This is a genomic window from Rhodococcus sp. 06-235-1A, from assembly GCF_002258785.1.
Classification (GTDB): Bacteria; Actinomycetota; Actinomycetes; order Mycobacteriales; family Mycobacteriaceae; genus Rhodococcoides.
On record NZ_NOYI01000003.1, the window covers coordinates 1 to 57,671 of the forward strand.

57 protein-coding genes (1 of these 57 running past the window's edge) are annotated in these 57,671 nt (G+C 65.2%); 38 read left to right on the top strand and 19 right to left on the bottom strand.

Annotation, left to right across the window (positions count from 1 at the left end; translation table 11 throughout):
- Positions 1 to 315, bottom strand: a 315-nt coding sequence (locus CH275_RS01805; RefSeq protein ID WP_306436932.1) for a carboxyl transferase domain-containing protein, incomplete at its 3' end; no start/stop codon positions are given.
- A 95-nt stretch (positions 316 to 410) separates the two neighbouring features.
- Here CH275_RS01805 and CH275_RS01810 point away from each other — a divergent pair.
- The 4 genes from CH275_RS01810 to CH275_RS01825 all read left to right on the top strand — a co-directional run bounded on the left by CH275_RS01810 (position 411) and on the right by CH275_RS01825 (position 3,970).
- Positions 411 to 1,247, top strand: coding sequence for a biotin--[acetyl-CoA-carboxylase] ligase (locus CH275_RS01810; protein ID WP_094675258.1), 837 nt, complete (start codon positions 411 to 413; stop codon positions 1,245 to 1,247).
- 77 nt (positions 1,248 to 1,324) lie between these two features.
- Positions 1,325 to 1,924: a PH domain-containing protein gene (locus CH275_RS01815; RefSeq protein ID WP_094675260.1), complete on the top strand. Its 600-nt coding sequence runs from the start codon at positions 1,325 to 1,327 to the stop codon at positions 1,922 to 1,924.
- 39 nt (positions 1,925 to 1,963) lie between these two features.
- A complete protein-coding gene (locus CH275_RS01820; RefSeq protein WP_037190266.1) occupies positions 1,964 to 2,644 on the top strand; it encodes a response regulator transcription factor in 681 nt (226 codons plus the stop codon).
- A 6-nt stretch (positions 2,645 to 2,650) separates the two neighbouring features.
- Positions 2,651 to 3,970 carry a sensor histidine kinase gene (locus CH275_RS01825; protein ID WP_094674673.1) on the top strand — a complete coding sequence of 440 codons (1,320 nt, stop codon included), beginning with the start codon at positions 2,651 to 2,653 and terminating at the stop codon, positions 3,968 to 3,970.
- Between the two features lie 4 nt (positions 3,971 to 3,974).
- Here CH275_RS01825 and CH275_RS01830 read toward each other — a convergent pair whose 3' ends face one another.
- Complete coding sequence (locus tag CH275_RS01830) at positions 3,975 to 4,535, bottom strand: GtrA family protein (protein WP_179275920.1); 561 nt, start codon at positions 4,533 to 4,535, stop codon at positions 3,975 to 3,977.
- Between the two features lie 147 nt (positions 4,536 to 4,682).
- On the opposite strand from CH275_RS01830, the gene CH275_RS01835 reads away from it, so the two are divergent.
- From CH275_RS01835 to CH275_RS01845, 3 genes are all read left to right on the top strand, one after another.
- Positions 4,683 to 5,936, top strand: coding sequence for a 5-(carboxyamino)imidazole ribonucleotide synthase (locus CH275_RS01835; RefSeq protein WP_094674677.1), 1,254 nt, complete (start codon positions 4,683 to 4,685; stop codon positions 5,934 to 5,936).
- A gap of 124 nt (positions 5,937 to 6,060) precedes the next feature.
- On the top strand, positions 6,061 to 6,534 hold the full coding sequence (gene purE / locus CH275_RS01840) for a 5-(carboxyamino)imidazole ribonucleotide mutase (RefSeq protein ID WP_094674679.1): 474 nt from the start codon (positions 6,061 to 6,063) through the stop codon (positions 6,532 to 6,534).
- Positions 6,535 to 6,542: 8 nt separating this feature from the next.
- Positions 6,543 to 6,920 carry a hypothetical protein gene (locus tag CH275_RS01845; protein ID WP_094674681.1) on the top strand — a complete coding sequence of 126 codons (378 nt, stop codon included), beginning with the start codon at positions 6,543 to 6,545 and terminating at the stop codon, positions 6,918 to 6,920.
- A gap of 43 nt (positions 6,921 to 6,963) precedes the next feature.
- On the opposite strand, the gene CH275_RS01850 is transcribed toward CH275_RS01845, so the two are convergent.
- Positions 6,964 to 7,680: a TIGR03089 family protein gene (locus tag CH275_RS01850; RefSeq protein WP_094674683.1), complete on the bottom strand. Its 717-nt coding sequence runs from the start codon at positions 7,678 to 7,680 to the stop codon at positions 6,964 to 6,966.
- Positions 7,681 to 7,752: 72 nt separating this feature from the next.
- A complete protein-coding gene (locus tag CH275_RS01855; RefSeq protein WP_094675262.1) occupies positions 7,753 to 9,183 on the bottom strand; it encodes an LCP family protein in 1,431 nt (476 codons plus the stop codon).
- Positions 9,184 to 9,629: 446 nt separating this feature from the next.
- On the opposite strand from CH275_RS01855, the gene rfbD reads away from it, so the two are divergent.
- Genes rfbD through CH275_RS01870 form a run of 3 tightly spaced genes read left to right on the top strand, consistent with a single transcriptional unit; the run spans position 9,630 to position 12,514 of the window.
- A complete protein-coding gene (gene rfbD, locus CH275_RS01860) occupies positions 9,630 to 10,484 on the top strand; it encodes a dTDP-4-dehydrorhamnose reductase (RefSeq protein ID WP_094674685.1) in 855 nt (284 codons plus the stop codon).
- 34 nt (positions 10,485 to 10,518) lie between these two features.
- Positions 10,519 to 11,430 carry a glycosyltransferase family 2 protein gene (locus tag CH275_RS01865; RefSeq protein WP_094674686.1) on the top strand — a complete coding sequence of 304 codons (912 nt, stop codon included), beginning with the start codon at positions 10,519 to 10,521 and terminating at the stop codon, positions 11,428 to 11,430.
- Positions 11,420 to 12,514 (top strand): sugar phosphate nucleotidyltransferase, encoded by a 1,095-nt coding sequence (locus CH275_RS01870; RefSeq protein WP_094674688.1) that lies wholly within the window; start codon positions 11,420 to 11,422, stop codon positions 12,512 to 12,514. Before CH275_RS01865 ends, CH275_RS01870 begins: the two co-directional genes overlap by 11 nt.
- A 15-nt stretch (positions 12,515 to 12,529) precedes the next feature.
- Here the strand turns inward: CH275_RS01870 and CH275_RS01875 are convergent, their stop codons facing one another.
- The 3 genes from CH275_RS01875 to cofD form a co-directional block, all read right to left on the bottom strand.
- Positions 12,530 to 12,991 (bottom strand): NUDIX hydrolase, encoded by a 462-nt coding sequence (locus CH275_RS01875; RefSeq protein WP_094675264.1) that lies wholly within the window; start codon positions 12,989 to 12,991, stop codon positions 12,530 to 12,532.
- A gap of 108 nt (positions 12,992 to 13,099) precedes the next feature.
- A complete protein-coding gene (locus CH275_RS01880; RefSeq protein ID WP_094674690.1) occupies positions 13,100 to 14,470 on the bottom strand; it encodes a coenzyme F420-0:L-glutamate ligase in 1,371 nt (456 codons plus the stop codon).
- The gene (gene cofD / locus CH275_RS01885) at positions 14,467 to 15,441 is read right to left on the bottom strand and encodes a 2-phospho-L-lactate transferase (protein WP_094674692.1); all 975 of its coding nucleotides are present in this window, start codon (positions 15,439 to 15,441) and stop codon (positions 14,467 to 14,469) included. The genes CH275_RS01880 and cofD overlap by 4 nt, the downstream gene beginning before the upstream one ends.
- Positions 15,442 to 16,169: 728 nt before the next feature.
- On the opposite strand from cofD, the gene CH275_RS01890 reads away from it, so the two are divergent.
- On the top strand, positions 16,170 to 16,403 hold the full coding sequence (locus tag CH275_RS01890) for a WhiB family transcriptional regulator (RefSeq protein WP_027496498.1): 234 nt from the start codon (positions 16,170 to 16,172) through the stop codon (positions 16,401 to 16,403).
- A 55-nt stretch (positions 16,404 to 16,458) separates the two neighbouring features.
- Here the strand turns inward: CH275_RS01890 and CH275_RS01895 are convergent, their stop codons facing one another.
- A complete protein-coding gene (locus CH275_RS01895; RefSeq protein ID WP_094674694.1) occupies positions 16,459 to 16,944 on the bottom strand; it encodes a metallopeptidase family protein in 486 nt (161 codons plus the stop codon).
- Positions 16,945 to 17,016: 72 nt separating this feature from the next.
- Between CH275_RS01895 and CH275_RS01900 the strand changes: the two genes are divergently transcribed.
- The 14 genes from CH275_RS01900 to secA all read left to right on the top strand — a co-directional run bounded on the left by CH275_RS01900 (position 17,017) and on the right by secA (position 35,753).
- The gene (locus CH275_RS01900; RefSeq protein ID WP_179275921.1) at positions 17,017 to 17,427 is read left to right on the top strand and encodes a DUF3499 domain-containing protein; all 411 of its coding nucleotides are present in this window, start codon (positions 17,017 to 17,019) and stop codon (positions 17,425 to 17,427) included.
- 190 nt (positions 17,428 to 17,617) lie between these two features.
- Positions 17,618 to 19,000: a phosphomannomutase/phosphoglucomutase gene (locus CH275_RS01905; protein WP_094675268.1), complete on the top strand. Its 1,383-nt coding sequence runs from the start codon at positions 17,618 to 17,620 to the stop codon at positions 18,998 to 19,000.
- Between the two features lie 70 nt (positions 19,001 to 19,070).
- Positions 19,071 to 20,213, top strand: a complete 1,143-nt coding sequence (locus CH275_RS01910) for a tobH protein (protein ID WP_094674696.1) — start codon at positions 19,071 to 19,073, stop codon at positions 20,211 to 20,213.
- The gene (gene manA, locus CH275_RS01915) at positions 20,213 to 21,442 is read left to right on the top strand and encodes a mannose-6-phosphate isomerase, class I (RefSeq protein WP_094674698.1); all 1,230 of its coding nucleotides are present in this window, start codon (positions 20,213 to 20,215) and stop codon (positions 21,440 to 21,442) included. The genes CH275_RS01910 and manA overlap by 1 nt, the downstream gene beginning before the upstream one ends.
- 160 nt (positions 21,443 to 21,602) lie before the next feature.
- Complete coding sequence (locus CH275_RS01920; protein WP_094674700.1) at positions 21,603 to 23,120, top strand: amino acid permease; 1,518 nt, start codon at positions 21,603 to 21,605, stop codon at positions 23,118 to 23,120.
- A gap of 136 nt (positions 23,121 to 23,256) precedes the next feature.
- A complete protein-coding gene (locus CH275_RS01925; RefSeq protein WP_373453663.1) occupies positions 23,257 to 24,477 on the top strand; it encodes an alkane 1-monooxygenase in 1,221 nt (406 codons plus the stop codon).
- Between the two features lie 88 nt (positions 24,478 to 24,565).
- Positions 24,566 to 26,050: an adenosylhomocysteinase gene (ahcY, locus tag CH275_RS01930; RefSeq protein WP_094674702.1), complete on the top strand. Its 1,485-nt coding sequence runs from the start codon at positions 24,566 to 24,568 to the stop codon at positions 26,048 to 26,050.
- Positions 26,051 to 26,069: 19 nt separating this feature from the next.
- Positions 26,070 to 26,735, top strand: coding sequence for a dTMP kinase (locus tag CH275_RS01935; RefSeq protein WP_094674704.1), 666 nt, complete (start codon positions 26,070 to 26,072; stop codon positions 26,733 to 26,735).
- Between the two features lie 4 nt (positions 26,736 to 26,739).
- On the top strand, positions 26,740 to 27,417 hold the full coding sequence (gene mtrA, locus CH275_RS01940; RefSeq protein WP_027496508.1) for an MtrAB system response regulator MtrA: 678 nt from the start codon (positions 26,740 to 26,742) through the stop codon (positions 27,415 to 27,417).
- Positions 27,414 to 29,114 carry an MtrAB system histidine kinase MtrB gene (mtrB, locus tag CH275_RS01945; protein ID WP_094674706.1) on the top strand — a complete coding sequence of 567 codons (1,701 nt, stop codon included), beginning with the start codon at positions 27,414 to 27,416 and terminating at the stop codon, positions 29,112 to 29,114. The genes mtrA and mtrB overlap by 4 nt, the downstream gene beginning before the upstream one ends.
- Positions 29,111 to 30,892, top strand: coding sequence for an MtrAB system accessory lipoprotein LpqB (gene lpqB / locus CH275_RS01950; protein ID WP_094674708.1), 1,782 nt, complete (start codon positions 29,111 to 29,113; stop codon positions 30,890 to 30,892). Before mtrB ends, lpqB begins: the two co-directional genes overlap by 4 nt.
- Before the next feature lie 46 nt (positions 30,893 to 30,938).
- On the top strand, positions 30,939 to 31,622 hold the full coding sequence (locus CH275_RS01955) for a ComF family protein (RefSeq protein ID WP_094674710.1): 684 nt from the start codon (positions 30,939 to 30,941) through the stop codon (positions 31,620 to 31,622).
- A gap of 236 nt (positions 31,623 to 31,858) precedes the next feature.
- Positions 31,859 to 32,527, top strand: a complete 669-nt coding sequence (gene hpf / locus CH275_RS01960; RefSeq protein ID WP_094674712.1) for a ribosome hibernation-promoting factor, HPF/YfiA family — start codon at positions 31,859 to 31,861, stop codon at positions 32,525 to 32,527.
- Positions 32,528 to 32,852: 325 nt separating this feature from the next.
- On the top strand, positions 32,853 to 35,753 hold the full coding sequence (secA, locus tag CH275_RS01965; protein ID WP_094674714.1) for a preprotein translocase subunit SecA: 2,901 nt from the start codon (positions 32,853 to 32,855) through the stop codon (positions 35,751 to 35,753).
- Positions 35,754 to 35,780: 27 nt separating this feature from the next.
- On the opposite strand, the gene CH275_RS01970 is transcribed toward secA, so the two are convergent.
- Positions 35,781 to 36,419, bottom strand: coding sequence for an Rv3235 family protein (locus CH275_RS01970; protein WP_094674716.1), 639 nt, complete (start codon positions 36,417 to 36,419; stop codon positions 35,781 to 35,783).
- 121 nt (positions 36,420 to 36,540) lie between these two features.
- Between CH275_RS01970 and CH275_RS01975 the strand changes: the two genes are divergently transcribed.
- The 5 genes from CH275_RS01975 to CH275_RS01995 all read left to right on the top strand — a co-directional run bounded on the left by CH275_RS01975 (position 36,541) and on the right by CH275_RS01995 (position 42,541).
- Entirely contained in the window at positions 36,541 to 37,986 is a 1,446-nt protein-coding gene (locus tag CH275_RS01975) for a WS/DGAT/MGAT family O-acyltransferase (RefSeq protein WP_094675272.1), read from the top strand.
- An 11-nt stretch (positions 37,987 to 37,997) separates the two neighbouring features.
- Entirely contained in the window at positions 37,998 to 38,522 is a 525-nt protein-coding gene (locus tag CH275_RS01980) for a DUF6912 family protein (RefSeq protein WP_094674718.1), read from the top strand.
- Between the two features lie 119 nt (positions 38,523 to 38,641).
- Positions 38,642 to 39,757, top strand: coding sequence for a ferredoxin reductase (locus CH275_RS01985; RefSeq protein ID WP_094675274.1), 1,116 nt, complete (start codon positions 38,642 to 38,644; stop codon positions 39,755 to 39,757).
- A 108-nt stretch (positions 39,758 to 39,865) separates the two neighbouring features.
- Positions 39,866 to 41,167, top strand: a complete 1,302-nt coding sequence (locus CH275_RS01990; protein WP_094675276.1) for a fatty acid desaturase family protein — start codon at positions 39,866 to 39,868, stop codon at positions 41,165 to 41,167.
- 123 nt (positions 41,168 to 41,290) lie between these two features.
- On the top strand, positions 41,291 to 42,541 hold the full coding sequence (locus CH275_RS01995) for a fatty acid desaturase family protein (protein WP_094674720.1): 1,251 nt from the start codon (positions 41,291 to 41,293) through the stop codon (positions 42,539 to 42,541).
- Between the two features lie 58 nt (positions 42,542 to 42,599).
- Here CH275_RS01995 and rsgA read toward each other — a convergent pair whose 3' ends face one another.
- From rsgA to ybaK, 3 genes are read right to left on the bottom strand one after another with little or no spacing between them, the layout of a single operon-like run.
- A complete protein-coding gene (rsgA, locus tag CH275_RS02000) occupies positions 42,600 to 43,634 on the bottom strand; it encodes a ribosome small subunit-dependent GTPase A (RefSeq protein WP_179275922.1) in 1,035 nt (344 codons plus the stop codon).
- Positions 43,586 to 44,902 (bottom strand): 3-phosphoshikimate 1-carboxyvinyltransferase, encoded by a 1,317-nt coding sequence (aroA, locus tag CH275_RS02005; RefSeq protein WP_094674722.1) that lies wholly within the window; start codon positions 44,900 to 44,902, stop codon positions 43,586 to 43,588. Before aroA ends, rsgA begins: the two co-directional genes overlap by 49 nt.
- Positions 44,903 to 44,908: 6 nt before the next feature.
- Positions 44,909 to 45,400, bottom strand: a complete 492-nt coding sequence (gene ybaK / locus CH275_RS02010) for a Cys-tRNA(Pro) deacylase (RefSeq protein WP_094674724.1) — start codon at positions 45,398 to 45,400, stop codon at positions 44,909 to 44,911.
- 123 nt (positions 45,401 to 45,523) lie between these two features.
- On the opposite strand from ybaK, the gene CH275_RS02015 reads away from it, so the two are divergent.
- Together CH275_RS02015 and rsrA are read left to right on the top strand one after the other, a co-directional pair.
- Positions 45,524 to 46,273, top strand: a complete 750-nt coding sequence (locus CH275_RS02015; RefSeq protein WP_373453668.1) for a sigma-70 family RNA polymerase sigma factor — start codon at positions 45,524 to 45,526, stop codon at positions 46,271 to 46,273.
- Positions 46,270 to 46,566 carry a mycothiol system anti-sigma-R factor gene (gene rsrA / locus CH275_RS02020; RefSeq protein ID WP_094614266.1) on the top strand — a complete coding sequence of 99 codons (297 nt, stop codon included), beginning with the start codon at positions 46,270 to 46,272 and terminating at the stop codon, positions 46,564 to 46,566. Before CH275_RS02015 ends, rsrA begins: the two co-directional genes overlap by 4 nt.
- 71 nt (positions 46,567 to 46,637) lie before the next feature.
- Here rsrA and CH275_RS30330 read toward each other — a convergent pair whose 3' ends face one another.
- Positions 46,638 to 46,712 (bottom strand): 50S ribosomal protein bL37, encoded by a 75-nt coding sequence (locus tag CH275_RS30330; protein WP_370878772.1) that lies wholly within the window; start codon positions 46,710 to 46,712, stop codon positions 46,638 to 46,640.
- 119 nt (positions 46,713 to 46,831) lie between these two features.
- Between CH275_RS30330 and CH275_RS02025 the strand changes: the two genes are divergently transcribed.
- Both CH275_RS02025 and CH275_RS02030 read left to right on the top strand, forming a co-directional pair.
- Positions 46,832 to 47,047 (top strand): biotin/lipoyl-binding carrier protein, encoded by a 216-nt coding sequence (locus CH275_RS02025; protein WP_094674728.1) that lies wholly within the window; start codon positions 46,832 to 46,834, stop codon positions 47,045 to 47,047.
- Between the two features lie 21 nt (positions 47,048 to 47,068).
- Positions 47,069 to 48,547: a sensor histidine kinase gene (locus CH275_RS02030; RefSeq protein ID WP_094674730.1), complete on the top strand. Its 1,479-nt coding sequence runs from the start codon at positions 47,069 to 47,071 to the stop codon at positions 48,545 to 48,547.
- 111 nt (positions 48,548 to 48,658) lie between these two features.
- Here the strand turns inward: CH275_RS02030 and CH275_RS02035 are convergent, their stop codons facing one another.
- Together CH275_RS02035 and CH275_RS02040 are read right to left on the bottom strand one after the other, a co-directional pair.
- On the bottom strand, positions 48,659 to 48,913 hold the full coding sequence (locus tag CH275_RS02035) for a WhiB family transcriptional regulator (protein ID WP_032366305.1): 255 nt from the start codon (positions 48,911 to 48,913) through the stop codon (positions 48,659 to 48,661).
- A gap of 265 nt (positions 48,914 to 49,178) precedes the next feature.
- Positions 49,179 to 50,132: a diacylglycerol/lipid kinase family protein gene (locus tag CH275_RS02040; protein ID WP_094675280.1), complete on the bottom strand. Its 954-nt coding sequence runs from the start codon at positions 50,130 to 50,132 to the stop codon at positions 49,179 to 49,181.
- A 126-nt stretch (positions 50,133 to 50,258) separates the two neighbouring features.
- On the opposite strand from CH275_RS02040, the gene CH275_RS02045 reads away from it, so the two are divergent.
- Positions 50,259 to 50,690 carry a hypothetical protein gene (locus tag CH275_RS02045; RefSeq protein WP_094674732.1) on the top strand — a complete coding sequence of 144 codons (432 nt, stop codon included), beginning with the start codon at positions 50,259 to 50,261 and terminating at the stop codon, positions 50,688 to 50,690.
- A gap of 9 nt (positions 50,691 to 50,699) precedes the next feature.
- Here the strand turns inward: CH275_RS02045 and CH275_RS02050 are convergent, their stop codons facing one another.
- Together CH275_RS02050 and CH275_RS02055 are read right to left on the bottom strand one after the other, a co-directional pair.
- Positions 50,700 to 51,176 carry a GNAT family N-acetyltransferase gene (locus CH275_RS02050; RefSeq protein ID WP_094674734.1) on the bottom strand — a complete coding sequence of 159 codons (477 nt, stop codon included), beginning with the start codon at positions 51,174 to 51,176 and terminating at the stop codon, positions 50,700 to 50,702.
- Positions 51,173 to 51,814 carry an acid phosphatase gene (locus CH275_RS02055; RefSeq protein WP_094674736.1) on the bottom strand — a complete coding sequence of 214 codons (642 nt, stop codon included), beginning with the start codon at positions 51,812 to 51,814 and terminating at the stop codon, positions 51,173 to 51,175. Before CH275_RS02055 ends, CH275_RS02050 begins: the two co-directional genes overlap by 4 nt.
- A gap of 191 nt (positions 51,815 to 52,005) precedes the next feature.
- On the opposite strand from CH275_RS02055, the gene CH275_RS02060 reads away from it, so the two are divergent.
- Positions 52,006 to 53,472, top strand: coding sequence for a DHA2 family efflux MFS transporter permease subunit (locus CH275_RS02060; RefSeq protein WP_094674738.1), 1,467 nt, complete (start codon positions 52,006 to 52,008; stop codon positions 53,470 to 53,472).
- 59 nt (positions 53,473 to 53,531) lie between these two features.
- Positions 53,532 to 54,326: a ParA family protein gene (locus CH275_RS02065; RefSeq protein ID WP_094674740.1), complete on the top strand. Its 795-nt coding sequence runs from the start codon at positions 53,532 to 53,534 to the stop codon at positions 54,324 to 54,326.
- A gap of 18 nt (positions 54,327 to 54,344) precedes the next feature.
- Here CH275_RS02065 and CH275_RS02070 read toward each other — a convergent pair whose 3' ends face one another.
- Together CH275_RS02070 and CH275_RS02075 are read right to left on the bottom strand one after the other, a co-directional pair.
- Positions 54,345 to 55,586: an Rv3212 family protein gene (locus CH275_RS02070; RefSeq protein ID WP_094674742.1), complete on the bottom strand. Its 1,242-nt coding sequence runs from the start codon at positions 55,584 to 55,586 to the stop codon at positions 54,345 to 54,347.
- A gap of 9 nt (positions 55,587 to 55,595) precedes the next feature.
- Positions 55,596 to 57,251, bottom strand: a complete 1,656-nt coding sequence (locus tag CH275_RS02075; RefSeq protein WP_094674744.1) for a DEAD/DEAH box helicase — start codon at positions 57,249 to 57,251, stop codon at positions 55,596 to 55,598.
- A gap of 304 nt (positions 57,252 to 57,555) precedes the next feature.
- Between CH275_RS02075 and CH275_RS02085 the strand changes: the two genes are divergently transcribed.
- Positions 57,556 to 57,671: the 5' end (the start) of a ferritin-like fold-containing protein gene (locus tag CH275_RS02085; RefSeq protein ID WP_094674748.1), read on the top strand. The gene runs 616 nt beyond the window's last position; the window shows 116 of its 732 coding nt (coding positions 1–116); the start codon lies at positions 57,556 to 57,558; its stop codon lies beyond the right edge, outside the window.

Genomic DNA, 57,671 nt, shown 5'->3' on the forward strand with positions numbered 1-57,671 from the left:
ATCCCGGCCATCGACCGTGCCGTAACCGGTGACGACACCGTCACCGAACGGGCGGTTCTCACCCAACCCGAAATTCTGCGACCGGTGCCGCGCCAACGCGTCGAGTTCGACGAACGAGCCCTCGTCGAGCAACGCGGTGATCCGCTCCCGCGCGGTCAACTTGCCCTTCGCGTGGACCTTGTCCACCGCCGCCTCACCCGAGGGAATCTCCGCAACCGCGAGACGTTTACGAAGATCGGCCAACTTACCCGCAGTGGTATGGATATCGGGAGTTTCGGCCGACCCGTGTGCAGTGGAATCCTGGACGCTGGTCATGGGGCAACACTTTAACTGCGAGTGTGATCTGCGACCCGACCGAGGGTGGTTCACCGAGGGCGTCCCATCGATGCCGAGCCCATATGCTGGTGCGCATGTGGACCAATCTCGATCGCCCACCATTGGACGTCCGCGCGCTTCGTCGGGCATTGGTGGACGGACCGCAGGCATCGTGGTCGCGGGTGGACGTGGTGACCGAAACCGGTTCGACCAACGCCGACCTCGTTGCCGGGGTGGCGAATTATGCCGACCGGACTGCCTTGGTCGCGGAGCACCAGGACAGTGGCCGAGGTCGGCATTCGAGATCGTTCTCCGGGGCACCTCGGTCGCAGGTCTTGCTGTCGATGCTGTTGAAATTCCCCGGGATCGACCCCGCGGTGCTCGGTTGGCTGCCGCTGCTCACCGGGATCGCCCTCGTCGACGCCTTGCGCACCGTCGGCGAGGTCGATGCGCGATTGAAATGGCCCAACGATGTCCTCATCGGGGGCAAGAAGGTCTCGGGAATCCTGGCCGAGGTGGCAGCGCACGGACCGTCCCCGACGGTCGTCATCGGACTCGGGGTGAACGTGTCGATGACAGCAGACGAGCTGCCTGTCGCCACGGCGACGTCGCTCGCCCTCGAGAAGGCTGCGGTTCTCGATCGCGACACATGGGTACGGGCGATTCTGCGTGGGGTGGCCGCCGAGGTGGACTCGTGGCGCGACTCGAACTGGGACACCGGTGCGCTTGCGCATCGGTATCGGGAGCGGTGCGGCACCATCGGGCAACGCGTTCGGGTCGATTTGCCCGACGGCGAGGAGAAGTTCGGAACCGCCATCGATGTCGACGAGCACGGCAGGATCGTCATCGAGGTGGAACAACCCGGTTCCGGTGGAGCATCCGTGCTCGCCGTGGCAGCCGGTGACGTCACTCATCTTCGGCCGATCCCATGAGAACATCTCTTGCAGGAGCGGAACCCGTGGAGAAGACACTTTTCGACGGACGCCGTAGCGAATAGTCAGGAGTGCACGTGGGTTACCCACAGGATGCGTTGGCCGACGAGGAAGAGCTCCTGCTTCATCATCACCCGCACTGGAAGATGCTGATACTTCCGTCGATCACGTTCGTGCTCGTCACGGGAGTCGCAGGCGTGGCACTGGGTGTGGCGAGTGCGCGTCTCGAATCCACCTCGGCGAACGTCGCCATGATTGCCGCAGCGGTGGTGTGGGCGGTGATCGTGGGATGGCGGTGTCTGGTTCCGTTGATCAGTTGGAAGTGCACGCACTTCATCGTCACCGACCGGCGAGTGTTGATTCGGCAGGGCGTACTCACCCATTCCGGTATCGACATCCCGATGAGTCGGATCAGCAACGTCCAGTTTCGACACGGTCTGCTCGATCGGATGCTGGGCACGGGCACGCTCATCATCGCTTCGGCCTCGGACGATCCACTCGAATTCGACGATATTCCGCACGTGCAGCGCGTCCATTCCCTGCTGTACCAGCAGGTCTTCGATTCCATGGAGTACCGCCGCGATTCCACCCACGGCCGCGAGGCTGCGTTCGAGCCGATGTCGGACGATTCACCCGCCGAGTCCAAGCCCGGATGGCGCGCTGGAAAACGCAGGTAACACAGGCTGTTCTCACCTTCGAACCGTATGGTGACCGATGTGACCGACGTGCTGCTTGCCGAAGACGACGAAGCCATCGCTGCGCCCTTGTCCCGTGCCCTCGGGCGCGAGGGGTACACCGTGACCGTCGAACAGACCGGGCCCGCCACCCTTCAGCGCGCCCTCGACGGAAAATTCGATCTCCTCATCCTCGACCTCGGCCTGCCCGGTATGGACGGACTGGAGGTATGTCGACAGGTGCGGGCCAACCGATCCGAGGTGGCTGTCCTCATGCTCACCGCGCGGACGGACGAGGTCGACTTCGTGGTCGGCCTCGATGCAGGAGCGGACGACTACGTCGGCAAGCCCTTCCGGCTCGCCGAGCTCATGGCCCGCGTCCGTGCCCTGCTTCGTCGCCGCGGTGCCGGGGAGGACTCGCCGATCGAGGTCGGTGCCATTCGCCTCGAACCCGCTGCTCGACGCGTACTCGTCGGCGGCACCGAGATCTCTCTGGCCAACAAGGAGTACGAGCTGCTCAAGGTTCTGCTCGATCACGCAGGCCAGGTCGTTTCGCGTGAGGTGATCCTGCGCGAGGTGTGGGGCGATGCGGAGCTGCGCGGATCGAAGACCCTCGACATGCACATGTCCTGGTTGCGCCGAAAGATCGGCGACGAGGGACCGGTGGCCGAGCGCCGCATCGCGACGGTCCGCGGCGTCGGATTCCGCATCAACAGCGACTAGTCCGCGATGCGGCGTCGGATACTGGTCTCGATTCTCGCTGTCGTCGTCATGACGGCGCTACTGCTCGGTCTGCCTCTGATGTACACGGCGTGGTTGTGGGTCGAGGACTTCACTCGCAACGACCTGCAGGCACGCCTCGACCGGATGGCAGCCGAGATCATCTCGCAGGAGGGGTCGGCGGGTCTGATCGAGGGCCAACTCGACATCGGCTCGCTGCGACTGGCGATTCCGCAGGGTGGACGGCTGGTGGTCATCTACCCGACTCCCGAGGATGCCGCGTCGCGGGCGGACATCGGCCAGGCGTTCGTGGATCGGCCGCTCGTGGAGTCGTTGTCGATGGGTACCTCGGGTTCGCTGCGACTCGAAGTGCCGTCCGACGACATGCGATCTCTGCAACGTCAGGCTCTCGGAGCAGTGACACTCGTGGTCCTCGCGTCTGCGATGGCAGGCACCGTCGTCGCTGTGCTGACGGCCAAACGCCTGGCGGATCCACTGCAGGACGTTGCACGCAGGGCCGCCCGGCTGGCCGAGGGCGACTTCAGGCCGGACCCTCGACGGCACGGGATCGCCGAGCTCGACCGGGTCTCGGAAGTTCTCGATTCGGCCACCGTCGAGATCGCAGGCAGGCTCCAACGCGAGCACACGTTGGTCGCGGATGTCTCGCACCAGCTTCGCAGTCGCTTGACCGCGGTCCGTCTCCGCCTGGACGAGATTTCCACGCACCCGGATCCGGCGGTGGTGGACGAGGCGAACGAGGCTATGGATCAAGTCGACCGGTTGACCCTCGCCATCGACGAACTCGTACGCTCGTCCCGCAGTGACGGCGCGGCGGACGCCCACGAGGTCTCGGTGATCGAGGAACTGACCGGCACCGTGATCGAGTGGCAGCGCAATTTCGAGGACGCGGGTCGCAGCTTGGTGCTCAAGGGAGACACGGATCTCAAAGCATCCGTCACAGGATCGCGGCTGCGAGAAGCAGTGTCGGTGTTGGTCGACAATTCGCTGGTGCACGGTGAAGGTGCCTGCACCGTCTCGGTCCGAGTGGTCTCTGCCGTGGAGAGCGTCGATCGACGACGTGAACGCTTGGTCTGCGTCGAGGTGTCCGACGAGGGGCCGGGAGTGAGCAACGAACTCGCTCCGCACATCTTCGATCGAGGGTTCTCCGGTGCCGGTTCCACCGGAGTGGGACTCGCACTCGCGCGGGCGCTGATCGAGGCAGACGGGGGGCGTCTCGAATTGCAGCGTCGCCGCCCTGCGCTGTTCTCGGTATTTCTGCCGGCCTGGCGTGCACCGTCACCCGCCGTGCCCCAACGCGAACCGCGTTGACAGATCAGGGCTGGTCGAGAACGTCCGCAGCGTCGGTGGGGTCCGCGTTGCGCTCGGCGTCGATTTCTAGAATCGTGCGCGCATTGTCCTCGGGAAAGGCGAAGCGTCGTAGCGCCCAGAAACGGAACGCCATCTGAAGAAGATTGCCGATGATGTAGTTGAGGACGAAGTCGATGATGACGACCATCGTCAGGGATTCGTTGGTGTCGCGGATGTCGAAGATGTTGTTCGCGATCCACAGTGGACCGGCAGCAATGAGCACGCCGATGCCGCTGATACCGAAGAAGAGCAGGGCCTCGTGGTGCCGTTCGCGGCCGCCGCGGTGCTTGAAGGCCCATTCGCGATTGAGGAAATAACTCAGCAGAGTGGCGAGGACGCCCGAGATGATCTTGGCGATCACCGGCTTCTGCTCGAGCACCGTCAGGCTCAGCGAATAGAAGATGACGAGGTCGAAGACCATCGTCGTTCCACCCACGATGGCGAACTTGATCAACTCGCTGTGCCGAATCGCAAGGTCCCTCACGGGCTTGGGTAAGCGTCGAAGCACGCTGTCGATCGTCGGCACAACGGTGAAGTCTACGAAACGCACCGCCGATCCGACGAACCGACGCTCTGATCATCAGGGTTTCCACAGGTCTTCGCCGGGCCGGCTGTCTCGCGTGTGACTGACCGGTGCTGACCCGAGGCGTGCGACGTGACACCATGGTGAGCCGTGACAGGTACCGAACCGCGCCCCACTGCTGCGCGCCCGTCGTCGACCGGAATGCCCACGGTGACGATGATCGGCGGCGGTCAGCTCGCCCGAATGACCCACCAGTCCGCCATCGAGCTGGGGCAGACGCTCCGGGTCCTGGCTGCGGGCGCGGACGAGCCGGCAGCTCAGGTCAGTCCGGATGTCGTCTTCGGCCACCACGACGACCTCGATGCGCTGCGCACCGCCGCGACAGGTTCCAACGCACTCACCTTCGACCACGAGCAGGTGCCGACCGAGCACCTCGAGACGCTCGTCGCAGAAGGCGTCAACGTGCAGCCACCGCCGAGTGCGTTGATCTTCGCTCAGGACAAACTGCGGATGCGCCGCAAGTTGGCTGAACTGGGTGCGCCCGGCCCCGCCTACGCGGAGGTCGCATGGGCGCAGGATGCCATCGCGTTCGGGGACGAACACGGGTGGCCGGTGGTTCTCAAGGCGGTCCGTGGTGGATACGACGGGCGCGGAGTCTGGATGCCTGCCGACGCCGAGGAAGCCGAGGCGATCGTCACCGCCCAACTCGACCTGGGTGTACCGCTCATGGTGGAGGAAAAAGTCGCCATGCGCCGCGAGTTGTCGGCGATGGTCGCACGATCGCCGTTCGGGCAGGGTGCCGCGTGGCCCGTGGTTCAGACGGTGCAGCGCAACGGCCAGTGCGCCGTTGTCCTGGCTCCCGCCCCCGATCTCGACGAGGACGTGGCCACCTTCGCGGGCCGACTCGCCCTCGACATCGCAGGCGCGCTCGGCGTGGTCGGAGATCTGGCGGTCGAGTTGTTCGAGACCACCACGGGCAAACTTCTGGTGAACGAACTGGCCATGCGACCGCACAACTCCGGACACTGGACCATGGACGGATGCCGCACCTCGCAGTTCGAGCAACATCTCCGTGCGGTGTTGGACTACCCACTCGGCGATACCGATCCACTCGCTCCGCTGACGGTGATGGCCAATATCCTGGGCGCGCCGGAGGCACCCCAGATGACGATGGACGAGCGGCTGCATCACCTGTTCGCCCGCATGCCCGACGCGAAGGTGCATCTGTACGGAAAAGGTGAACGCAAGGACCGCAAGATCGGCCACGTGAACATTCTGGGCTCGTCGTCGGGTTCCCTCGCCGATCCGGCCTACGTGGCCTCGGTGCGCGAGCGGGCCGAACGTGCAGCGCACTGGATGTCGCACGCCGAATGGACCGACGGATGGGACCCGCACAATGACTGACAACACTCCTGCCCCCGATGGTCGTTCCGCAGGCTCCACTCCTGCCCCCGATGGTCGTTCCGCAGGCTCCACTCCTGCCCCCGATGGTCGTTCCGCAGGCTCCACTCCTGCCGTCGGCCTGATCATGGGCAGCGACTCCGACTGGCCGACCATGGAAGCTGCTGCAGAAGCGTTGGCGGAGTTCGGGATTCGGTTCGAGGTCGGTGTCGTCTCGGCTCATCGCACCCCGCAGCGGATGCTCGACTATGCCCGCGAGGCCGCTGGTCGTGGCATCAAGGTGATCATCGCCGGTGCCGGGGGAGCAGCGCACCTGCCCGGCATGGTCGCCTCGGCGACGCCCCTGCCCGTCATCGGCGTACCGGTGCCACTGAAGTACCTCGACGGTATGGACTCGCTGCTCTCGATCGTCCAGATGCCGGCCGGTGTTCCCGTGGCCACGGTCTCCATCGGTGGTGCCCGCAACGCGGGGCTGCTCGCGGTCCGGATTCTGGGTGCGTCCGATCCAGCTCTGCAAGAGCAAATGTCGGCATTTCAGGCCTCGCTCGAGGCCATGGTCCTGGAAAAGGACAAAGCGCTGCGCACCACACTGCTGGGGTGAGGACGGCCATGTCACGGCGAGAGCAGATTCGGCGAGCCGGTCGCGGCCGATGGCAGTCGATGCTCGTGACGCGACTGGCGTTGGGCTACGCCCGCCTGTGGCGTGGAACGGCACACTTCGACGACGAGTTCTCGATCTTCGTGTGCACCGGTCTACGAGGCGGATTCGGCCGGGGTGGAACGACGTTCGGTGGTGCCTACCTGACGAAGGGCAACACCGCTCGACGGGTGGTGCGACACGAGTCCGTGCACGCGGATCAATGGGCGCGTTTCGGGTTGACCTTTCCGTTCCGCTACCTCACCGAGGAAGCGCGGCACCGAGGGCTCGCGAACAAGTACGAGATCGAGGCGGGTCTCGCGGACGGCGGGTACCGACTGCCCGGTTGAGACCGGTGTTCGGTCCAACCTGGAGTTCGGTCGACGCTGCGGTTCAGGTGAGGGTCGCGGTGACCTTCTCGGTCTCGGTACGTCGCTCGGTCTTCTCGTCGTCCGGGTTGGCCACCTGAACCAGGGAAGCGCCGGTGGTGAGAACGGACAGCAGAGCATCGATCAACTCGTCGGCCGTGTTCCACGATGCACTCGACAGCACGCGGTCGGCAGCTGTCAGCGATCGGGAAGCCGCTCGTTCGTGCGCGGACGCGAGCACCTCGTCCACCGAACGACCGTCCAGTGCCGCGTCTGCACTCCCGGCACCCGAGACCCGGAACTGATCGCCGTGCACCCGCACCGATGTTGCGTAATCGGTCATTCCGATCGGTAGATCGGGGACTGCTTTGCCGAACGCGTCGAGTGAGAATGCCAGCACCTCGTCGACGTCGGGGGCCTCGTCGAGGCGATCGCCCGAGACCATCGCCACGTCGGCGGAGTCGTTCGGTCCGAGGATCACCTCGCCGCCCGCCCACCAGATCCCCAGCAGCGCCGCGGCCGTCTGCCAGTGCGCGGGCAACAGCACACTCACTCGACCGCCCACCTCGAAGGCGAACTCGTCGCGCAGCAGATTGGCGGTCTTGGCCGCCCAGTTCGCGAGCGTCACCGCCGACACCTCGACCCTCTCGCCGGTCGCATCGTCGTAGAACGTGATGCGCGGGCCGGCCGGGTCAGCGGCCAGAATCGGGTCGAGCAGGGTCTGAGTCAGATTCGATGCCACACCACGAACCCTAGAGGACGCCCAGAGGTGCCGATCGACACACTGCGGACGACCCACTGCGAGCGGCGCCGCTCAGTTGACGCACATCGGGCCGGCGGAGCCGGCATCGATCGGAGCCGCGGGTGCCTCGGGAACCGCCGTACCGGCCTCGGGTGCAATGGTTTCGGCTGTCGCCGCCTGCCCGGAACCGGGGCCGGCGTAGTCGTTCGCCAGTACCACCCGAACGGTGTCTGCCGGCAATGTGTCCTCGGCGGTGATCTGCAGTCCACCGAGTGCTGCCGAGACGGCGCGCGCGGCATCGCTGTCCACATCGGCCGCCTGGATGCGGCTCGCCGAGATGGACGTGCCCTCGTAATTTCCGATGGTGCCGTCGACGTACCCCAATGCCGTGAGCGAACCGGCGACGCCGTTCGCCAGTCCGTCGATCCCGCTGTCGTTCGCGACATCGACCGTCACCGTCGACGGATCGATCGCCGGGGCATCGGAGTTCTCGGCGTTGGTCTCCGCTGAATTGCCGTCGCCCAGCAATCCCTCCACGTACTTCTTCACCGCCGCTGGATCGACCTGCACGATCGATTCGCCGTAGTCGGTCGTGGCATTGATGTCGACGGCGGGGATCGTTTCGAACTTGACCTTGCCGCCGGCGAGATCCTGCAGACGAGTGGCGAATTGCAGAATGTCCCAGTCGGAATCGAGCGTCACCGAACGCTGCACCGCGGTGCTCAGTTGCCCCAGTTTGCCGGGGTTGCTCAGCGTCTTGGCGCTCAACACACTCCGAACGAGCGAGGCCATGAACACCTGCTGCCGCACGATTCGGTCGAGGTCTCCGCGGGGGAGATCGTGGCGCTGTCGAACGAAGCTCAGGGCCTGTGAACCCGACAGCTTCTTGTCGCCGGCCGGGAAGTTCGCCCCTGAGAGCGGTTCTTGCACAGGATTGTTCAGACACACCTCGACGCCGCCGACGGCATCGGTCAACAGCACGAAGCCGAGCAGACCCACCTCGGCGTAATGATCGACGGTGATTCCGGTCAAGTTGGCGACCGAATCGATGAGGGCTTCGCGCCCGGCCTCGGTGGCCTGGGACTCCGCGTCGGCATCCGTGACACCCTGCTCCACCAACTCGAGCCGCTTGTTCTCCTTGGTCGCGCCGTACGCAGCGTTGATCTTCGACATTCCGATGCCGGGCACCTCGACGTACGAATCTCGCGGGATGGAAATGGCAGTGGCCGACGACCCGTCGTTCGGGACGCGGATCAGCACGATCGTGTCGGTGTTCGACGCCACCTCTTCACCGGCGTTGAGGGACGCGAGTTCCTCGGGCGACAACGCGTTGCCGTGAGCATCGGTGCGGCTGTCGGTGCCGACCATCAGGATGTCGACTGCACCGTCGGCTGCGCCGCCCAGACCGAGGCCGCCTGCAGTGGCGATGTTGGATCGCAGACTGTCGACACTGCGCCATGCGAAACCGGTCACCAGGAGTACGAGTACCGACAGGACGGCGATCGCGACGTGAGTTGCGGGCCAGCGGCGTCCGCCGGCCGCGAGTCGAACTCCGCCGTCGGATTGCGATCGTCCGACTGGACCGCGGGGGTCTCGCTGCCTCGGCCGGTGCGATCTGCCGGTCGACGCGGCGCGGCCGCGTTCGCGGGATCGGCGCTGAGCGCGCTGTTCTTCGTCGGGGTTTCGACGTGCGGTACGCGCGTCCGGATCGTCGAGCCGGTACGCACCACGTGGATCGGAACCGTCGGGTCGCCGGGGAGCGCGCCGCCGCGGTGGGGGAGTGCGCTCACCTCCGGGCGTGCCTGAATCTGATGGCACCGTTCACGAACCTCTCTCGTTCCGACCGACCTCGGCAGCCGACTGCTTCGTTCTCCCCCCGCCATTCGAAGGTTACTTGTCGGTGGTCGCTGCCTCGCCCAACCGAACCCGGCGTGCCACACTTGGCAACCGTGAATGCGATCCTGGTAACCGGTGCACACGGCCAGTTGGGCCGCCGAGTGGTGGCTCTCGCCGCCGAGCGAGGCGTCGGTGCCGAGGTTCTCGCGTATTCGTCCGCCGACCTGGACATCACCGACGCCGATGCGGTCGCTGCCGCGGTGAGCACAGGGTCAACGGTCATCAACTGCGCTGCCTACACCGCGGTCGACGCCGCCGAGACCGACGAGGACAGGGCGATGGCCGTCAATGCCCACGGCCCACGAAATCTCGCGCGAGCCTGCGGGCGTGTCGGTGCCCGGTTGATCCACGTCTCCACCGATTATGTGTTCGACGGCACAGCAACCGAACCGTACGAGGTCGACGCGGAGACCGCGCCGCAGTCTGCGTACGGACGCACCAAGCTCGCCGGCGAGCTCGCCGTGCACCAGGAGTTGCCCGAGGCCGTCGTCGTGCGGACCGCGTGGGTGTACGACAACACCGGTAAGAACTTCGTGACCACGATGCGACGGCTCGAAGGCGAACGCGAGACCCTGTCGGTGGTGAACGACCAGATCGGGTCGCCCACGTTCGCTCTCGACCTGGCGTCGGGCCTGCTCGAGATCGCGGCCGACCCCACCGTGGTGGCCCGAACTCTGCACTACACCAACGCGGGGCAGGCCAGCTGGTTCGACCTCGCTCGCGCAGTGTTCACGCACATCGGTGCCGATGCCGAGCGAGTGCAGCCGTGTTCGAGCGCCGAATACGTCGTAGCGGCCCCTCGACCGGCCTACTCGGTACTGTCGCCGGCCGCCTGGGTCGACGCGGGCTTGACGCCGGCGCGACCGTGGTCGGACGCGCTGTCGGCGGCCCTGACGCAGTCGACGTGAGGCTTTCACGCGCGCGCGGGCTAGTCTTGCCCGCGTGAGTTCCGAGCTGGCCGTGGTGACGGTGACCTATTCGCCCGGCGAATACCTGGATCAATTCCTGACGTCTCTGCGTGAGGCCACGACGCGCCCCTATCGGGTGATCATGGCCGACAACGGCTCGGTCGACGGCACGCCGGAAGCCGCCGAGGCAGCATTCGACGAGGCGGAGTTGCTGCGCACCGGCGCGAACATCGGTTACGGAGCAGCGGTCAATCGCGCGGTCGCCGCGGTCGATCCTGCCGTCGAATTCGTCGTCGTCGCCAACCCCGACGTGCGCTGGCATCCCGGTTCGCTCGACGGCCTCCTCGACGCTGCGGCTCGCTGGCCGCGTGCAGGTTCTCTCGGTCCGCTCATTCGCGAGCCCGACGGCTCTCGGTATCCGTCGGCGCGGTCGGTGCCCGATCTGACCTCGGGCGCGGGACACGCGTTGTTGGGCAAGCTCTGGCCGACGAACCCGTGGACTCAGCGGTACCGCCAGGAGAACGAAACCGTGGCCGAGCGTCCTGTGGGCTGGTTGTCGGGATCGTGCCTGTTACTGCGGCGTTCGGCGTTCGATTCGATCGACGGATTCGATTCGCGCTACTTCATGTACATGGAGGATGTGGATCTGGGCGACCGGCTCGGTCGAGCGGGCTGGCACAACGTCTACGTTCCCGATGTCGAGGTGACCCACTCGAAAGGCCATGCCGCAGGACGGCATCCGGAAGTGATGTTGCCCGCACATCACACCAGTGCGTACCGCTTTCAGGCCGACAGACACGCTCGGACGTGGCAGGCTCCCTTACGATTGGCTTTGCGTGTGGGTCTCGGTCTTCGCTCGAAGATCGTTGTGACCTCGGCGCTTCGGGCCCGCGCAGTCGACGGAAAACTCACGGACGAGAGAACAGAGGCTGGACATGTCGGATAGTTCCCCATCGGTCGCCGCGCGTACCGATGCAGTCATTCTTGTCGGCGGCAAGGGAACTCGGCTCCGGCCGCTGACGCTGTCGGCACCCAAGCCGATGCTCCCCACTGCTGGGCTGCCGTTTCTGACTCACCTGCTCGCGCGTATCAAGGCCGCAGGCATCGAGCACGTCGTTCTCGGCACGTCGTTCAAAGCCGAAGTGTTCGAGCAGCATTTCGGAGACGGGTCCTCGCTCGGTATCGAGCTCGAGTACGTCTTCGAGACCGAGCCGCTCGGCACCGGCGGAGGCATCAGGAACGTGCTGCCGCGGCTTCGTGCGGAGAACGTCATGGTCTTCAACGGAGATGTGCTGGGCGGCACCGATCTCACGGCAGTTCTCGATACGCATCGAACCACCGACGCCGATGTCACGTTGCATCTGGTTCGCGTCGGCGACCCGCGCGCGTTCGGTTGCGTGCCGACCGACGAATCCGGCCGAGTCACAGCGTTTCTCGAAAAAACTCAGGATCCGCCGACCGACCAGATCAACGCCGGTTGCTACGTTTTCAAGCGCGAGATCATCGAGTCCATTCCGGCCGGCCGGCCGGTGTCGGTGGAGCGAGAAGTGTTCCCCGCCTTGCTCGCCGAGGACAAGAAGGTCTACGGACACGTCGACAGTGCCTACTGGCGCGACATGGGTACACCCGAGGACTTCGTCAAAGGCTCGGCCGATCTGGTCCGCGGCATCGCGCCATCGCCTGCACTGCACGGAGATCGCGGCGAATCTCTGGTCCACCCGAGCGCCGGAGTGGCACCGGGCGCACTGTTGATCGGCGGAACCGTCGTCGGCCGCGGTGCCGAGATCGGTGCGGGGGCTCGCCTGGACGGTGCCGTCGTGTTCGACGGTGCAGTCGTCGAGGCAGGGGCCGTCGTCGAACGATCCATCCTGGGCTTCGGTTCCCGCATCGGACCCCGCGCTCTGGTGCGCGACGCTGTGATCGGCGACGGTGCAGACATCGGCGCTCGCTGCGAACTGCTCCGTGGCGCGCGTGTGTGGCCAGGCGTCAAGCTGCCCGACGGCGGAGTGCGTTTCTCCACCGACGTCTGACCGAGCTGCTCGTCTCTACCGGCGGCGCGCAGCGAGCGCGACGAGACGGTCGATCGTCTCGTGCTCGGCGGTGTCCGGCAGAGCGTCCACCGGCCACCATCGAAGATCCGTCGACTCCTCGCTGCGCACCGCCCGGGCACCGTCCGGAGCGCGCACCAGGAACCTCAGGTCGAGGTGCCGGGTCGCCTTACCCAGCGAGCACGTGATCGGGTGCGTGTGCGCCGAGAGCAGTGCCGGATCGATGGTCAGATCTGCGATGCCGGATTCTTCGGTGGCCTCACGCAAGGCGGCGTCGACCACCGTGTGGTCCGTCGGCTCGCAGTGGCCGCCCAGTTGAATCCACCGGCCGACCTTCGGATGAAGAGTCAGCAGCACATGGGTTCCGGACTCGTTCAGCACCAGCGAGGACGCCGTGAAGTGGCCGGCCTCGTTGGCGCGCAGACATGCATCCGGGTTGCTGTGCAGAAACGCCAGCATCGTGTGCCGGAGCGATTCGTCGCTCGAATCGGACGGTGCCCATCGATCGAGAGAGGCTCCGACCGAATTCCACAGAGTCGAATGAGGCGGCGTCGACGCCGACACGACTCAGAGCTCCAACAGCGATGATCCGGGAACCACCGGATCACGCACCGTCGACGGCTCACTGGGGTACCCGATTGCGATGGCTCCCATGGCTTTCCAATCTGCACGCAGTCCGAGTTCGGCGCGCACGGTATCGGCGGCGAAGATGGTCGAGCCGATCCAGCAGCTACCGAGCTCCCGCACCGCAAGGGCGACGAGCAGACCCTGGACGGCGGCACCGACCGCTACGGTGAACATGGTGTCCTCCGCGGCCCGACGCTTTTCGTCGGGGTACGAGTGCGCGCCGTCCGGCACGCAGAACGGAATCACGATTTCCGGTGCGTCGAACAGGATGTCGCCGCGGCTCAGTCGCGCGGCTATCCGCTTCTCGCTCAGTCCGTCGCTCGTCAGGTCGGCTCGCCACTGCTCGCGCATCGTCTCGAGCAGTCGACGGCGCACTGCGGGGGTTCTGACCCACACGAACCGGACCGGGCGAGTGTGGTGTGGGGCAGGGGCGGTGAGGGCGTCGGCCACGGACGCGCGAATCAGCTCGGGATCGATCGAGTCGGAGGAGAAGGAGCGCACCGACCGACGTAACAGAAGAGCCTCCCGTCGGCCACGATCGAGTGCTTCGGCGGTGCCGAGCCAGAACAGGTCGTCCTCACCGCCGCGCAGCAGAGTCGCTGCGACGGAGCCGTCGTCCACCGGAGTCAGGCCGCGCACGACGGCGATCGGGACCCCGCCCAGTTTGCCCTTCACCAGATCCCCTGCGGCAGCGAGCTCGTCGGCGATCGCGACTTCGGTGACGACGAGCTCGTTGCCCTGACCGTCCTCGGCTCCGGCGTAGGCGTGTACGACGGCCAATCCCGCCGCGCCGATGGCGGCGTCGGTCTGCCCGATCCGCCAGGCGCGCCCCATGGTGTCGGTGACGACCACGGCCACCGTCACCCCCAACAGTTCGCCGAGAGCTGCGCGCAGGGACGCGGCGCTGGCGTCCGGGTTCTCGGGCAGCAGCGCCAGTTCGCCACCGTCGACATTGGAGCCGTCGATTCCCGATGCGGCCTGCACGATGCCGAGTCGGTTCTCGGTGATCAGGGTTCGGCCCTTGCGCGCGACGATGCGCACGGCTTCCTGCTCCACCAGGACTCTGCGAGCGGCGTCTCGCTCGTCGGGGTCGCGAGGTGCCCGAACCAGCCGGCCCTCGACCTTGGAGAGGATCTTGCTGGTGACGATCAGGATGTCGCCGTCGCGCAACCACGGCGCTCGCTCGGCGATGGCCGAGGCCAGATCGTCACCGGGCCGAAATTCGGGGAGCCCGCTCACCGGAAGGATTTCGATTGCCCCGCCGGGGGCGTGATCACCCGGTGCGATGTGCGTGGCGTGGGGGTCGGTCACAGGTCGAGTCCGGCTGCGCGAAGTGCGGTGCGTGCCATCACCGCTGTGGTCTCGGGGTCGGTCATCAGCAACGGAACCGACTGCACGTCCACTCCCTCCACGACTGCGGTATCGGTGGTGTGGACCAGCCACGCGTCGAGAATGCCGGTGCCGCTTCGGCTTCCGTAGTGACGGCCCACCGCCTGCGCGGTGGTCTCGACACCGATGACGGCCAGGCATTCGTCGGCCATGCCGCGCAACGGCTTACCGTCCACGACGGGGGAGAGGCCGACCACCTTGGCCGCTGTCGTCCGTAGCGCCCCGCGGATGCCCGGCACCGCGAGGATCGCCCCGACGCTCACCACCGGATTGGACGGCGCGAGGATCACGGCGTCTGCCTCTGCGATCGCGTCCACGACTCCCGGTGCCGGAGTTGCCTGTTCGGCACCGATGTTGGCGAAGCTGTGGGTCGGAATCTGCGCGCGGTACCGAACCCACCACTCCTGGAAGTGTATTGCGCGCTGCTGCTCGCCCGACGGGTCGTCCGGATCGGTCACGACGACGTGGGTCTCCGAGCGATCGTCGGTGACGGGCAGGAGCCGGACTCCGGGTTGCCATCGGTTGCAGAGAGCCTCCGTGACGGCGGACAGCGGAAAGCCGGTGCGCAACATGCGACTGCGGATCAGGTGCGTGGCTATGTCGCGGTCGCCGAGCCCGAACCAGTCGGGATCGGCTCCGTAGGCTGCCAACTCGTCCCTGGCATTCCAGGTCTCGGCGATTCGGCCCCAACCACGCTCGGTGTCGATACCGTCGCCGAGCGTGTACATGCAGGTGTCGAGGTCCGGGCAGATGCGAAGTCCGTGCATCCACACGTCGTCTCCGACGTTCACCACGGCAGTGATCTCGTGCTCGGGCTCGTCACCGAACAAGGATTTGAGACCCTGTAGGAACCGCGCGCCACCGACGCCACCGACCAGAACTGTAACTTTCACAACGCACGAGCCTAGTGGGGTTCCGGTGGTAGGGCGTGAGCGCCCACCCGGTGCCGCAACGTCCGAGCGGACGGTATGCAGGTACTGGAACCGCCGCGACACGCACGGGACGGCCTCCGATTCGGGGAGACAGCCGATTTCGGGCATGGGATGGTATTGGATTTGTGCGATCGGCTTGACCGCGACACACCTGGACGTGTCTAATCACAGGTATGTCATTCAGTGTTCGCAGCACGAGTTCGATTGCGGCGAACCTGGTTTCGAACACTCGTTCCCTTCCTGTTCGTTCCTCGGTGGACGTCGAGTAGAGGTCGAGAGTTGGGCGGACACGGTGTGTTCGGATGTGCCGGCTGGATCGAATACCTGCGCGGGGCAAGGTATTCGAGCACACAAAGATCGAAAGTATCTGCGCTACCACAGGTGAGGAGGCGGAAGCGATGTATGACGAGCACGTGACACGTGATCAGCGGGGCGGACCCACTGCACACCTCAGCGCTGTCGACGACGCGCCGCAAACCGAGTCCGACAACGGCGCAGATTCGAGCGTCATCCTCGACGCGGGTTCTGCGTACATGGCCCGAACGATCGACACCGATGCCGACGACACCGAGAGCGAGGCCGTCGACACCGATGTCGAGCTCGACTCGGACGCCGACCTGATGCCCTTCGTGGCGGAGTCGGTTCCACCGGCGAAGCCGTTTCTCAGTCTCGTCGCGGGTTTCGACGAGATGTTCGAGGAGATCGAGGATCAGTGGCAAGAGCGCGCATTGTGCGCGCAGACCGACCCTGAGGCATTCTTCCCGGAGAAGGGCGGCTCGACCCGCGAGGCGAAGCGAATCTGCCTCGGTTGCGAGGTCAAGGACGAGTGCCTGGAGTACGCGCTCGCCAATGACGAACGATTCGGTATCTGGGGCGGTCTGTCCGAGCGCGAACGGCGACGGCTCAAGCGCGGGATCGGCTGAGCGTTCGGGATCGGCCGATCACTCGCTTCGCCCGCGATCGACCGACACTGCTCGATCAGTCTGCGGCGCTGCTCGGATCCACCTCGTCAGGATCTATACCCAGGTAGGTCGCTACCTGTTCCACCAAGACCTCGAAGAGTAGGTCTTCCAAGTCCTCCGGGTGCTTTGCGCGCCGCTCGAGCGGTCGACGAAACAGCACCACCCTTGCGCGCGTCGTGTCCCCGCGCTTGTCGATTCCGGCCGGTACCAATCGCGACAGCGGCACGGGACCTTCTGCCACCACCTCGGGTGGCCACGTGACCGACTCCGGATCCAGGGCTCTGATCTTGGGCACTTCGTCGACGGCGATGTCGAGCTTGGAGAGCTTCTCGTGCCACTTGTGGTCGATTCGCGCGAATGCGTCGAGGACCAACCGGTCGAACTTTTCTGCCCGTGAGCGTCTGGCCGGCATGTCCTCGGGCAGTATCGGTCCGCGGATACCGCGGCCGTGCCGTGCCACGGACCTGGAGGTGATCCTGCGCGCGGAGGAGAATCGAGGCATGGGGGGAGGTTATCGCGCTCGTCCGGTGTGTCGGTCGTTCGGTCGGTTGCACCCACCGGATACTCTGCATTCGTGAGATCACTGCGTGGCTGCTGCAGGCCTGGTTGCAACCGTTCTGCTGTTGCGACGCTCACATATGTCTACTCCGATTCCACCGCGGTCGTCGGTCCGCTGGCCACAGTCGACGAGCCGCATTCCTGGGATCTGTGCGAAGTGCACGCCTCGACCACCACCGCCCCCAAAGGCTGGGAGTTGGTTCGGTACGAGGGCGGCTATTCGACGTCGACGCCGGACGAGGACGATCTGACTGCTCTCGCGGAGGCCGTGCGCGAGGCCGGCCGTGGGGATCGCGTCCGCTCCGATGACCGTGCCAGCACCGACCGATCGACGTCCAGGCCATCCGACGGTGAACGCCGATCGGCCCCGGCCGTGCGAACGGGCCGACGCGGCCACCTTCGAGTTCTTCCCGACCCGACGTCCTGAGCCGCCGAAGCACATCGAGTGTGGTGTGCGTCGGTCCGACTGGCCGGGTCGACCGACGTCTGGCAATGTTTTCCAGCGGAACCGAAACATTCTGTGCCGGCCCGCCGATACCGGTGTGGATCGCACCGTTCCCACACGCTCGACGACGCCGATGTGCGGCGTCGCCAGAACGATCATCAGGAGAATCTTCGTGACCCGAACCGCAGAGTCCGTCAACGCCGTCATCAAGGCCTACGACGTCCGTGGCGTGGTGGGCGAGCAGATCGACGAGGCGTTCGTGCGTGACGTCGGCGCATCCTTCGCGCGATTGGTTCGCGACGAGGCGGGGGCCGCTCGCTCGGTCGTCATCGGCCACGACATGCGCGATTCGTCGCCTGCTCTGTCTCGCGCGTTCGCAGACGGCGTCACCGCGCAGGGACTCGACGTGGTGCACATCGGCCTGGCATCCACCGATCAGCTCTACTTCGCCTCGGGTCTGCTCGAATGCCCGGGAGCGATGTTCACCGCCAGTCACAACCCGGCGAAGTACAACGGGATCAAGCTGTGCCGCTCAGGTGCGAAGCCCGTGGGTCAGGACACCGGCTTGGCCACGGTGAAGGCCGAGTTGGTGGACGGGGTACCGAAGTTCGACGGCCCGGCCGGGACCGTGACGTCTCGTGACGTGCTGGCCGAGTACGCCCAGTTCCTGCGCGATCTGGTCGATCTGTCGGGTATCCGCTCCATGAAGATCGCCGTGGACGCAGGCAACGGCATGGGCGGACACACCGTGCCCGCCGTGTTCGCGCCGCTACCGGTGACGATCGAACCGTTGTTCTTCGAGCTCGACGGCAGCTTCCCCAACCACGAGGCCAATCCACTCGACCCGGCCAACCTGGTGGACCTGCAGCGTTTCGTCGTAGAGACAGGTTCCGAGATCGGCCTTGCCTTCGACGGCGACGCCGATCGGTGCTTCGTCGTCGACGAGAAGGGCGACCCGGTGTCACCGTCGGCCGTGACCTGCCTGGTGGCCGAGCGTGAGCTGGCCAAGGAGCCGGGTGCGGTCGTCATCCACAATCTGATCACCTCCCGCGCGGTGCCGGAGCTGGTCGCGAAGCTCGGTGGCACGCCGGTCCGCACCCGGGTGGGGCACTCCTTCATCAAGCAGCAGATGGCCGATACCGGAGCCATCTTCGGCGGAGAACACTCTGCGCACTACTACTTCCGTGACTTCTGGGGAGCAGACTCCGGCATGCTCGCCGCCCTGCACGTCCTCGCTGCCTTCGGTGCACAGGATCGCCCGTTGTCGGAAATGATGGCCACCTACGAGACCTACAGCGCTTCGGGAGAGATCAACTCGACGGTCGATGACGCTGCCGAACGGACGGAGGCCGTGCTCGCGGCGTTCGCCGATCGAACCGCCGGAATCGACCGCCTCGACGGCGTCACGGTCGAGCTTGCCGACGGTGCCTGGTTCAACCTGCGGGCATCCAACACAGAACCGCTGCTTCGACTCAACGTGGAAGCGCGGACGCGCGAGGATGTCGACGCACTTTCGACGGAGATATTGAGCATCGTTCGCGCCGGACTGGAATAGTGGTTACCGAGGGTTCGTGAGTGGGTATGCAGACGTTCGAGCGGGTGACGTAAGGGGAGGTGTCGCAGCCATGACGGCAGTGTCGTCTCTGGTCGATCTCGACGATTCGGATGCTCTCATCGCCGCCGATCGCGAGGGTTCCTTGCGCAGCGCAGCGCTGGCAGGCGCACAGGTACGTGCCGTCGCGACGGCGGTCGACGAGTCGGTCCTCGCCCGGTTGGCCGATCTGCGTCCTCGGAGCGTTGTTGTCGTGACCGGAGACGGGCGGAGCAGTCGAGCGGCGTCGCTGCTCGTCGCAGCGCTCGGTGATCGCCTCGGTGTCCCCCTGGTTCGAAGTACCGGAACTCCGCCGTGGATCGGTCCACTGGACGTGGTGGTGGTGGCAGGCGACGACGCCGGGGATCCACGACTGGCCGAGTCGGTGGACGCTGCCTCCCGGCGCGGCGCCGAAGTCGTCGTGGTTGCCCCCGAGGAGGGGCCTCTGCGTGCCGTTCGGGGAACCAGAGTCATGTGGCTGCCGCCGCGAATCGCTGTTCGTGACCACAATGCTCTGATGCGCTACCTCGCGGCGTTCGTGGCAGTACTGGGAGCGGTTGCCGGCGGATCGTGGAAGACGTTGCTGCCCAATCTGTCTCGTCTGGCCGACCTGCTCGACGCGGAGGCGATACGGAACAGCCCGTCCAACGAGATGTTCCACAATCCGGCCAAGGCCCTCGCCAGTGGGTTGAACGGTCGGCGGGTGGTGCTGACCGGGGGTAGTCCAGCCGCAGTCGAGGTGGCTCGGCACGGGAGCGAGGTGCTGCTGCGCGTGGCGGGTGTCGTCGTCGGTGCGGGGGAGTTGGGCGACGTCATTGCCGCATCCATCCGGGCGTCGGTTGTCGAATCATCCCGCACGCCACAGACTTTCGACTCGTTTTTTCACGACGAGCAGCTCGACGGCCCACCGCCGGCGCTGCCGATGCGCGTCGTCGTGGTGGCCTCGGACGCCGATCGCGCGATGACCGAACGACGGATCGCCGGTGTTCCGGAGTCGGAGTTGTTGCTCGCCGATTCGAGTGAGGCGCTGTTCGGAGACGAGCGGGCGAGATCCGAATTCGATGTCCCCGCACCGATACCGGATCCGGCTAGACTTTCGGTGCTCGACACGATGTCCGTGTTGGCGACGCGGCTGGACACCACTGCCGCGTATCTGCTGTTGATGGGCGGTAGCTAGTGCAGCTCTTGCGAGGCGCGGTTCGGTCCTACGCATGGGGTTCGCGAACCGCACTGGCTCGGATTCAGGGCCGGCCGGTGCCGTCCGACCATCCCGAGGCAGAGATCTGGCTCGGAGCTCACCCGGCCGACTCCGCGCACGTGGTGCACGAGGGCGGTACCACGCCATTGCTCACGCTGATCGACGACGATCCGGGCACTCATCTGGGTGGCTCCGCGGAGCACTACGAGTCGCGCCTGCCGTATCTGATGAAATTGCTTGCCGCAGAAGAGCCGTTGTCTTTGCAGGCGCATCCAAGCAGTGCGCAGGCCCGTGACGGTTTCGCACGCGAGAACGCCGCGGGTGTGCCCATCGATTCTCCGGTACGGAACTACCGGGATCCGAACCACAAGCCCGAACTGATCGTCGCGCTCACCGAGTTCGAGGCGTTGGCGGGCTTCCGGCGTCCCACCGATACCGTCGAACTGCTCGACGCATTGGCCGTCCCTGCCCTGGGCGGGTACCGAACCCTGCTGGCCGCCCAGCCCGACGCTTCGGGGCTGCGCACCGTGTTCACCTCGTGGATCACGCTGCCCGGGCAGGCTTTGGACGACATCCTGCCTGCTGTCGCCCAGGGATGCATCGACTATCTCTCCGGTCCGGCACGCACGGACGGTGGCCGATTCGCGGCCGAGGCCAGGACTCTGCTCGAGCTCGGGGAGTCGTATCCCGGCGACGCCGGAGTGCTCGCGGCGCTGCTGCTCAATCGCGTGACGCTGACTCCCGGCCAGGGTCTGTACCTCGACGCCGGAAACCTGCATGCGTATCTGCGCGGTACCGGTGTGGAGATCATGGCGAACTCGGACAACGTGCTGCGCGGCGGACTGACTCCCAAACACGTCGACGTCCCGGAACTGTTGCGCGTGCTCGACTTCGAGCCTGCCGACATATCGCCCATCACTCCGGACGACGATGATCGACCTACGTACGTGTACTTGACGCCTGCACCCGAATTCGCCCTGAGTAGGACGGCTCTGGCGATCGGGGAGACTGTCGATCTGCCCGGATCCGGTCCGAGAATTCTGCTGTGTACCAACGGAACCGTCGTGGCGAGCACCGGTAGCAGGCCGTCCGCGCTGACGGTGCCTCAGGGAAGTTCGGCGTGGATACCGGCCGCCGACGAATCCGTCACCGTGACGGCCGATTCGGGAGATGCCGAGGTGTTCGTGGCCTCTGTCGGCCGCCTCTAGATCGCCCGTTTCGGGGGTCACCGCCCCGGGCCGGCATTTCCGACCGCGCATTTGTGCAAATGGTGTGCCCGCAGGCAATAGTCTGTTGTCACAGTGAATCCTGCGACGGATGTGTTCGGTGGTCCGTCGGCAGAGGCGAAGTGGCGATACGGAGAACCCGATGACCAGAGCAGACCGGCCCGCGAAGACCCCTCGCACGACGGGGTGGTTCCGGACCAAATCGATCGAGCAGTCGATCAAGGACACCGACGAGCCGGACACCAAACTCCGGAAGGAACTCGGTTCCTGGGACCTGACCGTCTTCGGCGTCGCCGTCGCAGTCGGTGCCGGCATCTTCACCCTGACCGCTCGCACCGCCGGAAACGTTGCAGGACCGGCAGTGTCGCTGGCCTTCGTGCTCGCGGCTATCGCCTGCGGTCTCGCGGCGCTGTGTTACGCGGAGTTCGCGTCCACTGTTCCCGTTGCCGGAAGCGCGTACACGTTCTCGTACGCGGCATTCGGTGAGTTCATCGCGTGGATCATCGGCTGGGACCTGATCCTCGAGTTCGGCCTTGCGGCCGCCGTGGTGGCGAAAGCGTGGTCGCTATATCTCGGCGATCTGCTCGGTACGTCTGCTCCTGTGCTCGAGATCGGTTCTCTGAACTTCGACTGGGGTGCGCTGCTGATCGTGGTGGTGCTGACGGTGCTGATCGCGTCGGGTACCAAGCTGTCCTCGCGGGTGTCGCTGGTGATCACCGCGGTCAAGGTCATCGTCGTGCTGTTCGTCGTGGTGCTCGGGGCCTTCTACATCAAGGTTGCCAATTACGACCCGTACGTTCCGCCGTCGCAACCCGGCTCCACCGGCGAGGGTCTGCATCAGTCTCTGTTCTCGTTCGTGACCGGAGCAGGCGGCAGCACCTTCGGCTGGTACGGACTGCTGGCTGCGGCGTCACTGGTGTTCTTCGCGTTCATCGGATTCGACGTGGTCGCAACCACTGCGGAGGAGACGAAGGAGCCGCAGAAGGCACTGCCGCGCGGCATCCTGGGATCGCTCGCGATCGTGACCGTGCTCTACGTGGCCGTCACCTTGGTGCTGACCGGAATGGTCAAGTACACCGACCTGGCCGGCGACAGTGCCACCTTGGCGACCGCATTCGAGCTGAACGGATTGACCTGGGCCAAGAACATCATCTCGTTCGGTGCGCTCGCCGGTCTGACGACCGTGGTGATGGTGCTGATGCTCGGGCAGACCCGGGTTCTCTTCGCGATGTCGCGAGACGGACTCGTGCCGAGGGGACTGGCACACACCGGAGCGAAGGGCACGCCGGTTCGGACGACGATTCTGGTCGGCGTGATCGTGGGCCTGCTCGCAGCCTTCGTCCCGCTGGGCACTCTCGAAGAGATGGTGAACATCGGCACACTCTTCGCCTTCGTGCTGGTGTCGGCGGGTGTGCTGGTTCTGCGCAGGACCCGTCCAGACCTCGAGCGTGGCTTCCGCGTTCCCTGGGTTCCGCTGGTGCCGATTCTCGCGGTGCTCGCGTGCCTGTGGTTGATGCTGAACCTGTCGGTCGAAACCTGGCTGCGCTTCCTGGTGTGGATGGCGGCAGGTGTCGTCATCTACATCGCCTACGGCAGGCGTCACTCGGTGATGGGGCTACGCGAAACCGCGAAAACTCGTACCGAGAAGTCGGAACACTGAGAATTCGGGCCGGTTTGTGGCCCGAACGGGATTTTTCTGGCGGATTTCTTAGGCTTCACATCGAACTGCTGGAATGTTATACCCTCGAAAACAGACTTGGAGGACTCAAAAAGTTCGATGAGAGGGTGTTGCGACAGTGAGTGTGGACGGCCGAATCACTTCCGCGGGGGATTCGGGTGTCGCTTTCGGGGGGCGGGATTCGAAGGCCGGTGACCGATCGGTTCGCTGGCAGGACAACAAGCGCTATCTGTGGATGCTGGGGCTGTTGGCTCCGGCGTCGGCCCTGTTGCCGTCGCAGTTGGTCTACTGGACGGGCGTGCCGCTCTTCTGGTGGAGCGGTGTGCTCGTGTTCTTCGTGATCATTCCGATCATCGACCGGATCGCCGGCGAGGACGGGCACAACCCGGACGACTCGGCGAGCGAGAGGTTGCAGAACGACCGCTATTACCGCTGGTGCACATATCTGTTCCTGCCCATTCAATTCCTCGGGCTGATCGTTGCGTGTTGGATGTGGGCATACGGCGAGCTGAGCGTCGTGGACGAGATCGGCCTTGCGGTGACCGTCGGGTTGGTGGCGGGTACCGGTATCAACGCCGCTCACGAACTGGGTCATCGCATCGAGCAGCACGAGCGGTGGTTGGCCAAGATCGCCCTGTCCCAGACGCTCTACGGCCATTTCTTCGTCGAGCACAATCGCGGGCATCACGTCCGGGTCGCGACCCCGGACGACCCCGCGAGCGCGCGATTCGGCGAGAGTGTGTGGATGTTCGTGCCGCGCAGTGCGGTGTTCGGGCTCGTGTCCGCGTGGAAGCTCGAGGCACAGCGACTTCGACGCAAGGGCCGCTCGGTGGCGAGCCCGACCAATGCGCTGCTGCACACCTGGTTGCTCAGTGCCGTGCTGTTCGGCGCGCTGATGATCGTGTTCGGCTGGGACATCGCGCCGTACCTGGTGCTGCAGGCCGTTGTCGGCTTCGTTCTGCTCGAGATGGTGAACTACGTGGAGCACTACGCTCTGCTCCGCGAAACCAACGATCGCGGCAAGTACGTGCGGTGCTCGCCCCGCCACAGCTGGAACAGCGACAGAATCTGCACCAACATCTTTCTGTACCACCTACAGCGGCACAGTGACCACCACGCGAATCCCGGTAAGCGGTATCAGACCCTGCTCTCCTGCGACGAAGCCCCGCAGCTACCGGCCGGGTACGCATCGATGGTGATGCTCGCCGCACTACCGCCGCTATGGCGTCGAGTGATGGACCCGCGGGTACTCGCGCACTACCAGGGCGATATCACCCGTGCGAACATCCTGCCCCGCAAACGGGCTCGAATTCTGGCGCGAGCCGGACGAAACGGATGAGCCACTCCTCGCCGCCGGGCAGCCGGTGGCGGGAGCGCACGGACCCGATAGCCTGGACGACAGACACTCAGTCAACAGGAGAGGCAAGATGACGACCTCAGTTACGTCAGGATCGGCACTCACCGTGGATCGCCGCGGTGGAATCGACTTCAAGGTCGCAGACCTGTCGCTCGCGGAATTCGGCCGCAAGGAGATCAGGCTCGCCGAGCACGAGATGCCCGGTCTGATCGCGCTCCGGCGCGAATACGCCGACGTACAGCCGCTCAAGGGCGCGCGAGTATCGGGATCGCTGCACATGACCGTGCAGACCGCGGTGCTGATCGAGACCCTGGTTGCACTCGGAGCCGAGGTCCGGTGGGCGTCGTGCAACATCTTCTCCACCCAGGACCACGCAGCGGCAGCCGTCGTCGTCGGCCCGTACGGAACCGTCGAGGAGCCCAAGGGCGTCCCGGTGTTCGCGTGGAAGGGCGAGAGCCTCGAAGAGTACTGGTGGGCGGCCGAGCAGATGCTCACCTGGCCCGATCAGCCCGCCAACATGATTCTCGACGACGGCGGCGACGCCACGATGCTGGTGCTGCGCGGCGCGCAGTTCGAGAAGGCAGGCGTAGTCCCGCCGACCGACGACGATCACGATTCGGACGAGTACAAGGTGTTCCTCGGCCTGCTTCGTCGCTCGCTCGAGGCGTCGAAGTCCAAGTGGACCGAGGTTGCCGCGTCCGTACAGGGCGTCACCGAGGAGACCACCACCGGCGTGCTGCGGCTGTACCAGTTCGCGGCCGCCGGAGAACTCACCTTCCCGGCCATCAACGTCAACGACTCGGTGACCAAGAGCAAGTTCGACAACAAGTACGGCACCCGCCACTCGCTGATCGACGGCATCAACCGCGGCACCGACGTTCTCATCGGCGGCAAGGCCGTGCTGGTCTGCGGCTACGGCGACGTGGGCAAGGGCTGCGCCGAGGCACTCAAGGGCCAGGGTGCCCGTGTCACCGTCACCGAGGCCGACCCGATCAACGCGCTGCAGGCGCTCATGGATGGCTTCGACGTGCGCACGGTCGAGGAATTCATCGAGCAGGCCGACATCGTGATCACCTCGACGGGCAACCTGTCGATCATCACGTTCGAGCACATGCGCAAGATGAAGCACCAGGCGATCCTGGGAAACATCGGCCACTTCGACAACGAGATCGACATGGCCGGGCTGGAGAAGGCCCCCGATGTCACGCGGATCAACATCAAGCCGCAGGTCGACGAGTACCAGTTCAAGGACGGACACTCGATCATCGTGCTGTCCGAGGGCCGTCTGCTGAACCTCGGCAACGCCACAGGTCACCCGTCGTTCGTCATGAGCAACAGCTTCTCCAACCAGGTGATCGCGCAGATCGAACTGTGGACCAAGCCGGACGAGTACGACAACGAGGTCTACCGCCTGCCCAAGCACTTGGACGAGAAGGTCGCGCGCATTCACGTCGAAGCGCTCGGTGGCTCGATCACCAAGCTCACCAAGGAGCAGGCCGAGTACATCGGTGTCGACGTCGAGGGCCCGTACAAGCCCGAGCACTACCGCTACTGACCGACGGACCGGTCCGGCAGTGGGACAACTGTTCGTCATCGAAGGAGTCGACGGCGCGGGCAAGAACACGCTCGCCCGTCGGCTCGTTTCGGCGTGGGAGCGTGACGGCCTGTCCGTCGCGCGCGTCGGATTTCCGAGGTACGACCGATCGGTGCATGCCGATCTTGCAGCAGAGGCGCTGCACGGCGAACACGGCGACACCGCGCGCAGTGTGCACGCGATGGCGCTGTTGTTCGCACTCGATCGTCGCGATGCGATCGATGAGATCCGAACGTTGCTCTCGGACAAGGAGATAGTTCTTCTCGACCGGTACGTGGCGTCCAACGCCGCGTACACGGCGGCTCGGTTGGAACAGTCCGCCGACGGCGATGCCGTCGAGTGGATACGGACGCTCGAGTTCGAGCGATTCGGAGTACCGGTTCCGGATGTCCAGATTCTCCTCGACGTACCCGTGGCACTCGCGGCCGAACGGGCCGCGGCGCGGGAGAGTGCGGACGTCGCACGGACCAGGGATGCCTACGAGCGGGACGGCTCACTCCAGAGCCGAACCTCGGACGTGTACGGCGGTCTGGCGGCGACGAACTGGGCATCGCCCTGGCGAGTCGTCACTGCCGACGTCGATCCCGATCGACTCGCCGCCGAGCTGTCCAATCAGCCATCAGGCGCGCGGAAAGTGACACCATAGGATCATGAAGCCTCGGATTCTGGTTGTGGACGACGATTCGGCTCTGGCGGAGATGCTCACCATCGTGCTTCGCGGTGAGGGATTCGAGCCTTTCGTGGTCGGCGACGGTACTCAAGCACTGGCGGCCGTGCGCGAGAATCGTCCGGATCTGGTGCTGCTGGATCTCATGCTCCCCGGGATGAACGGCATCGACGTCTGCCGCGTTCTGCGGGCCGATTCGGGCGTACCGATCGTGATGCTGACGGCCAAGACCGACACCGTCGACGTCGTGCTGGGTCTCGAGTCGGGCGCGGACGACTACATCATGAAGCCCTTCAAGCCGAAAGAACTGGTCGCACGGGTTCGAGCCCGGTTGCGCCGGACCGAGGACGAACCCGCCGAACTGCTCTCCATCGCAGACATCGTCATCGACGTACCCGCGCACAAGGTCAGCCGCGGTGACGAACTCGTCTCGCTCACCCCGCTCGAGTTCGATCTGCTCGTGGCGCTGGCCCGTAAGCCACGTCAGGTGTTCACCCGAGAGGTGCTGCTCGAACAGGTCTGGGGCTATCGTCACGCGGCCGACACCCGGCTGGTCAACGTGCACGTGCAGCGGCTACGCGCCAAGGTCGAGAAGGATCCGGAGAACCCCGAGGTGGTGTTGACCGTGAGGGGGGTCGGCTACAAGGCCGGACCGCCGTGATCGGTTTCTCCCATTCTCGGCGGCGGATCAACGGCAAATTTTCCCCTTTGCTGCGTTGGTTTCGCTCGCTGAGTACGTCGCTGGGCCATGCCTGGCGTCGATCACTTCAGCTACGCGTCGTCGTATCGACGCTGACGCTGTCTCTGGTGGTCATCCTCATCCTCGGTGTGGTACTGACCAGTCAGATCACCGATCGGCTGCTCGAAGCCAAGCTGTCCGCGGCCACCGAGGAACTCGATCGATCGCGTACCACCGTCGAGGGCAACCTCGCCGGAGCCGACGATTCGAGCGGCCTGGCGACGCGCCTGGAACGAGCAAGGGCGGCCCTGACCAACCAGGATCTGGACGCCGCGTCGACCACCGGTTCGGCGGGATCGTTCGATCCGGTTCTGATCGTGGAGGGCGACGCCACCCGAGCCGAGGCGTCGGTCGGTCCGGTCGATCAGATCCCCAACAGCCTGCGCGACTTCGTCAAGAAGGGCTTGATCAGTTCGCAGTACGCCACCGTGACCGACAGTGACGGCGGCTACTCGGGATCGGCGCTGATCATGGGCTCGCCCACCGGTTCCGACATCTCGGCTCTTCAGCTCTACCTCATATTCCCGTTGGCCAGCGAGGACCGCACACTCTCGCTCGTCCGCGGAACGTTGCTCATCGGCGCAGTGGTACTCCTGGTGCTGCTCGCTGCGATCGCGATGCTCGTCGCGCGTCAGGTCGTTCTACCCATTCGCTCCGCATCGAGAATCGCGGTCCGCTTCGCCGACGGCAGGCTCAAGGAACGGATGCCGGTCCGTGGTGAGGACGACATGGCCAGACTTGCGATGTCGTTCAACGAAATGGCCGAGAGCCTGTCGAAACAGATCACCCAGCTCGAGGAATTCGGCAACCTGCAGCGCCGCTTCACCTCCGACGTCAGCCACGAGCTGCGCACCCCACTCACCACCGTGCGCATGGCCGCCGACCTGATCCACGACGCCAGCGACGACCTGGAGCCTGCACTCAAAAGGTCCTCGGAGCTGCTCGTCAACGAGTTGGACCGGTTCGAGACCTTGCTCGGTGATCTGCTCGAGATCAGCCGACACGACGCAGGTGTGGCCGAACTGGCCGCAGAACAACTCGATCTGCGCATGTGTGCCCGCGCTGCGGTGTCCACCGTGCGGCATCTGGCCCGCGAGACCGGGACCGAGGTGATCGTCGACATGCCCGAGACCGCAGTCGTCGCCGAGGTCGACCCACGCCGAGTCGAACGGATCCTGCGCAATCTGCTCGCCAACGCACTCGATCACGGTGAAGGCAAGCCGGTTCTGCTGCGACTGCGTTCGGACGCCGACGCGGCGGCATTCGTGGTGCGCGATCAGGGAATCGGGCTGCGGCCCGGCGAAGAGAAATTGGTGTTCAACCGCTTCTGGCGCTCGGATCCCTCCCGCGTTCGTCGATCCGGCGGAACCGGCCTCGGGCTGGCGATCAGCGTCGAAGACGCCCGCCTGCACGACGGTAAGCTCGAAGCGTGGGGTGCAGTAGGAGAAGGCGCATGTTTCCGGCTCACTCTGCCCTTGGTACGGGGGCACAAGGTGATCGGATCCCCGTTGCCCCTCAAGCCGAGTACCAAGAAGTACGCACAGGGACAACCGATTCCGGCCATCACCGCACAGAAATCGTCCGCACAGCAGTCGTCCGCGTCGGAGTCGGTGACGTGATTCGATCGGCTCGTCGCGGCGCTCGAGTTCTGGCACTGTTCACCCTTCTGGTCGCGCTCGTCGGAGGCTGTGCCAGCCTGCCCGAGTCCTCGAGCCCTCAGGCCATCGGAACGTTGACCGACGGTGCGGTGCCCACCAGCGCCCCGGCCCCCGAACCAGGACGCGAACCGGATCGCTTGCTGGACGACTTCTTCGAGGCCAGTGCCGTGTCCGCCAACAGACACCAGGCCGCTCGGCAATTTCTCACCGAGGAGGCGTCGGGAACATGGGACGACGGCGCGCGAACCGTCGTCGCGGACCGGATCGACACGCTGTCCGGCCCACGGACCACCGACATTGCGCAGTTCACGATCCGCTCGACGACGGCGGGGATGCTGGCCTCCGGCGGGGAGTATCAGGCCGGTTCGGACACCTTCGACGCCTCGATCGAGATGATGCGGGTGGACGGTCAGTGGCGAATTTCCAAGCTGCCGCCCGGCGTCGTCATCGATCGATCCGCATTTCTGAACACCTATCAGCAGCGGTCGCTCTATTTCGTCGATCCGCTCGGCGGCGTCCTCGTACCCGACGTGCGCTGGACGAGCGGATCGCAGGATCAGCTCGCCAACCAACTCGTGCAGCTGCTCATCGACGGCCCCAAATCGGCGCTGTCGGCGGCGGTGAGCAACGAACTGTCCGACGACGTGAGTATCCGCGGTCCGATCACCAAGGCCGACGGTCAGACCTCGCAGGTGGGAGTCGGTCTCGGCGGCATCAGAATCGACTTCGGTGGGCTGCAGAACAAGAGTGACCGCGACCGAGAACTACTTGCTGCTCAGGTGATCTGGACCCTCGCCTCGGCCGAGGTGGCCGGTCCGTACGTGCTGCTGGCCGACGGTCAACCGATCGACACGGCCAAGCCCGACGGGTGGACGACGGCAGGCGTCGACTCCTTCGATCCGCTCGGCGGTACCGACGACACGGTCGGACTGCACGCGCTCGCGTCGGGTGGTCTGCTTCGCGTCGACGAGGCCGAGACCACTCCCGCCCCAGGGTATTTCGGGCAGGCTCGCAATCTGCGCTCGGTGGCGTTGTCCAACGACGGCACCCTCGTGGCAGCCGTTGCGGACACCGGCCGACCCGCCCCCGCGCCGTCGAGCACCCTGATGGTCGGAAGCTACGACGGCGGTGCGTTCCCGGTGGCCGAGGGGCAGTCGATCACGCGGCCGACCTGGGGGGCCGACGACAACGCAGTCTGGGCGGTGATCGACGGGACCAACGTCATCCGAGCCGCCCGCGATCCTTCCACCGGTCAGGTGTCGGTGATACCGGTCGAGGCCACTGCCGTGACGACACTCGGCAACCGGATCACCGAACTGCGATTGGCGCGCGACGGCGTGCGAGCAGCGCTCATCGTCGACGGCGTGGTGTACGTGGCGACGGTGGTGCGTGATCCGTCGGGCGTGTACTCGCTGACCTCGCCCCGGGCCGTGGCCATCGGATTGGGCAGCGACGCCACCAGTTTGGATTGGAGCACCGGGGACACCATCGTGATCGCCAGGGTCGCCACGGACACGCCGGTGGTGCAGGTGACCGTCGACGGATCCAGGATGGATGCTCTGCCGTCGCGCAACCTGACCACACCCGTGCTTGCGGTCGACGCATCCCCGGAAACGGAGTACGTGGCCGACGCCAGAGCAGTGTTCGCGCTCAACAACGCCGATCCGGTGGGCGACCGTTACTGGCGCGAGGTCACCGGCCTGGCCGGGGTGAAAGCAGTGCCGATTCTGCCCGGCTGACGGCGGGCGGCTCGCATGTCGGTGGGTGCGGGCAGACTCGACTCTCATGCGCATGCTCCTGGATCTGGTTCTCCCGCTCGAGTGCGCCGGGTGTGGTCTGCTGGGGGAGAACTGGTGCGCGGCATGTTCTCGGGCCCTGTTCGTCCCGCCCGTCACCGTCCGTCCACGGGTCGATCCCGGTGTCCCGTGCTGGGCGCTGGGAACGTACAGCGGGCCGCGTCGCAACGGTGTCATCGCACTGAAGGAGAGGGGTCGCCGCTCGGTGGCCGCCCCGCTCGGTCGGGCTCTGGCAGAGGCCGTCGGACACCTGCGCGACGCGGGTGAGATCGATCCCCCCGAGCTCGGCTCGCTGATTCTCGTCTGTGCCCCCTCCAGGGCTCGCGCGGCGCGGGCGCGCGGGGGCGATCCGGTGCTGCGCTGCGCTCGTGTCGCCGCCGCCGAGTTGGCCCCGGAGCGAGTGCTCGTTCCCGAGTTGCTGAGGATGTCCGGTGGTGTCCGAGATTCCGTAGGGCTGTCGGCCGGGCAACGTCAGCACAACGTCGCCGGTCGGATCGAGGCCGTCGGAGTGCGTCGTTCGCGAGCCGACCGAGGTGCGTCGCGGCTGGTGAGCCACACCGTTCTACTGATCGACGACGTCGTGACCACCGGGGCGACCCTGGCCGAATCGGCAAGAGTGCTAGGCGAATTCGGGGTGCCCCTTGCCGGCGCACTCGTCGTGGCGAGTGCCTGACGCTGCGACTCGATGACACGCCGACAACCAATTCGGGGTGAACGGTGGCACACGAGTCGATGACCGACTAACGTCGCGGACACGCCACTGGTTACGTGGGAGTGGAGCCCGCAGGAGAGATCCTGATGCACTGCGAAACGAGGTGATGCCCCGGACTCTGATGCCGGAAGGTTCCCCATTCGGCATGCACACTTGCCACGTCCAACAGTGGGCGTGGCCGATATCGGGAGGTACGCGTGACGACCCCTTCACAAGCCTCGGTTTTCTTCGACGAGAAGCCCTCGGAAGAACCCGCCAAGAGCAACGCGGACGTAGTGGTCAAGGGCCGCAATGTCGAGATACCGGATCATTTCCGGATATACGTCTCCGAGAAACTCGCTCGACTCGAGCGCTTCGATCCCTCCATCTATCTGTTCGACGTCGAACTTCAACACGAACGAAATCGCCGTCAGGCCAAGGCATGCCAACGCGTGGAGATCACCGCGAAGGGCAAGGGTCCGGTCGTTCGTGCCGAAGCGTGTGCCGACAGCTTCTATGCCGCTCTCGAAGCGGTGACCTCGAAGCTGGAGAACAGACTCAGGCGCACCAAGGACCGTCGCAAGGTCCACTACGGCGAGAAGCGACCCGTGTCCGTAGCCGAGGCCACCGCCGAACTCGCCGAGGACGACACGCTGGCGCTCGACCCCGACACGAAGCTCGATTCGTTCGACGACGATCAGAGCGGTCCCGGGCACATCGTGCGAACGAAGGTCCACTCCGCTGCACCGATGAGCGTCGACGATGCGCTGTACGAAATGGAGCTCGTGGGTCACGATTTCTTCCTGTTCCACGACAGCGCAACCGACCGGCCCTCGGTCGTGTATCGACGGCACGCCTTCGATTACGGCTTGATCAGACTCACCTGACCCATCCATCCCGGGTGGCATCGTCCGTTCGCCGTCCGTGAAATCTTTTCGCCGCTGCAGGCTCGACACCGGAAGACACGATCCCCACGTCGAGCCTGCAGTGCTGTGTCGGTCTTGTCCGAATGGCCGACCTGCGATCTCCGACGACCGATAGTCGGGCTGCCGGGTTCACAGAGACACCGCCTACCATGGACGCGTTCGGGTTACCCGCCGCGCAGATGTCGTGGCGACGAACCCGTGAGCTCGTGCAGTATGCAGTGTTGTTCGTCAAGCAGTGTTGTTCGTGCCAGTACCCGTGAACCGAGGATCGAGGACGAGAAAGCCCGTGCCGTCGCTGTCGTTTTCCAAGCTGCTCCGTGTTGGTGAAGGTCGCATGGTCAAGCGGCTCAAGAACATCGCTGACCACGTCTCGACCCTGTCTCCCGACGTCGAGGGCCTCTCCGACGACGAATTGCGCGGTAAGACCGCGGAGTTCAGGGAGAGGTACTCCGCCGGCGAGAGCCTGGACCAGCTCTTGCCCGAGGCCTTCGCAGTGGCCCGTGAGGCGTCGTGGCGAGTGCTCTCGCAGCGTCACTTCGACGTCCAGGTGATGGGCGGTGCGGCCCTGCACTTCGGCAACATCGCCGAGATGAAGACCGGTGAGGGCAAGACCCTGACGTGCGTCCTCCCGGCCTACCTCAACGCCATCTCGGGCGACGGCGTTCACGTGGTGACGGTCAACGACTACCTCGCCAAGCGTGACTCGGAGTGGATGGGCCGCGTGCACCGGTTCCTCGGTCTGTCGGTCGACGTGATCCTGTCGGGCATGACACCGGTGCAACGCCGCGCCGCATACGCCGCCGACATCACTTATGGCACCAACAACGAGTTCGGGTTCGACTACCTCCGCGACAACATGACGCACTCGCTCGACGACCTCGTGCAGCGTGGACACAACTTCGCCGTCGTCGACGAGGTCGACTCGATTCTCATCGACGAAGCCCGCACCCCTCTGATCATCTCGGGACCGGCCGACGCGTCGAGCAAGTGGTACGGAGAATTCGCCCGTATCGCGCCGATGTTGAAAGTCGACACCCACTACGAGGTCGACATCCGTAAGCGCACCATCGGTGTGCACGAGGCCGGCGTCGAACTGGTCGAGGATCAGCTGGGCATCGACAATCTGTACGAGGCCGCCAACTCGCCACTGGTGAACTACCTCAACAACGCGATCAAGGCCAAAGAGCTCTACACCAAGGACAAGGACTACATCGTCCGCGACGGTGAGGTCATCATCGTCGACGAGTTCACCGGCCGCATCCTGGTGGGACGCCGCTACAACGAGGGCATGCACCAGGCGATCGAGGCCAAGGAGAAGGTCGAGATCAAGGCCGAGAACCAGACTCTGGCGACCATCACGCTGCAGAACTACTTCCGCCTGTACGACAAGCTCTCGGGCATGACCGGTACCGCCGAGACCGAGGCCGCCGAGCTGCACCAGATCTACGGCCTCGGCGTCATTCCGATTCCGACGAACCGTCCGATGGTCCGGGTGGACAACGGCGACCTCATCTACAAGACCGAAGAGGCCAAGTTCGACGCCGTGGTCGACGATGTCGTCGAGCGGCACGAAAAGGGTCAGCCGGTCCTCATCGGTACCACCAGCGTCGAGCGCTCGGAGTACCTGTCGAAGCAGTTCACCAAGCGCGGCGTCGCGCACAACGTGCTGAACGCGAAGTTCCACGAGCAGGAAGCGACGATCATCGCCGAGGCGGGCCGTCAGGGCGCGGTGACGGTCGCGACCAACATGGCAGGCCGTGGCACCGACGTCGTGCTCGGCGGCAATCCGGACATCCTTGCCGACTTGCAGCTTCGCAAGCAGGGCTTGGATCCGGTGGAGACTCCCGAGGAGTACGAGGCCGCCTGGGAGCCTGCTCTGGAGGAGGTCAAGGCTCAGGTCAAGGCCGACGCCGATACCGTGCGCGAGGCCGGTGGCCTGTACGTGCTCGGCACCGAGCGGCACGACTCGCGTCGAATCGACAACCAGCTCAGAGGCCGCTCCGGCCGTCAGGGAGATCCGGGCGAATCACGTTTCTACCTCTCGCTCGGTGACGAGCTGATGCGACGCTTCAACGGCGGAGCGCTGGAGTCGATCATGACCCGGCTCAACCTGCCCGACGATGTGCCGATCGAGGCCAAGATGGTGTCCAAGGCCATCAAGAGTGCCCAGACACAGGTGGAGCAGCAGAACTTCGAGATTCGCAAGAACGTTCTCAAGTACGACGAGGTGATGAACCAGCAACGCACCGTCATCTACGAGGAGCGGCGGCGCATCCTCGAAGGTGCCGACATGGAGGGTCAGGTCGAGGGGATGATCACCGACGTGATCACCGCCTACGTCGACGGTGCCACCGGCGAGGGCTACGTGGAGGACTGGGATCTCGAGCAGCTGTGGACCGCGCTCAAGACGCTCTACCCGGTCGGTATCGACCACAAGGTCCTCTCCGGCGAGAACGAGGACGGCGAGAAGGGTGATCTGAGCCGAGACGAGCTGCGCGAAGCGCTGCTCGAGGACGCGCGATCGGCGTACGCCAACCGTGAGGCCGAGATCGACGGAATCGCCGGCGAGAACGGGATGCGCGAGCTCGAGCGTCGAGTTCTGCTGTCGGTCCTCGACCGCAAGTGGCGTGAGCATCTCTACGAGATGGACTACCTCAAGGAGGGCATCGGTCTGCGCGCGATGGCGCAGCGCGACCCGCTGGTCGAATATCAGCGCGAGGGCTACGACATGTTCCAGGGCATGCTCGACGGTTTGAAGGAGGAGTCGGTCGGCTTCCTGTTCAACCTGCAGGTCGAGGCCACACCGGCTCCTGCGGGGCCGGCCGCATCGGCAGGTCTCGCAGTGGCTCCGGGGCTGGCCTCTCCGGTGGGCTCCGGCCGCCCGGCCGCGGCACCCACTGTGGCGACGCCTGCGCAGACGAGCACGCGGCCGGCGGTCCCCGCTGCTGCTGCGCCCGCAGCTCCGGCCGTACCGTCGGCACTGCGTGCCAAGGGCCTCGACGACCAGGAAGAGCAACGATTGACTTTCTCCGGTCCGGCCGAGGGCGGCGGCACCGCCGTGCGTCGATCCGGATCGGCCGCTGCCGGTGAGTCGGCGGCGGACGGCACTCGCCGGGAGCGTCGCGAAGCTGCGAGGGCGCAGAGCAAGGCACCGAAGAAGACCGCCCGCTCCAAGCGCAAGAGGTAGCGCGTCGGTCTCCGCGCCCGGGGCGTCTCACCCCACGCGCAACGACGTCACGGTCCACCCGGGTCGTCGCGGGTCGATCGCCAGCTCGATTCGGCCGGCGAACGCGAACATCCGCGGCCCCCGGGTGTACGAGCCGAATATCTCCGCGGAGACTTCCGATTGGTACACGACGTGCACCCGACGGACTGCTGCGAACCCGAGCCGCCGCCCTGGCGGCGGATTGCGCACGATGGTCTTCACCAGGTCGATCATCGAGGTGGTGAACAGCGCGGACAGTTGATCGGCGCTTCGCCGTCGATCGATCACCTCGATGAGCATGCGCATCGCCCGGTCGGCGGTCGCGCGCGCGTCGGCCGGTACGGTCGGGCGTCCGGCAGGTTCGGTCCGGCGTCGTGAACGGTTGCTGCGCACGGACGCTCGGTGCCTGACCGGTGTCGGTTCGCCGGCAGCCGCCGGATCCCACGTGTGCACGGTTCCGGACGAGAGCGGCGGCTCGAACGGAGCGGTACGTGAGAGGAAGCAGTGGTATTCGGCGCGGAGCCGGGGGTTCGGCCCGGAAGGCTCGGGAGAATCCGATGGCTCGTTCGATTCGATGACGCTCACACCGACATCGACGGGCGCGGGCAGTGTTCGGTTCCCCGGCGGGTCGTGCAGACGCTCCGACACGGGTCCTCGAACGACCCCGCGACCGACGATCGTCCGGCACGTACTCTAGGTTCGACACACCGCGCGCTCGACCTCAGGAACGGGCGCGCACTCCATGCGAGGACGGGGACTGGAACACGCGATGGCGACCAGGCTGACAACGCAGGATGCGTCGTTCTACTTTCTCGAGGCCAGTAGCAGTCCTATGCACCTCGGCTCGCTCGCTATCTTCCGTACCCCGCGCAGCGGTTTCAGCTACGACCGGCTGCTCTCGTTGGTCGAGCAGCGATTGGCTTTGGTTCCCCGGTATCGGCAGAAGGTTCGCGAGGTCGCCTTCGGTCTCGCCAGGCCGGTGTGGGTGGACGATGCAGATTTCGACATCACATATCACATCCGGCGTTCGGCGCTCCCGAAGCCCGGTTCCGATGATCAGTTGCACGATCTGATCGCACGGCTGACATCGCGCCCTCTCGATCGCAGTCGCCCGTTGTGGGAGATGTACCTGGTCGAGGGCCTGTCGAAGAACCGTTTCGCCATCTTCACCAAGTCCCACTCGGCCCTGGTCGACGGCGAGCATGCTCTCGACATCGGACAGGTCATTCTCGACGCGAGCAAGAATCCGCCGCCGATGGCCGAGGAACTGTGGATGCCCGCCCGCGAGCCCAAGGACTCGGCGTTGGTGATCGACGCGCTGACCGAGTTGGTGGTCCGGCCGGGGGAGAGCCTCGAGAGCCTCCGTGGCGCAGTACACGGCGTGGCCGGTGTCGCGGGCGAGGCGTTGCGTGCCGCCGGGAAGGTGGCGGCCGTGCTGCGCACCGCGACCCAGAGCGCTCCGTCGAGCCCGTTGAACGCCCCGATCTCGCGAAACCGCAGGTTCGCAGTGGCCAAGACCGAGCTGTCGGACTATCGCAGGATCCACAACCGGTTCGGTTGCTCGATCAACGATGTGGTGCTCGCGGTCGTCACCGGAGCACTGCGAAATTGGTTGCTCTCGCGCGGCGAGCCCGTCACGGCGTCCTCGACGGTGCGGGCGATGGTGCCGATGTCGGTGTACGTCTCCGCCGATCGCGTCGGTTTCGGGGAGTCGATCGACCGGCCCGTGGAACCGGCCGAGGACGACCGCAGCGAGGTCTCGTCGTTTCTCGTCGATCTGCCCGTCGGTGAATCGAATGCCGTGGTACGGCTCTCGCACATCGCACACGCCACCGAGGCGCATGCCAACCAGAGTCGCGGCGTCACCGCGCAGACGCTGATGCGCATCTCCGGATTCGCGCCTGCGAGTCTGCACGCAATGGGGGTGCGGGCGGGCAGTCGCCTGTCTCAGCGGGTGTTCAATCTCATCGTCACCAACGCGCCCGGACCGCAGTTCCCGCTGTATGTGGGCGGTGCGCGGATGCTCGAGATGTATCCGGTCTCACCGCTGTTCGAGAATCAGGCGATGAGCATCGGGTTGACGTCGTACGACGGCTTCGTGTTCTTCGGACTCAATGCCGATCGAGGTGCCATGCCCGATGTGGACGTGGTGACGGCGCTGTTGCACGAGGCGCTGGAAGAGTTGGTCGACGCCAGTAGTGATTCGAGAGTGTGAGGTCTTCTGTCATGCGTGTCTACGTTCCGGCGACGCTGGAGTTCTTGAAAGTGTTGTCGGCGGAGGGTGAATTCAGCCCGGTCTCGCGCACGGCCTTCGCCGTGACGCCGACCCTGCGCGAGGCGTATTCCTCGGGCGACGACGAAGAGCTGGCCGAGGTCGCGATGGGCGAGGCCGCTCGTGCCTCGTTGCGACTGATTGCTGCTGCCGTCGACGACGAGGCCGACACCGGAACGGTCGCCGAGGGCGTGGTGTATCGGCGGGCGGTCATTGCAGCCGATGTGGACGACCCGACCCTGCGCCCCGATCTCGACGACGCCGTCGTTCGGTTGAAGGAACCGTTGCGGATGGACCAGGTCGCGTCGGTGCACGTCGATCTGGAGGGAGCCGAATCGGCCGTTGCGAAGGCCGTAGCAGCCGTCGATGCCGCCGACATGGGGGATGTCGACGCGGAGTTCGTGCTCGGAGATGCCGAGGATCACACTCTGGCGTGGTACGCCCCTCAAGAGTTGTCGTTTCTTCTCGAACTACTCTGAATCGACTGTGATCGTCCCCGCACGACCTGGCAACGGTGACCCTGGCCCAGAACCTACGGTAGCGTAACCTCGATGGCCGAAAGCGGCTCGGTATGTCGATCGAGGGGACGGAACACCCGATGGATCTGAAGAAGTGGCTGGAGGCTCCTGCGGCCGGCGTCTCGGCACCCAGGCGTCCCAAGCTGAACATGTTGCGCGGAGCGTTCACTCGCATCACCACGCCCTTGCTGCCGGACGATTATCTGCATCTGGCGAATCCGCTGTGGTCCGCTCGCGAACTGCGGGGCCGCATCGTACGAGTGGAGCAGGAAACTGCCACGGCGGTGACGCTGGTGATTCAGCCCGGTTGGGGTTTCAACTTCGATTACCAGCCGGGTCAGTACATCGGAATCGGCTTGCACCTCGGTGGGCGGTGGCATTGGCGGTCGTACTCGCTGACTTCCCCGCCGAACTGGGAAGACAAGTTGATCTCCATCACGGTCAAGGCAATGCCCGAGGGCTTCCTGTCCTCACACCTCGTCGGCGGCGTGCCGCAGGGGACCATCGTGCGATTGGCCGCTCCGAAGGGCAATTTCGCATTGCCGGTGCCGCCGCCGAACAAGATCCTGTTCGTCACGGCAGGCAGCGGTATCACCCCGATCATCTCGATGCTGCGGGCTCTGGATCGACACGGCGACATGCCCGACACGGTGCACATCCACTCGGCACCGACGGAGGACGAGGTCATGTTCGCAGCCGAGCTCGCCGCGTTGGAGAAGTCCCATCCCAACTTCACCTCGCACGTGCAGCTGACGCGATCGGACGGCAAGTTCGCACTCGCCTCGCTCGACGAGCTGTATCCGGATTGGCGGACGCGTGACACCTGGGCTTGCGGGCCGGCAGCACTACTCGAAGAGATCGAGAAGACGTGGAAGCGCGAGGGCATCGAGGACAGGCTTCATCTCGAGAGATTCGAGATTTCCAGAGCCGACACGTCCGGTGCCGGCGGCACCGTCACGTTCTCGAAATCGGACAAGAAGGTTGCCGTCGACGGTGCCACGAGCCTGCTCGAGGCCGGCGAAAGCCTCGGTGTTCAGATGCCGTTCGGTTGCCGGATGGGTATCTGCCAGACGTGCGTGGTGCCCTTGACGGCCGGCCACGTCATCGACCTTCGCTCGGGCAAGGAACACAGTGAGGGCGACCGCGTGCAAACGTGCATTTCCGCTGCTGCAGGCAACTGCACATTGGAACTGTAGGTCTGTTTTTCGCACACCGCCTTCTCAGACTGTTCGGTTACGCTTACGTAGGTTGCCCACGTCGGAACCCGATATTTCGGGCACTGCACTCAACTGTTGGAGGACCCGGTGGCCATCACCGACATCAAAGAGTTCGCTCACCTCAGCGAAGAGGACATGGAAGCGTTCGGGCGTGAGCTCGATGCGATTCGTCGAGACGTCGAAGACAGCCGCGGTGAGCGCGATGCCGCGTACATCCGTCGGACCATCAGGCTGCAGCGGCTCCTCGAGCTCGGCGGCCGCGCAGTGCTGCTCGGCAGCAAGTATCGACCGGCCTGGATCGCAGGTACGGCGATGCTCAGTGTCGCCAAGATCATCGAGAACATGGAGCTCGGCCACAATGTGATGCATGGCCAGTGGGACTGGATGAACGACCCCGAGATCCATTCGGTTTCGTGGGAGTGGGACCAGACCGGCCCGTCCGAGCAGTGGAAACGCGCGCACAACTACTCGCATCACACGTACACCAACATCGTCGGCATGGACGACGACATCGGCTTCGGCATTCTGCGCATGACCCGCGACGAGCCGTGGAAGCCGATCAACCTCGTTCAGCCGCTCGCCAACATCGTGCTCGCCACCACCTTCGAGTGGGGCATCGCGCTGCACGATTACGACGCTCAGAAGCAGCTGGACGGCGAAGACGAAAAGGGTCTGCTGAAGTCGCCTGCCACCCGCGCATTCGCGCGCAAGATCGCCAAGCAGGTCGGCAAGGACTTCGTTCTGTTCCCGGCGTTGACGGGGCCGGCGTGGAAGTCCACGTTGACTGCCAACGCGACGGCCAACCTGATCCGTAACCTGTGGGCCTACGCTGTGATCTTCTGCGGCCACTTCCCGGACGGTGCCGAGAAGTTCACGATCGGCCAGTTCGAGACCGAGACGCGTCCGGAGTGGTACCTGCGTCAGATGCTGGGCAGTGCCAACTTCGAGGCCGGTCCCGTCATGGCCTTCATGAGTGGCAACCTGTGCTACCAGATCGAGCATCACATGTTCCCGGACCTGCCGAGCAATCGGTATTCGGAGATCGCCGAGAAGGTGCACGCGCTGTGCGAGAAGTACGACCTGCCGTACACGACCGGGTCGCTCGGCAAGCAGTACCTGTTGGCCTTGCGGACCATCCACAAGCTGTCGCTGCCCGACAAGTGGTTGCGCGCCACGTCCGACAACGCTCCCGAGACATCGTCCGAGCGGCGATGGCGGGTAGGAGAGTCGCCAACCGTGCATGCGCTCCGAATCGACCCGCTGACCGGGCAACGTCGCGGACTGCGTTCGGCCATGCAAGAGGCGCGAGCGGCCCTGCGCAACGCCAAGAAGGAAGCCAAGCGACAGGCGAAGGCTCTTCGTCAATCGGGTGACCGCGTCGAGTTGTGAATCGTCACACAGATTTCAAGCCGTAACCTACGCGACCGTAACTTACGATACGGTAGGTGACGGAATTGCATATGGCCTGTTGATACGAGCTGTGTGTTCACGACTGCCAGGAGGTTTTTTCCCATGGCGATTACGGACGTCAAAGAATATGCGCATCTGACCGACGCGGATATCGAGGCGTTGGGCCACGAGCTCGATGCGATCCGACGCGACATCGAGGCGTCCCGCGGCGAGCGCGATGCGCGGTACGTCAAGAACACGATCCGTCTGCAACGATCACTCGACATCGGCGGACGCGCCGTGCTGTTCGCCAGCCGTCGTCGTCCCGCGTGGCTCGTCGGCACTGCCATGCTCGGGGTCGCCAAGATCATCGAGAACATGGAACTCGGACACAATGTCATGCACGGCCAGTGGGACTGGATGAACGATCCCGAGATCCACTCCACGTCGTGGGAGTGGGACAACACGGGTCCGTCGGCGCACTGGAAGCAGACGCACAACTACATCCATCACAAGTACACGAATGTGCTGGGTATGGATGACGACGTGGGCTACGGCCTGCTTCGGGTCACCCGCGACCAGCGGTGGAAGCCCTTCAACATCGGCAACCCCGTCTACAACCTGCTGCTGCAGCTGTTCTTCGAATACGGCGTTGCGCTGCAGCACCTCGAACTGGGCAAGGTCGCCAAGGGACGTGTGCCCCGCGAGGAGTTCGAGCAGAAGCGGCGCGAGGTGCTCGAGAAGGTCGGCAAGCAGATCGGCAAGGACTACGTCCTGCATCCACTGCTGACCGGTCCCGCCTGGAAGAGCACGTTGACGGCGAACATCGTTGCCAACATGATCCGCAACGTGTGGACCAACACGGTCATCTTCTGTGGTCATTTCCCGGACGGTGCCGAGAAGTTCACCAAGTCCGACATGGAGGGCGAGACGCAGGGGCAGTGGTACCTGCGTCAGATGCTCGGCAGCGCGAACTTCAACGCCGGCCCGGTCATGGAGTTCATGAGTGGCAACCTCTGCTACCAGATCGAGCATCACCTGTTCCCCGACCTCCCCAGCAATCGCTTGCGGGAGATCAAGGTTCGGGTGCTCGAGCTCGCAGAGAAGTACGACCTGCCGTACACGACCGGTTCGATCGTGCACCAGTACTTTCTGTCGTGGCGCACCATCGCGAAGCTCTCGCTGCCGAACAAGTACTTGAAGGCGACGAGCGACGACGCCCCCGAGACGGCGTCGGAGCGCAAGTGGGCCGATGCACCCGTCGGTCTGTTCACCGTCGACCCCGAGACCGGTAAGCGTCGCGGCCTTCGTACCGCCATCGCAGAAACCAAGAAGCGCAAGGGAATTCGCAAGCTGGTCGGTTCGGCCGCGTAAGCGTCCTCGACTGCGAGCACAGCCTGGTCGCAACCGACTCCTCGAACGGAGTCGGTTGTCACCAGGCTTCGTTCGTTCGAACGGCTTCGAGGAGCAGACGCACGGCGGCGACGCGTCGAGCTGCATCACCGGTGAGGGTGTCGAGCGCGCACTCGGGATCCGCCGGAGGTCCGAGGTGGGTGCACCCTCGTGGGCAGGTCTCGATCGTGTCGGCCAAGTCGGAGAACGCGGCGACGACGTTCTCGGGGGAGATGTGCGCAAGTCCGAACGATCGAATGCCAGGCGTGTCGACCACCCAGCCGCCTGCGGGCAGCGGCAAGGCCACCGACTGCGTCGAGGTATGACGGCCCTTTCCGACGCCCGAGACCACTCCGGTCGCGCGATAGGCGTCGGGGACCAACCTGTTGACCAGCGTCGACTTTCCGACGCCCGAATGCCCGATGAGCGCCGTCACCTTGTCGGTGAGCATGGCGGTCAGCTCCGTGAGGTCCTCGGACTGACCGGCCAGTACCACCGGTACGTCGAGATCGGCGAACGCCGCGGTGAATTCCTCGGGGTCGGCCAGATCGCTCTTTGTCAGGCACAGGACGGGTTCGAGTCCACCGACGTACGCGGCCACGAGCGCGCGTTCGACGAAGCCGGTGCGAGGTGGCGGGTCCGCGAGCGCCGCGACGATCAGCAGCCTGTCGGCATTGGCAACCACGACGCGCTCGAACGGATCGGTGTCGTCGGCCGTGCGCCGCAACACCGTGCGTCGCTCGGCCACGCGTACTATCCGGGCCAGAGTGTCGACCTTGCCCGACAGATCTCCGACGATGCCGACCTCGTCGCCGACCACGATCGGAGTTCGACCGAGCTCGCGGGCGCGCATGGTCACGACCGGCCGAGACGGGTCGCCGCCGAGGACGCAGCCCCATCGGCCGCGGTCCACCGAGACCACCATGCCCGCTTCGGCATCGTTGTGTTCGGGGCGAGTCTTGGTGCGCGGACGTGAACTCTTGCCCGGCCGGATCCGGACGTCGGACTCGTCGTACCGACGCGCGGTCAGGAGCCGACCCCGCTGGGTGTCGAAGCGGACAACATTGCGTCCCACAGCTTCTCGAAGCCGGGGAGGGTCTTGGCGGTGGTGCCGATGTCGTCTACCTCGACGCCGGGGACGCGCAGTCCGACGATCGCGCCCGCCGTGGCCATGCGGTGGTCGGCGTAGGAGTGCCAGACTCCGCCGTGGAGCGGCACCGGATCGATTCGGATGCCGTCGTCGGTTTCGACCGCGCGGCCACCCAGCCGAACGATTTCGGTTGTCAGCGCCGCGAGGCGGTCGGTCTCGTGACCTCGCAGGTGGGCGATTCCGCGCAGAATCGACGGTCCCTCTGCCAGAGCGGCGAGCGCCGCGACGGTCGGGGTCAATTCGCCGACATCGTGCAGGTCGAAGTCGATGCCACGCAACGTATCCGGGCCCTCGACAGTCAGAACGCCTGCGGTGAGGTCGACCCGAGCGCCCATCAGCGCGAGGATCTCGCGGAAGACGTCACCGGGCTGGGTGGTCGACTCCGGCCAATTCGGAACGCGCACACGACCTTTCGATACAGCCGCCGCGGCCAGGAACGGGGTGGCGTTGGACAGGTCGGGCTCGATGATCCACTCGATCGGTGCGACCGGGCCCGGGTGCACCCGCCAGGTGTTCGCGTCTCCACCGGTCTCGGGGGTGTCCACGCGCACTCCGGCCCGCCTCAACATCTCCACGGTCATGTCGATGTGCGGCATGGACGGAACGGGCTTACCGGTGTGATGGATTTCGATTCCCTCGTCGAATGCCGAGGCCGAGAGCATCAGACCGGAGACGAACTGCGAGGAGCCCGAGGCGTCGATCTCGACGGATCCCCCGCGCAGCGAGCCGGTGCCGTGCATCGTGAAGGGCAGCGCGCTGCCCTCGATCTCGGCTCCCACTGCTCGCAGTGCGTCGAGGATCGTGTCGAGTGGGCGGATGCGTGCCTGCTCGTCGCCGTCGAACGACACCTCGCCCTGAGCCAGTGCGGCCAGTGGGGGCACGAAGCGCATCACGGTGCCCGCCAGCCCGCACTCCACCGCCCCGCCGCGCAGCGGTGCCGGATCGACTCGTAGCGACGTTCCGTCGTCGTCCGCGGGGACGATCCCGACCCCCAGTGTTGTCAATGCATCGATCATGAGGTCGGTGTCCCGACTGCGGAGGGCCCCGGTGATCGTCGACGAGTCGGATGCGAGCGAGGCGATGATCAGCGCACGATTGGTGATCGATTTGGATCCGGGCAGAGTGACGGTCGCGTCGACGGGCGCGACGGCGGCGGGGGCTGTCCAAGTGCTCACGCGTCCATCTTCGCTCATTCGGTGTCAGCGCGTGGCGATGGGAGCGGTTGTGGCGCGGGTGAGCTTGACGAGATCGGCCGGTGCGAGTTCGATTTCCAGTCCCCGGCGACCTCCGCTGCACAGAATCGTCTCGAAGCCGAGGGCCGAGTCGTCGATCGCGGTGGGTAAGGACCTGCGTTGGCCGAGAGGGGAGATACCACCGAAGACGTACCCGGACGACCGCTCGGCGACAGCTCTGTCGGCCATCGTGATCTTCCTGGTGGACAAGGCGGCTGCCGCGGCCTTGAGCGAGAGCATCGCGGTGACGGGGACGATCGCCACCGCCAACGACCGATCGGCACGTTCGACGACGAGTGTCTTGAAGACCTGCTCGGCGCGGACGCCGAGCCGTTCGACCAGAATCTGTGCAGCCTCCTCGCCGTAGGACTGCGACCGAGAGTCGTGCTCGTACGAATGCACGGTGTGATGGATCTCGAGCGCGTTGAGCAGGGCCAGAGCGGGTGTGGACGCAGCCATCCAACGGACTCTAGCGACCGCGCGGGAACACGGCGGAAGCGAGCTGTGTTGTCTATCGACAGATACGAATGCAGGCGGAAGGAACGACGAATGGCAGTGCTGACCGCGGGACGTCCCCTCGCGATGAAGGGGGTGATCTCTTCGCAGAAGTCGACTTCGGGCGCGGTAGCCTGGGCGGTGGAAGCTATCGAAGGGATCAGCGTGACAGAAGCCAGCAATCCCGTCGCTGCAGTGGACGACGAGAAGGCGATCGCGGAGCAGAGGGCGGCCGAGACCGAGGCGGAGCTGACCGAGCGCTTCGAGCGCGACGCCTTGCCGATGCTCGATCAGCTCTACGGCGCAGCTCTGCGGATGACGCGTAACCCTGCCGACGCCGAGGACCTGGTGCAGGAGACGTTCGTGAAGGCCTACTCGGCGTTCCGGTCGTTCCGTGAGGGGACGAACCTCAAGGCGTGGCTGTATCGAATTCTCACCAACACCTACATCAATTCCTACCGCAAGAAGCAGCGTCAGCCCGCTCAGTACCCGACCGACGAGATCAGCGACTGGCAGCTCGCCGCCACCGCCGAGCACACCTCGACGGGGTTGCGTTCGGCCGAGGTCGAGGCGCTGGACGCGCTGCCCGACGACGACATCAAAGCAGCGTTGCAGTCTCTTCCCGAAGAGTTTCGGATGGCGGTGTACTACGCCGATGTCGAGGGTTTTCCCTACAAGGAGATCGCCGAGATCATGGGTACACCCATCGGCACGGTGATGTCGCGCCTGCACCGTGGACGCAAGCAGCTGCGCGGATTGCTTGCAGGTGTGGCGCGTGAGCGTGGATTCAACCGGGACGGCGCAGTCGACCGGCACGAGCAGGAGGTAGTCCAGTGACGGGCACCGGAAGCACCGACGGAGACGAGCAGTTCGAGCGACTCGACTGCTCTGCGGTCATCGCCGACGTATGGGTCATGCTCGACAACGAATGCGACGAGGCCAGCCGATCCCGCCTCCAGAAGCACATCGACGAGTGCGGGTCGTGCTTCGAGGCCTACGGCATCGAGGAGAAGGTCAAACGGCTGATCTCCCGAAAGTGCGGGGGAGACCAGGCACCGGCCGGGCTGCGCGAACGACTCAGTGTCGAGATTCGCAGGACCGTGCTGATTCGCCAGACCGACTCCGAGTAGTCACAGGTCGAACAACGACGAGGGGCCGAGAAGCAACTGCTTCTCGGCCCCTCGTGGCTTGTGGCAAACCGTCAGCTGTTCGGACGTTTGCCGTGGTTGGCCTTGTTGCCCTTACGGGCACGCTTCTTCCGTCCACGCTTTCCCATGATGGGCTCCTCTCGTTTGTTCACTACAGTCTCCCACGTGTGATTGGCTTACTGTGACGGGCCTGGCCTCCGGAGGGTGGTCGGCGCAGTTCGTGGTGACGTGAGAGAGGGGTTCGCCGGTGTCCGAGGACGTTCGTGCGGAGATGGTGTCCACGGTGTTTCAGGTGGTCGTGGCCCGAGGCGACGCAGTCGAGGTCGGTGACACCCTCGTGATCCTCGAGTCCATGAAGATGGAAATTCCCGTGCTGGCCGAGTCGGCGGGCACGGTCACGTCGGTGGACGTGGCAGTCGGTGACGTCATCCAGCAGGGCGACCTCATCGCCGTCGTATCCTGAGCAACGGTCACGTGAGATCTCGTGTCGACCCTCAGTGATCTGCTGGCCGAACACACGGACCTTCCCGGCGTCGCCGTCGACCATCTCCAACGTGTCGTGGGGGAGTGGCAGCTGTTGGCCGATCTCTCTTTCGCGGACGTCCTGCTGTGGGTCGGCACCGACGACGTCACCGATGGGACTGCCGACGTGCTGTGTGTGGCCCAGTGCCGGCCGACCACCGCGCCGACGGTGTTCACCCACGACATCGTGGGCACGACTATTTCCGAGTCCGAGCATCCGGATGTGATGGTCGCTCTGCAGCAACGGGAGATCGTCCAGGGCGGAGTCCTGACGCGCAGCGAAAGCATTCCGGTGCGCTGCGGCGAACACGTGATCGCAGTGCTGACACGCGACACCAACCCCGCGCAACTTCGGCCTCCGAGTGCCCTCGAGGTGGCCTACCGAGAATGCGCGGACGACCTCTGCCTGATGATCAGCGAAGGGACGTTTCCCACGCCCGAGGAGCGCACCGATGTGAACTCGTCTCCCCGAGCGGGCGACGGGTTCATTCGCGTCGACACCGAAGGGCGGGTGGACTACGCCAGCCCCAATGCGCTCTCGGCCTATCACCGAATGGGGCTGACAACGGAACTGTCCGGTCGAGACCTGGCGTCGGTCACCCGTTCGTTGGTCACCGATCCGTTCGACTCGCAGGAGGTTGCCGACCACATTCGGTCCTCGCTCAGTGGCAACGTGGGGCATCGAATGGAGGTCGATGCCCGCGGTGCCACCGTCCTCGTTCGCACGTTGGCTCTGCAGCCCCGTGGGCGGTCGGCAGGTGCGGCGGTGCTGATCCGCGACGTCACCGAAGTCAAACGACGCGATCGTGCCCTGCTCAGCAAGGACGCGACCATCCGGGAAATCCACCACCGGGTGAAGAACAACCTGCAGACGGTCGCAGCGCTGCTCCGACTGCAGTCGCGTCGACTGGAGAACGAGGAAGCTCGCACAGCGTTGTCGGAGTCCGTTCGTCGAGTGACGTCCATCGCGTTGGTGCACGAGATGTTGTCCATGTCGGTGGACGAGGAAGTGGACCTGGACGAGATAGTCGATCGACTGGTGCCGATCATGCTCGACATCGCAACGGTCAATCCGCGGGTACGCGTGGCCCGTGAGGGAAAGCTGGGAGTGTTCTCCGCAGAGCGGGCCACACCACTGGTGATGGTTCTGACCGAACTGGTGCAGAACGCGATGGAGCACGGTTTCGAGGCCGGATCGGCCGGTGTGGTCCGGATCAGCGCCGACCGCTCCTCGAAATGGCTGGACGTGGTCATCCACGACGACGGACGCGGATTGCCTGCCGGGTTCTCCCTCGAACGATCGGATGGGCTCGGATTGCAGATCGTTCGGACATTGGTCTCGGTGGAGCTGAACGGATCGCTCGGTCTGCACCCGGCTGCGGGCGGGGGTACCGACGCGATGCTGAGGGTCCCACTGGGACGGCGTGCGCCGAGGCTCTGACTCACCGTTCGATGAACATCGGGTAACGCGTTCCGAGTGTCCGCCGCACCGAAAAGACCCGGTCTCCGCGTGTGCGGGGACCGGGTCCTGTCGACTTGTTGCGTGAGCGTCCTAGACGGAGCTGCGTGCGCGTGTGCGTGCATTGCGTCGCTTCAGTGCACGGCGCTCGTCTTCACTCATTGCACCCCATACTCCTGCGTCCTGGCCGGATTCGAGTGCCCAGGACAGGCATTCAGCGGTGACGGGGCACCGAGTACAGACGACTTTGGCATCGGCGATCTGCGCGAGCGCCGGACCACTGTTTCCCACCGGGAAAAATAGTTCCGGATCTTCATCGCGACAAATAGCCTTGTGGCGCCAGTCCATCCTCTGCTCCTTACCGGGCGCCGAAGCGCCGTTTCGTTTCTCTTCTGTTCACGAGTGGGTAACCAATGTTTCCGCACTGTTGCTTGTGAATGCTTTCACGAACTCAGGTGAAGTCAAGGGATACGCGCGTGACCGTGGTCAAGCTCACTCTGTTAGGCTCGCTTTAGCCTTCTGCGCTCCTTTGTACCCCGAGCTGAAAGATTTCGCTCGTGTTTCCTGGGAAACAGCGCGTCCGGCGGACTCCTACGGCCCCGGCGACCACGCGTCACGCGCTCGGGGCGACGACTTCCAACGCGTCGGGAGTGGAGAAGAACTCTGCTTCCGTGCGCTCGCCCAGGTAGTCCCCATCCATCTGCAAGCCAACCGGCTCCAGCGAGGAAATTCGGACACTCGGAACGTCGTCAATCCGAATCAGCTTGCGAGACTTGGGTTCCGCTCCCTTGGCCAACAACTGACGCGACACCCGTAGCGTGGGGAAGAGCGCAGTCGAGCGCATGGCGAACACCCCGAGGCCCGAGTCGAAACCTGTGCCGGGATTGGTGTGCACCGGCCGCTGGTTCAGATACGTCCACGGACTCGAATTCGACACGAACGCGTAATGCACCCCGTCGAACGAATCCCGCCCGGGAACCTCCACCGTCAACCGAGCCGGCCGACGCTTGTGCTTGAAGAACTCCTGCACCGCCGACCGCAGATAACGCGTCGCGGACACCGGCTTGCCGTCCTTGCGACTGGCGTCGATCGCCCGACACACGTCGGCATCCAGACCCATGCCCGCATTGAACGTGAACCAGCGGTTGTCGCAATGTCCAAGCCCGATCGTCCGCCGCGCCCGCGCATCGAGCAGCCCGATCAACTGATTCGTCGCCGCGACCGGATCCGCCTCGATTCCGAGGGAACGCGCGAAAACGTTCGCGCTGCCACCCGGAACGACCGCGATCGGTGGAATCGCACCGATCGTCACCGCCTGCATCGACGTCGGCAACGGCACCCCGAGCAGACCGTTGATCACCTCGTTGACCGTGCCGTCACCACCGTGCACGATCACCAGACCCATCCCGTCCTCACGGGCACCCCGAGCAAGCTCGGACGCATGATCACGATGGGTCGTCTGCGCAACCGTCACTCGCACCCGACTCGACAAGGCATGAGCCAGCAGATCCCGAGCCGCTGCCGTCGTAGAAGTCGCATTGGGATTGACGATCAGCAGCGCACGCACGAGCACTGACACTACTGGGTCGTACGGCAGGCTCCACCCCGGTCACCCGGGTCGTTCCGCAGGCTCCACTCTTTTTCTTCCGGGTCGTTTCGCAGGCTCCACTCTCGCGTTGCCTAGGCTGGTCGCGTGCCCACCACCACACCCGAGAATCTCACCCCGCCGTCGACGTTTCGATCTGCCGGGATACTCGTGGCAGCGGAGGGCGTGGCGTCGTTGATCGCCGCATTGGTCCTCGTCGTCCGAGCGGTGTCCGGCGAAGGGGACAACGCGGTCGCCAACGGTTACGGCACCGCCGGGTGGTTCGGGGTGCTGGGCGTCGGGGTCGGAGCTGCGGGAGTCGCCCTGATTCTCGGCAAACGCTGGGGCAGAGCCATCGCCACCGTCGTGCAGCTACTGCTTCTACCCGTCGTGTGGTCGCTGCTCACCGGATCGCACCAGATCGCCTACGGCATCGCTCTCGGCGTGGTGGTCCTCGGGGTGCTCGTGCTGCTGTTCAGCCCGCCGTCCTCGCAATGGATGGCAGCCGAATACAGCGACGTCGACGACGAGCTGGGCTGAGCGGGACCGTCAGCCCGCCTGCGCGGCGAGTCGGGCCAGCGCGACATCGGCCAACCGAAAAGTCGTCCACTCGTCCTGCGACTCCGCTCCCAGCGATCTGTAGAAGCCGATCGACGGGGTGTTCCAGTCCAGAACGGACCAGGTCAGCCGCGTGTAGTCGTGGTCGACGCATTCGGCGGCCAACGCCGCGAGCAGCGCGGTTCCGAACCCTCCTCCGCGCGCGGCCGGTTGCACGTAGAGGTCCTCGAGATAGATTCCGTTGACGCCGTCCCACGTCGAGAAGTTCAAGAACCAGAGCGCACAGCCCACCACAGTCCCCTCGTGCTCGGCGACGTGTGCGAACACCGACGGTTGCGCGCCGAACAGCGCCGAACGAAGCTGCTCGTCTCGAACGGTGCACAGCGGGGACGACTTCTCGTAGGCCGCGAGTTCGTGCACGAGTGCGGTGATGGCCGGAACATCGGCCTCGGTGGCGCGGCGGATCATCGTCGGTCTTCTTTGGGTGCGGACGCTGCGGTGAGGATCGAAGGGTGCACGTTGTGCGCGACGAGCTGGCGGAACGAATGCTCGAATCCGAGCAACGAGTACGCGGCGGGCGAGAGGGCGAATCGCTTCCCCTCGGTGACCGGGGCCTCGGTCCATCCGGCGATGAGTGCGCGAGAGAAGTGGCCGTGGCCGACCAGTACGACGTCGCGACCGCTCAGTAGCGGGAGTACGACCGAGAGCACGAGTTCCACTCGCACGGCGATGTCGCCGATCGACTCACCGCCAGGACACGGATGCGTCCACACGGTCCAGTGCGGCACCGTCTCGTGGATCTCCGCCGATGTGATGCCCTCGTAGTCGCCGTAGTCCCACTCCGACAACGCATCCCACGTTCGGTCGATGTGCAGGCCGGCGAGATCGGCGGTCCTGCGGGCCCGCTCTCGCGGGCTGGTGACGACCAAGGGATCGCGCAGCTTCAGCAGTCGGAGGAGTGATCCGGCGTCGACGGCCTGCTGCTCGCCGATGCTCGTGAGCGGGACATCGGTGTTCCCGGTGTGTTTGCCGGCGAGGGCCCATTCGGTTTCTCCGTGGCGGAGCAGAACAACTCTTCCGGCCTCGACGCCGCCGTGTGTGGTCATGACACGATCATGCCCGTCGTAGCGATGTGGCCTTTGTCATAGGTGCCGTGTGGATGTGTCCGAAAATGCCATTGAGCACAGACCTACCGGACGGTTACTCTCGGTGCGAATCTTCACCGTCCCGGGCGACACGTCCTCGCCCTCGCGCGCCCTCGCCGGCCTCGCAACTCCTTCTCACGACCTGGAGAACCATGACCGACCTGCAGAAGCCCGCGTCGTCCGATGCGCCGGAGAAGCTCGACGGCGCGTTGCTGAAGATCGCCGGGGTCGTCGTGCTCGGGGCGATCATGTCGATTCTCGACGTCACCGTCGTCAGTGTCGCGCTCCGGACGTTCACCGACGTGTTCGACACCACCTACGCCAACGCGGCGTGGACGATGACGGGCTACACGCTCGCTCTGGCGACCGTCATACCTCTGACCGGGTGGGCTGCCGATCGATTCGGAACCAAACGCCTCTACATCACCGCGCTCGTGTTGTTCGTTCTCGGTTCGGTGCTGTGCAGCTTCGCCTGGGACATCACCTCCCTCATCGTGTTCCGAGTACTGCAGGGTCTCGGCGGCGGCATGCTGATGCCGCTGGGTATGACGATCATGACGCGCGCTGCCGGTCCAGAGCGGATCGGTCGGGTGATGGCCGTATTGGGTGTTCCGATGCTCATCGGTCCCATCGCAGGACCCATCCTCGGCGGCTGGCTGATCGAAGCGGCGAGCTGGCACTGGATCTTCCTCATCAACCTGCCGATCGGCATCATCGCGTTGATCGCCGCCGTGGTGATCTTCCCCAAGGACAACCCGACTCCGTCGGAGTCCTTCGACTTCCGCGGCATGCTCATGCTCTCGCCGGGTCTCGCGCTCTTCCTCTACGGCGCATCCTCGGTGGTCGAAACCGAAACCGTTCTTGCGGTGAAGGTGCTGGTTCCGGTCATCCTGGGACTGGTGTTGATCGTTCTGTTCGTCTTCCATGCTCTCCGTGTCGAGCATCCGCTGATCGACCTGCGGCTGTTCAAGAACAGGTCGCTGTCGGTGGCCGTCATCACCACGACACTGTTCATGGTCGCCTTCATGGGCGCAGGTCTGCTGTTCCCGAGTTATTTCCTGCTTCGCGGCGAATCCACTCTGACGGCGGGGCTCCTGCTCGCCCCGCAGGGCATCGGCGCGATGATTGCTATGCCGATCGCCGGGGTGATCGCCGACAAATTCGGTCCCGGCAGGATCGTGCTGGTGGGCATGGTGCTCATCACCGCGGGCATGGCGGTGTTCACGCAGGTCGGAACCAGCACGTCCTACACCCTGCTCATCGGCGCATTGTTCGTCATGGGCCTCGGCCTCGGTTCGACGATGATGCCGATCATGACGGCCGCCTTGCAGACACTGACCGACGAGACCGTCGCGCGTGGTTCGACGTTGATGAACATCGTGCAACAGGCTGCCGGTTCGATCGGCACTGCCCTGATGTCGGTGGTGCTCACTGCTCAGCAGAAGCCCGCACTGACCGCCACCAGCCAGGCCGAGGCGTTCGACATCTCGGCCGGTGCCTTCGGTACCACCTTCATGGTGGCGTTGGTTCTCATCGTCGTGACGTTCGTTCCTGCGTTCTTCCTGCCTCGAACCAAGCACGTGAGCGAGGCGTCGGCGACACCGGTAGTGCTGCACTGACGCGCCCGAGAGGTGCCGAACCCTCGCTCATCCGCCGAATGTAGGCAAGGATCAGGGCCGTGACGACAATTCTTGCGGTAGCGAATCAGAAGGGCGGCGTGGCCAAGACCACCACGGTGGCCTCGCTCGCGGCAGCGCTGCACGCGCTCGACCGACGTGTCCTGGTGGTCGACCTCGACCCGCAGGGCTGCCTGACGTTCTCTCTCGGACACAATCCCGACAAGCTGGATTCCTCGGTGCACGAGGTGCTCACCGGCGACGCCAAGGTCGAGGACGTGCTGATCGAGACGGCGGAAGGAATTGTGTTGTTGCCGGCGACGATCGACCTCGCAGGCGCGGAAGCACTGTTGTTGATGCGCGCGGGTCGAGAATTCGCCCTCAAGCGCGCACTCGCCCCGATTCTCGAGGACTTCGACGTCGTCGTCATCGATTGCCCACCGTCACTCGGAGTGCTGACCCTCAACGGCCTCACCGCCGCGCAGTCGGTATTGGTACCCCTGCAGTGCGAGACTCTCGCCCACCGCGGAGTCGGACAGCTGTTGCGGACGGTGTCCGAGGTGCAGCAGATCACCAACCCCGATCTGACGCTTCTGGGTGCCCTTCCGACTCTGTTCGATGCCCGCACCACCCACAGCAGGGATGTGCTCGGTGACGTGTCGGACCGCTATTCGCTGCCGGTCCTGGCACCGCCGATCCCGCGCACCGTGCGCTTCGCCGAGGCCAGTGCATCGGGCGCGACCGTACTGTCGGGACGCAAGAACAAGGGCGCGCAGGCGTATCGCGAACTCGCCGAGAATCTGCTCGCGCACTGGAACAACGGAGCCGTGCTGAAAACCTACGATCCGGCTGCGTAGGAACGGCAACCGGTTGGATCAGCCGAGAGCGACCACGTCGCTGCCGCGCTGTTCGACGACAACATCGCCGATCACCGACGTCTGTACCGGACCGGCATAGTCACCGCGGTCGACCGGGATGTCGGCAGTCGTCGTTCCGGTGGCGAGATCGACCACCGCGATGGCGTCGGGCACGGGTACGAGCAACCGACCGGCCATGACCGATCCGCTACCGAGGGCTCCCGGGATGGACCAGACGGGTGACAGGCTGGTGGAATCGAGTGCCTGTATTCCCGTACCGGTGAACCAGGTGAAGACCGAACCGGCTTTCGTCGCAGTCGAATTCGACGAGTCGGTGATGGGGGCGAGTGCGTATTCGGAGATCCGTGCAGCCGTGTCGTCGTAGAGGCCGATCCGATCGGGTGCACCGTTCTCGGCTGGGATACGAAGCGCGACAACGCTTCCGGTGATGGCAATGATGCGCCCAGCGGTCGGTGAGTCCGGCCCGGGAACGAGTTCCGGCACCACCGTCGATCCGTACTCCTCGGGTTCACTCGCGTCCTTGGGTGCAGGATTGAGCAGAGACAATCGGGCCGCCGCTTCGCCGGGGCACTGCTCGAGCACAGCAGTACGCGAGTTCGTCGACGCCGAGGACAGAAGCGTGCATCCGGTCCGCGGCTGGCTGCCGGGATTGACCGGGGCGTCGACGCGACCGTATTCGAGGGTGCGCACCATGTCCGACCGCCACAATTCCATGCGGGTATCGCCCCTCGCGGTCACGTACGTGCCGTCGGACGCCAGGCGAATCGAATCGTCGGCGTCGGAGGTGCGTTGCGCTTTGCGCTCTCCGGTTGATCCGTCGAGCTCGGTCACCTGCGAACAGCCCCGGTCGTCGCGGTACACCGCTACTGCCGTGTTCCACGCCGCGACCACCGAGCACAGGGGGAGGTCGCGCGTGTACGACCAGGCCTGCGCACCGGACCGCGGATCGTGGCCGACGACGGCTCCTCCGTCGGCGGTCACCACCGAGGATCCGGTGACGACCGGGGCCGGTGTGCGTGTGGCATCGGTTGCCCCGCTCGGGGCGCGCCACAGTTCCGCCAGTGACGAGGGCACAGAGGGTGCGGGCTCGGCCTGCGGCAGCGGCTCTCCGGCCGATATCGACGTGGTACCGCGGGCATCGCCGGTCCACCAGGCAATGCTCGCGGCCACGACCACCACAATTGCGATGACGGCGGCGACGACGAGGTCGGTTCTCGTCCGACGTTCTGGAGCCAGCACGACGGGAGACTACTCCGAAGCGCTCGCAGTCGACGGTCCGCCATCGGCCGAGGATCCACTCGAGCGGCGACGCCTGCGGCGGCGCGGAGCGGTCTTGGTGACCGTGTCGGCCGACGACGAATCCGACGCGTCCGACTGCGTGGCAGCCGATGTCGCGGCCGGTGCGGACTCTGCGGAATCCGAGGAGCCGTCCGTATTCTCGCCGTCTTGCCCGGCGCGGGTGCGTCGGCGACTGCGTGAGCGGCGCGGCTTGCTCGGCGTCGATGCGTCGGCCGCCGGTGCCGAAGCGCTCGGCTCGCTGTCGTTCGACTTCTCGGGAGCATGCGACGGTGCCTTGCGTACCGTGCCGGTGGCGTCGGTGGCGATGCCGAGGTCGGAGAACAGATGGGGCGAGCTCGAGTAGGTCTCCATCGGATCCGGCATGCCGAGACCGAGTGCCTTGTCGATCAGCTGCCAGCGGGGGATGTCGTCCCAGTCGACCAGGGTGACTGCGATGCCGGTGCGTCCGGCGCGGCCGGTGCGACCGATGCGGTGCACGTAGGTCTTCTCGTCCTCGGGGCACTGGTAGTTGATGACGTGTGTGACGTCGTCGATGTCGATACCGCGCGCTGCGACATCGGTGGCCACCAGGACGTCGATCTTCCCGGTGCGGAACGCCTTGAGAGCCTTCTCGCGTTGGACCTGACCGAGGTCGCCGTGCACGGCACCGACCGAGTAGCCACGCTCGGCCAGCTCGTCTGCGACCTTCTGAGCGGTGCGCTTGGTGCGAGTGAACACCATCGTTGCGCCGCGGCCCTCGGCCTTGAGGACCTTGGCTACCATCTCGACCTTGTCGAGTGCGTGCGCCCGGTAGACGTGCTGAGCGGTGCGGTCGTGAACGGCGGAGGACTCCGCTTCCTCGGCCCGGATGTGCGTCGGCTGCGTCAGGAACGTGCGGGCAAGCGTGATGATCGGGCCGGGCATCGTGGCCGAGAACAGCATCGTCTGACGCTTGTCGGGCACCATGCCGAGGATGCGTTCGATGTCGGGAAGGAAACCGAGGTCGAGCATCTCGTCGGCCTCGTCGAGAACCAGTACGCCGACCTTGCCGAGAATCAGGTGGTTCTGCTTGGCGAGGTCGAGCAGGCGGCCGGGCGTGCCGACGACGACGTCGACCCCGTTCTGCAGCGCGCTGATCTGAGCCTCGTACGGGCGTCCACCGTAGATGGAGAGCACCTTGACGGGTCCGTTGGCACCGCTGAGGTACTTCGAGGCGTTCTCGAGATCGGAGCTGACCTGGACACACAGTTCGCGGGTCGGCACGATGACCAGGGCACGCGGGGTGCCGTCGAGCGGGGTCGTGCCCGAGTTCTCGGTGGCGAGTCGGTGCAGCAGGGGCACACCGAAACCGAAGGTCTTGCCCATTCCGGTACGTGCCTGACCGATGAGGTCGTCGCCCGCGATGGCGAGCGGCAACGTCAGCTCCTGAATGGCGAACGTGCGCTCGATTCCCATCTCGGAGAGCGCTCGAACGATGGAAGCATCCACATTCAGTTCGGCGAACGTGGGAGGTACGTGAGTGTCGTCCAGTTGCGCCGACAACGTCGTGTCGCCGGTCTCGGACTCTTGGTCGATGACTATCTTGCTCAGGGGACTGGCCTTCCTCGTGTTCGATCGTGCGCACAAGGAAGGGCACAGGCCTATTGCCGGCCGAAGTCGATGCCCTCAATCCGATGTGATGTCGCCGTCAGCCTCAGCGCGGCCACGGACTGCGATGTCCGCTGCGGCGAAGCTGTCGAGGCGACCCGGATCAGGTGCGCACACATTATCGATGACCATCGCGTTCTCTTCCGGTCCGTTCCATCGGTCCGCGAGCGACGATCGAGCACCATGGTAGCTTGCCGAACCCATTTCTCCATCGTCGGCAGGTCGTGGCAGGTCCGACGTGTGCCGCGGCGGGGCGTCGCGCACGGGACTACGATTGCCAGCCATGGGAGCCCATTCGTCGGAGCCGTCGTCCTCTGTTTCACCCACCACGCTCGTCGAGTCGCCCGGGTCGGACCGAGCCGTGCCGGCGATCGCGCACGATCACCCCGGTGTTCCCGA

Excerpts from the sequence above, each read along its gene's own strand:
- CH275_RS01810 (WP_094675258.1), top strand. The coding sequence starts at position 411 with ATGTGGACCAATCTCGATCGCCCACCATTGGACGTCCGCGCGCTTCGT.
- CH275_RS01825 (WP_094674673.1), top strand. The coding sequence starts at position 2,651 with ATGCGGCGTCGGATACTGGTCTCGATTCTCGCTGTCGTCGTCATGACG.
- purE (WP_094674679.1), top strand. The coding sequence starts at position 6,061 with ATGGGCAGCGACTCCGACTGGCCGACCATGGAAGCTGCTGCAGAAGCG.
- CH275_RS01845 (WP_094674681.1), top strand. The coding sequence starts at position 6,543 with ATGTCACGGCGAGAGCAGATTCGGCGAGCCGGTCGCGGCCGATGGCAG.
- CH275_RS01870 (WP_094674688.1), top strand. The coding sequence starts at position 11,420 with ATGTCGGATAGTTCCCCATCGGTCGCCGCGCGTACCGATGCAGTCATT.
- CH275_RS01875 (WP_094675264.1), bottom strand. The coding sequence starts at position 12,991 with ATGCTGGCGTTTCTGCACAGCAACCCGGATGCATGTCTGCGCGCCAAC.
- CH275_RS01890 (WP_027496498.1), top strand. The coding sequence starts at position 16,170 with ATGTTCGAGGAGATCGAGGATCAGTGGCAAGAGCGCGCATTGTGCGCG.
- CH275_RS01895 (WP_094674694.1), bottom strand. The coding sequence starts at position 16,944 with ATGCCTCGATTCTCCTCCGCGCGCAGGATCACCTCCAGGTCCGTGGCA.
- CH275_RS01910 (WP_094674696.1), top strand. The coding sequence starts at position 19,071 with ATGACGGCAGTGTCGTCTCTGGTCGATCTCGACGATTCGGATGCTCTC.
- CH275_RS01920 (WP_094674700.1), top strand. The coding sequence starts at position 21,603 with ATGACCAGAGCAGACCGGCCCGCGAAGACCCCTCGCACGACGGGGTGG.
- ahcY (WP_094674702.1), top strand. The coding sequence starts at position 24,566 with ATGACGACCTCAGTTACGTCAGGATCGGCACTCACCGTGGATCGCCGC.
- mtrA (WP_027496508.1), top strand. The coding sequence starts at position 26,740 with ATGAAGCCTCGGATTCTGGTTGTGGACGACGATTCGGCTCTGGCGGAG.
- CH275_RS01955 (WP_094674710.1), top strand. The coding sequence starts at position 30,939 with ATGCGCATGCTCCTGGATCTGGTTCTCCCGCTCGAGTGCGCCGGGTGT.
- CH275_RS01975 (WP_094675272.1), top strand. The coding sequence starts at position 36,541 with ATGGCGACCAGGCTGACAACGCAGGATGCGTCGTTCTACTTTCTCGAG.
- CH275_RS01980 (WP_094674718.1), top strand. The coding sequence starts at position 37,998 with ATGCGTGTCTACGTTCCGGCGACGCTGGAGTTCTTGAAAGTGTTGTCG.
- CH275_RS01985 (WP_094675274.1), top strand. The coding sequence starts at position 38,642 with ATGGATCTGAAGAAGTGGCTGGAGGCTCCTGCGGCCGGCGTCTCGGCA.
- CH275_RS01995 (WP_094674720.1), top strand. The coding sequence starts at position 41,291 with ATGGCGATTACGGACGTCAAAGAATATGCGCATCTGACCGACGCGGAT.
- aroA (WP_094674722.1), bottom strand. The coding sequence starts at position 44,902 with ATGAGCGAAGATGGACGCGTGAGCACTTGGACAGCCCCCGCCGCCGTC.
- ybaK (WP_094674724.1), bottom strand. The coding sequence starts at position 45,400 with ATGGCTGCGTCCACACCCGCTCTGGCCCTGCTCAACGCGCTCGAGATC.
- CH275_RS02015 (WP_373453668.1), top strand. The coding sequence starts at position 45,524 with ATGAAGGGGGTGATCTCTTCGCAGAAGTCGACTTCGGGCGCGGTAGCC.
- CH275_RS02035 (WP_032366305.1), bottom strand. The coding sequence starts at position 48,913 with ATGGACTGGCGCCACAAGGCTATTTGTCGCGATGAAGATCCGGAACTA.
- CH275_RS02050 (WP_094674734.1), bottom strand. The coding sequence starts at position 51,176 with ATGATCCGCCGCGCCACCGAGGCCGATGTTCCGGCCATCACCGCACTC.
- CH275_RS02055 (WP_094674736.1), bottom strand. The coding sequence starts at position 51,814 with ATGACCACACACGGCGGCGTCGAGGCCGGAAGAGTTGTTCTGCTCCGC.
- CH275_RS02060 (WP_094674738.1), top strand. The coding sequence starts at position 52,006 with ATGACCGACCTGCAGAAGCCCGCGTCGTCCGATGCGCCGGAGAAGCTC.